The sequence below is a fragment of the Methylomonas sp. HYX-M1 genome, from assembly GCF_040741385.1.
Taxonomy (GTDB): domain Bacteria; phylum Pseudomonadota; class Gammaproteobacteria; order Methylococcales; family Methylomonadaceae; genus Methylomonas; species Methylomonas rhizoryzae.
In genome coordinates, this window is record NZ_CP160405.1 from 1 (window position 1) to 57,187 (window position 57,187).

The following is a 57,187-nucleotide window of genomic DNA, read 5'->3' on the forward strand; positions in this document are numbered from 1 at the left end:
ATGAGCGCAATCTGGAATAATTGTCTGGCTAAACTCGAACACGAGATTCCGTCCGGCGACTTTAATACCTGGATACGCCCGCTGCAGGCGGTGGAATCGGGCAGCCAACTGAAATTGTTGGCCCCTAACCGCTTCATCATCGACCATATCAAACAACATTTTTTTTCGGTGATCGAAGACGCAGTCAACGAGTTTTCCAACGCTACTTTGGCAGTCCATTACGAAATCGGCAGCAAAAAAGCGCCCGCGCTAAAGACCCCGGCTATAAACAAAGCGCCGGCGCAAAAAAAGAATCAACCGAACTTTTTGAACCGTGCATTTACCTTCGAGAGCTTTGTGGAAGGCAAATCCAATCAACTGGCACGAGCCGCCTCGGTCACGGTATCCGACAGCATCGGCAAAATTTACAATCCCTTGTTCATATACGGCGCGTCCGGTTTGGGCAAAACCCATTTGATGCACGCGATAGGCAACGCAGTGCTGCAAAAAAATCCCGACGTCAACATCGTGTACCTGCATTCGGAGAAATTCGTGCAGGACATGGTGAAAGCTTTACAACAAAACAGCATCAATTACTTCAAGGATTACTATCGCAACATAGACGTGCTGTTGATGGACGATATCCAATTCCTGGCCGGCAAGGAACGTTCGCAAGAGGAGTTTTTTCACACCTTCAACAATTTGTTAGACCAAAAGCACCAGGTGGTTCTAACCTGCGACAAATATCCCAAGGAAATCGACGGCTTGGAAGACCGGCTTAAATCGCGTTTCAGCTGGGGCTTGCCGGTGGCGATTGAGCCGCCGGACTTGGAAACCCGCACCGCGATTTTGATCAAAAAAGCCGAACAAGTCGGCGTGGCGCTGGATCAAAAAGTGGCGTTTTTCATCGCTCAGCGCATTCCCTCCAACGTGCGCGATTTGGAAGGCGCCTTGCGGCGAGTGGTAGCCAATTCGCAATTTACCGGCCGCGAGATTACCGTGGAGTTCACCAAAGAAGCGCTGCACGATTTGATTAGCTTGCAAGACAAATTGGTCAGCATCGACAACATTCAAAAAACCGTCGCCGAATATTTCAAAATCCGGGTAACCGATTTATCCGCCAAAAGCCGCAAACAATCCTTAACCCGGCCACGGCAAATAGCGATGTGTTTGGCCAGGGAATTGACCTCGCACAGCTATCCGGAAATCGGCGAAGCCTTCGGCGGCCGCGATCACACCACGGTAATCAATGCCTGTAAACGGGTCGCGGAATTAAAAAACGAAGACATCAAAATCGCCGAGGATTACAAAAACCTATTGCGCACCTTATCGCACTGACACCGGCCCCATCCGCTTACTTGGCAACAGGGTCGACGCTGCGAATCACGCCTGTTCCACAACTTTAACCCGCGGTTTCAATACCAACTTGCTTAACGCCGGTAACAGGATAAAGGTGCATACCATAATCCAGAAAATGCCTATGGTAATCACCAAACCCATGCTGGCTATGCCTTGGTGCGGGGAAAACGCCAAGCCGGCAAAACTGGATATCGTGGTTAGCGCGCCGTAATACATCCCTCTAGCCGTGCTGGATTCGTAGATGTTCTGATCTTCGGCCAGAGAATGATGCAAACGCTCCACCATATGAATACCGTTATCCACCCCTAACCCCATCAGCAAGGGCAAAGCAATAATATTGGCAAAATTCACCGGGGTGCCGGTCAGCACGGTGCTGGCCATGGTAAACAAGCCGGCTAATACTAATGGCGTCATCACCAACAAGGTATCCACCACGCTACGGCGGATCACCAACAGCAATAGCGCAATCGAAACCAAGGCGGTCAAAATAGCTTGCCGAAAAGCGGCCAGCACCGACTTCATCGATTCCCAATACATCACCGGCAAATCGGTCACGTTAGGCGCTATCGCTTGCACCTGGGTAATGAATTCCTGCAAATGCCCCAAGTCGTTCAAGTCCTGTTTCGGAAAGATTTGGATGCGATACAGGCCGCCGGCCGACAGCCAGCGCTGCTTGATGGGTTCCGGAATACTGCCGGCATCGATTTCCTCGGCTTGAAAACCGGTCAGCAATTGGTTCATCACGGTAGGCAAAGTACCCAGCAAGGATGTCTGAATTTTTTCCACGAATACTCCCCTATCCGGCGGAAAACGAGCATCCAGCTCAGTCAACACGTCTTGCAGTTCGTGGCGAAAGCTTTGTAGACAATGAATCTGCGCCGGATCGGTGCGGGTGGGCAACGTCGCATCGATGGCGGCCAGCATGCCGACGATGGCCGGCTTCGGATCGCCCCCGGTTTTCAATTGCGGAAACGAGCGGCTTTGCGCCCCTAAAGTCAGCATCATTTCGTCGACTAAATTCAATTTCTCCTGCTGATCGTCCGGCACCAAATCGAACAAACTCAAGGTTTTATCGACTACCGGCAATTTGGCCAAACGGTGCTGCAATGTCCGTGCTTCTTCAGCGTTAGCCGCCAAAACCGACAAGGTCATGGGTGACGTATCTTTAGTTTGCAACAATTCCTTAAACGCCCGCACCGACTCGGTTTCCGGATCGCGCAAATTGATCGGATTAAAATCGGTTTTAACCCCGAACAATAGTGCCGCGGCGCCTAAGGCCAGCAAGACGGTGGCTACACTGATAGGCTTGGCGTAATGCAAAGTCAGGTGAGCCAAGGCTTGCGACCATTTCGACGCGCCGGGATGCTGGCCTTTCAGCAAATGATGGAGCGGCGGCTTCGGCAACAACCTCAGCAACACCGGCAACACGCTGAGCGTTACGAACAAACAAATAAACAAGCTGGTACCGGCCAGCAGACCTAGCTCGGAAATACCCTGATAATCGGTGGGGACAAAAGCGTATAAGCCGATCGACGTGGTCGCCGCGCACAAAATCAACGAAGGACTGGTATCCAACACGGCGGTGCGTATCGCTTTTAACTTATCGCCTACCAATACGTCGATATTGTCGCGGTAGCGCAAACACAAATGGATAGCGTATTCGACCCCCAAACCGATGTTGGATACCGCGAACGCAACCGAAATCAAGTTCAGCTGCTTGACAGCCGCCGCTGCGAACAAACCGCAAAACACCATGCCCAAGCTCAATACGAACAAGGTCGCCAAGGTAAGGCACCAGGAACGGTAAGCAATCAGCAAAATACCGCATACCAATACGATGGAAAACACGCTCGCGGTAAACGTGCCCTTGCTCATGCCGGCCATTTCGTCGTGCTCCAAGCCGACCTCGCCGGTAATCCTTACCCTGACCGCAGGCAAATTCGGATCTTGAATCTTGGCCCCCGCGGCCCTAATCGCTTCAATAGCTTGCTCGGCCGGCAAAATGCGGCTGAAGTCGAATTTCGGTTGCACGAATATAAAAGCCTTGTCCGATTGCGCTTCGCTGATGCGATTTTCGGCAATCAAATTCTGCCACGACAGCAAGTCGGTTTCGCCGTTCAAGGTTTTATGTAAAGACGCGGCAACCTTGCCGATCAAAGACATCAAGTCGATGGGGACTTCGCCGCTACCCTGCTTGCCTTGCAGCGCGTCTATGAAAATCGAAAAAAATCCGTTTAGGCTGGGATCTTGGGAAATTCGGCCGATGAAGGGCTGCGCTTGCGCCAAAGTGACCGAAAAATCCTGTAATTTATCGGTATCCAGGTATAACAAACCGTTACGCTGAAAAAAAGCACTTTCATCCGGCCTGTAGACATTGCTGAAATGCTCGGTGTCGGCACGCAATTCTCTAGCCAAACGCTGAGCGGCGGCCTTGGTAAGCTCGGGACTGGAAGAGTCGAGCAATATCAGAACGGTATGAATGTCCTGTCCGAACGCTTGTTCGAATTTACGCCGGTTTTGCTGAAACGGCGCATCCGGCGCAACTAATTCCGCAGTATCGGTATTGATGCTGAGATGATTGCCGACATAGCCGATGGCCAAGTAAGCGAAAAAAAAGGCAATCGCCAGCGAAAAGCACGGCCGATACAGCAGCCAATTGCTCCAGCGAAACACCCAGTTACGCAAATGGGTTTCGATTAACATGCAAATGAAATTTAAAGCGCAGTGTTAATTAGATACAACGTGTACGCGGTATAAACCGTTAGCAGAACCCCGCCTTCCGGGCGATTGATACAACCTTTGCCGTTACTGCCGTAACCCATGACGAATAACGCGGCAGTCAACGCCGCCATCACCGGCCAATCCCGAGCCAATACCTCATGCGGGATGGGCATGGGCTGAATGTAGCCCGCCAAACCGACCACCGCCAGCGTGTTGAATAGATTGGAGCCTATGATGTTCCCCACCACCAAGTCGTGTTCGCCTTTGCGGGCGGCCGCTATGGACGACGCTAATTCAGGCAGGGAAGTGCCTACCGCAACTATGGTCAAGCCGATGATCAAATCGCTGACGCCCAAATCTTGAGCGATGGATACCGCACCCCAAACCAAAGCCCTGGAGCTCAGCATCAACAACACGATGCCGGCAATCAGCCAGATCCAGGCTTGAAATTCCGACATGGCATGTTCTTCCAGTTCGGCCTCGATATCGTGCTCTATACTGTCCGGCCTATCCTCTTGTTTATCGGATTTAGCCAGCCAGAGCATGGCGCCGACAAACGCCAGCAATTCCACAATGGCATCGTTACGCGACAATTCGCCGTCGGCAAGATTCAGGTAGACCAATAAGGTAGCCAGAAACAATATCGGCAACTCTTTTTTAATCAATCCGGATTTGACCGTAATCGGGCTGATGAGGGCGGTCAAACCCAGTATCAAGGCAATATTGGTGATGTTGGAACCATAGCCGTTGCCGAGTGCGATGCCGGGATTGCCTTGCAACGCGGCCAGAGCGGATACCGACAACTCCGGGGCCGAGGTACCGAAGCCGATGATCACGATGCCGATCAACAAGGGCGACAGGCCTAAGTGCTTGGCAATAGCCGCCGCCCCTTCGACGAACAAATCGGCGCTCCAAACCAACACAATCAAGCCGAACACGATCATTAACAGAGGCAAAGCCATGAAATACCTTAATAAATTATGCGAAATTCAAATCTATCGACCATGAAACCGGACTTTAAGACCGAATCAATCTACCGTCCATTGCACCAAGCCGCTATAGGCGGTAGCAATCACGACGGCGCCGAACAGTATCCTGTACCAAGCAAATATGATGAAGTCATGGCGGCTGATGTAACGCAACAAGCCTTTGACGGCGATCAAAGCGCTGATGAACGCCGCGCCGAGTCCGACGCCGAAAGATGCGATATCGTTATCGCCGCCCAATAACTCTCGATGTTTATACAAATCGTACAAACTGGCGGTCACCAGGGTGGGTATCGCCAAGAAAAACGAAAACTCGGTGGCGGCCTTGCGCGACAAGCCGAACAACAATCCGCCTATAATCGTCGCCCCCGAACGCGAAGTGCCGGGTATCAACGCAAACGCTTGAGCGATGCCCAGTTTCAAGGCATCCGACATACTCAAATCATCGACGTCGTCAACGCGGATTTTATGTTCGCGTCTTTCCGCCCACATGATGACAAACGCACCCACGATAAAAGCCAGTGCGACCGGAACCGGTTTAAACAACAGCGCTTTGATGTGATTACCGAACGCCAGGCCAAGCAGCGCCAGCGGCATAAACGCTATCGCCAAATTCAACACGAATCTTTGCGCCTTCCTGTCCCTGGGCAGCCCCAAAAGCACGCTGCCGATTTTGCGCCGATATTCCCAGCAAATGGCCAAAATCGCTCCCACCTGGATGACGATGCTAAACACTTTGGCTTTATCGTCGTTGAAATCCAGCAAGTCGCCGGCTAGGATCAAATGGCCGGTACTGGAAATAGGTAAAAATTCGGTCAAGCCCTCGACTATACCTAAGATTAAGGCCTTGACAAGCAATTCAACATCCATGGCTTGGCCCCTCGACACACCTGTCCAAATGAAGCTGCAACATAATTTAGGAATAAAATGACGGGATTAATTAGAGTAGTCGCGCCAAACAATACACGCGCGAACAGGGCGGGATTATAGTCGAATCGACTGCGCGCGTCACTGCATGGTCTTGCCCGCTCATACCTACCGGACTTTATGTGAACCTAAGGTAAACACGCCATAATGGATATTGTTTTCACTATCGAATTGGAGCCTGTTAATGGCCTTGGAAATCGAACACAAGTTTTTATTAGCGAACGACGGATGGCGCGAGCGGGTTGAACGCTCGGTTTATTACAAGCAAGGTTATTTAAGCAGCGACCGGCATAGCTCTGTCCGGGTCAGAATTTCCGACACCAAAGCCTGGTTGAACATCAAAAGCGCCGTAATAGGCACCCACCGGCAAGAGTTCGAATATGAAATTCCGCTAGCCGACGCGCAAACCATTTTAGCCGATCTGTGCCATAAGCCCTTGATCGAAAAAATCCGGCATTTTGTCCAAAACAGCGGACACACCTGGGAAATCGACGAATTCCTGGGGGAAAACGCAGGCCTAGTCGTAGCGGAGATAGAATTGTTGCAAATTGGCGAAAACTTCGAAAAACCCGCCTGGATCGGTGCCGAAGTAACCAGCGATTTGCGCTACTACAACAACGCCTTATGCAAAAATCCATTCAAAAATTGGAATAAATAACAAACAGTTAAATGAGGCGTTGAATTTCTTACAACAATGCTCTATATTTTCTGTATGAATATAGCGACTATTGTTGTTTTTTTGTTACTTTTATGCCGTCCGCTTTACGCGTCGGAGCTTGGCGCATCCATAGACAACTTGGAAAGCGCCTGGGCGTCCGTCTATTACCAGCCGGACGAAGCCGTACAAAAGCAAACCTACCCTCAGCTGCAAACGAAGGCGGCCGAATTGGAACGTCGCTTTCCCAATGCTGCCGAACCTAAGATTTGGCTGGCTACCATCATGGCCACCAATGCCGCTTTGGAATCGCCGCTAACCGCATTGACAACGCTTGCACAAGCCAAGCAGTTGCTGGAGGAAGCGATTGAAATCAATCCCAAGGCATTGGACGGAGCCGCTTACGTGACGCTGGGCACGCTGTATTACATGTTGCCGGGCTGGCCGGTTTCGTTCGGCGACGACGATACTGCCGAACAATTGCTGAAAACCAGTCTCGGCATCAACCCTAACGGCATCGACGCCAACTACTTTTACGCCGATTATTTACTGCGCCACGATAGAATCGAAGAAGCCGAAGCGTTTTTTATGAAAGCAATCAATGCGCCGGTCCGCCGTCAACAAAAGTTCGCCGACAGCCAATTGCAGAACGAGGCAAAGCTGGCCTTAGTGCGGGTACAGCAAAACAAATTCGACAAAGGCAACAGCAAATTCCGCGCCCGCTTCCCTACTGTCGCCAGTAATTGAGCGGACTGCCGGCGCTTTGCGCATCACTAAAATTCGGCAAGCCCCTGCTATTTTTCCCGCTTTGCATAATAATGCGCCTTTTTCTATGCACCGATAGGACCTGCCGATGAGTGAATACCCCGAAAAAACCTGCGAAATTGACCGTTTGATTCGTCATCCCAAGCTGGTAGCCGCTGCTTTGAGCGGCCAAAAAACTCAGCAACGTCGCGACGGTTTATATGCTTATCCGGGTGAGCATTTTCAATTGGAAGGCATCGATTTCATCGTCACGGCGGTCGAGCGTCAACGTATCGGCGATATGACGGATGCCGACGCGCAAGCCGAAGGCTATCCGAACATGGCTGTTTATAAGGATTTGATTTTAAAAATGCACGCCAATATGGAATGGAACGAGAACGGCTTGGTGTGGGTGCATAGCTTTAAACGTCAACAGCCGGAATAACAATATCCTTGCGCGCCAGTTCTTGCAAGGTATCCAAACCGAACCGGCGCGTTGCTTCCTCTGCCGCTTGCCCGGCCGTCCGGGCCGCCAAACTGTCCAAATAATAAGCGCCCGGCCGATTCGGCTGTTGTTCTATAGTTTGTAACAACAAATAGGTCATCGCATTGGTTTGCATAAACCTGACTTCATCGTTGCTGTCGCGATTGACGATCAAATAGGTGGCTTGTTCGGGCGCTTGCTCGGGCACAAACCCGGGACCTATCCGCTGCACCGGAAAACGGTAGACTAACGGCCAAGCCAGCGGAGACAATTGCAATGCGCGGTCGTGTATGTACTCCGCAAACGCCTCGCCTCCGAATTCGGGCTGGTCCCTCGCAATCGCCAACGCCATTTCCACCCATTCGTAGTGGGCCAATTCCAGCAAGAAAGGCAAATCCGCGGCATTGCGCCTTTCGTTTTGCAAATAATCTAAAAACTCTTCGGCAATTTCGGAAAAATGCGGCGTCTTGCACCGATGCTGCAAAAAGAAATCCCGGGCCAACGCCAACCAATCGGCATCAGGCAAAATCGATTTCATTACCGGGAAATTACTGCACAAAAAGCTGTTGATGTTGTTAAAAAACAACTCCCGGTACATCGCCATGCGCACGGGATGCACGCCGGCAGGCGGGTCGATTTGCTCCGGATCGCGGATGTAGGCGGCAAAACGGGCTTGCTCGGCCCTGAAATCGACGGCAGTCATGCAAAAATCAAGTCAGCCGGCTCCGCCTGCCGTTGCAGCGACCGTATCGTATCGACCTCCTGCAACAACTCGCTTAACGGCGGCAAATTGAAATCGCGCTCCAACAAGGTCGGAAACACCCCGAATTCCTGATAGGCGATTTCCAGCATGCGCCATACCGGATCGATGACCGGTGCCCCGTGGGTGTCCACCAAAAAATCTTCGGCCTCGACGTAATGCCCGGCGACATGCGCATAGGCTATGCGCTCCCCAGGAATCGCTCGTAAATATGCAAGCGCATCGTAAGTGTGATTGACGCTATTGACGTAAATATTGTTGATGTCGATCAGGACGTTGCAGTCCGCCTCGGCGACCACCGCGTTGAAAAAATCGATTTCCGACATCTCCTGCCCCGGCGTCGCATAATACGAGACGTTTTCCATCGCGATTTTATGCTCCAAAATGTCCTGCACCCGCCTGATCCGCGCCGCAACGTGGGTTACGGCCTCTTCGGTGAACGGTATCGGCATCAAATCGTATAAATGCCCTTTATGACTACAATAACTCAAATGCTCGCTGTAAAAGCGGATACCGTGTTCGGCCATGAAGGCTTTCAGCTGATACACGAATGCTTCGTCCAGCGGATCGCAGCTGCCGATAGACAGCGACAAGCCGTGGCAAACAACTTCATGGCGCTCCGTCACGGCCCTAAATTGTTTGCCTAACTTGCCGCCTATCGTCATCCAGTTTTCCGGCGCCACCTCGTAAAAATCCACTTGGCTGGGCGGGTTGGCCAAAACCTCGGGCAAAAACGCCCGTCTAAGGCCTAAACCCGCCCGGCAAGCGCCGGCAGACCGATAATTGGTCACACCCTAGCCTATTCGCCGGCTTTTTCAGCGTCTTCCTTTTTCATCGCGGCACCGCACGAACCTTCGCCGCCTTTCATCATGGCGCCGCAAGAGCCTTCCCCACCCTTCATCATGGCCCCGCAAGAACCTTGCGCGGACTTATCCGCATCGCCGGACATACCCCCCATCATGCCGCATGCGCCTTCTTTGCCTTTCATCATTTCCCCGCACATGCCTTCCATGCCTTTTTTCATTTTGCCGCCTTCCATCATCGCCCCGCACATGCCTTCACCGCAGGAGCCGTCGGCTTTTTTGGACTCGGCTTTTTTAGCGCTCATGCCGCAAGATCCCTCTTTACCCTTCATCATTTCACCGCATTGGCCTTCCATGCCTTTTTTCATTTCGCCGCCTTTCATCATGGCGCCGCACTTATTTTCACCGCAGGAGCCGTCGGCTTTTTTACTGTTACTGATTTTGCGGCCGTTTTCGTCAGCGACGTTGCCGCCGCAGGCGCCGTGAGCGGTTTTATTGGATACTTCGGCAACCATGTAACCGTTGGACAATTCGCTTAACGCAAATGGATTGGATTCGGCTTGCACGCCGGCCGCAAAGCCGGATAAAACGGCGGTACCCATCGCCAATGTCAAAGGAGTTTTGCTAAATTTTTTCATGACGCTCTCTCTTAAGATGTTCGGATTGTTGTTATCAGCTGCAGCCCATAGAGCCGAGCCCATGCGACCGACTCGCACTCCTTAAGTTCAGTCCTGTTTCATTGTAAACGCTCTATGTGGTTTTTTCTTTAAACTCGCATAAATCGGCAATACAGCAAGTTTGACAGCGGGGTTTTCGGGCTATGCACACATAGCGCCCGTGCAAAATCAACAAATGGTGCGCGTCTTTTTTATGCAGGCGCGGCACGCTTTTCTCCAATTTTTTCTCGACTTCCAGAACGTTTTTGCCGGGTGCCAAGCCGGTGCGATTCGACACCCGAAAAATATGGGTATCGACCGCTATGGTAGGCAAACCGAACGCGGTGTTTAAAACGACGTTCGCCGTCTTGCGGCCGACGCCGGCCAAGGCCTCCAAATCTTCACGGGATCGCGGCACTTCACCGCCGTGTTTACTTATCAAGCTTTCGCACAATTTGATGATATTGGCGGCTTTGCTGTTGAACAGGCCTATGGTTTTAACGTACTCCTTCAAACCCGCTTCGCCCAACGCCAAGATGGCTTGCGGCGTATTAGCCACCGGAAACAATTTTGCCGTGGCCTTGTTGACGCCTTTGTCGGTCGCTTGCGCGGAGAGCACCACCGCCACCAACAACTCGAATGGACTACTGAAATTCAGCTCTGTGGTCGGTTCAGGGGTAGCGATAGCTAAACGGTCGAAAATAGCGAGTCGTTTCTGCGCGTTCATCAATGACGTATCGTGGCAAAAAAAGAAAACGTTACAGCGCTTAGCCTTGCTCATGGGCTGCGCGCTACGTGTGTGAGGCGGACATTATCCTATATTGCCGGTTATAGATTCATTCAGTTCAGCCCGCCTGGCAGTCGCGAAAAATATACAGCCGTCGACAAGCGGCGCCGCAGGCGCTATTGTTTCGGCAGTCATTCATCAATCTGTTGCGCCAATGTCGGAAAACAAACTGATCCTAGTCGACGGCTCGTCGTTTTTATTTCGCGCCTTTCACGCGGTGCCGCCCTTAACCAACGCCCAAGGCCAACCCACCAACGCCATTTACGGCGTTTCGAATATGCTGCGCAAGCTGATCAACGATTATGCGACGCCTTATTTTGCCGTGGTATTCGATGCGCCCGGCAAAACCTTCCGCCACGATTTGTACCAGCAATACAAGGCCAACCGGCCACCCATGCCGGACGAATTACGGGTACAGATCCAACCCTTGCACGAGTTGATCCGCTCTTTGGGTTTGCCGTTGATCATGGAACCCGGGGTCGAGGCCGACGACGTGCTCGGCAGTCTGGCGCAAACCGCTGCCGCGCATGGCTTTAGCGTCATCATCTCCACCGGCGACAAAGATATGGCTCAGCTGGTGAACGAACAAATCACCCTGGAAAACTCGATGACCGGCACAGTGATGGATATTGCCGGGGTACAGGAAAAATTCGGGGTCAAGCCGGAACAAATCGTCGACTATCTGGCGCTGATGGGCGATACGGTCGACAACATCCCCGGCGTACCCAAGGTCGGCCCCAAAACCGCCGCCAAGTGGCTGCAGGAATACGGCGATCTGGATAGTTTGATGGCCGGCGCGGCCGACATCAAAGGCAAGATCGGCGAAAACCTACGCGCCAGCCTGCCGCAACTGCCTTTGTCGCGCCAACTGACCACCATTCGCTGCGACGTCGCCCTGCATTACGGCATTGAAGACTTGAAGCGCAAACAACCGGACCTTGCTGCCCTAAAACAACAACTCGGCCAATTGGGCTTCAGCAGCTGGCTTAAAACCCTGAACGGTGACGATGCCGCAGCCGGGAGCTTGGTCGAACCGACCTCTACGGTATCGACGCCCGTGCCGGCCGTAATCGCCAAAGACTATCAATTGATACTGTCCGAGGCGGATTTCGCCGCGTGGCTGGATAAACTCAAACAGGCCGAGCTGTTTGCCTTCGACACCGAAACCACCAGCCTGAACTATAGCGATGCCGAGATCATCGGCGTTTCCTTTGCAGTCGAAGCCGGACAGGCGGCATACCTGCCGTTGGCACACGCTTATCCGGACGCTCCGCAGCAATTAGACCGCCACGCCGCATTGAACGCACTACGGCCGCTGCTGGAAGACCCGCGGCGCGCCAAAGTCGGGCAAAACCTAAAATACGACGCCCACGTACTGCACAACCACGGCATCACCCTGCGCGGCATGCGCCACGACACTATGCTGCAGTCGTACGTGCTCAACAGTACCGCCACCCGGCACAACATGGACGACTTGGCCAAGCATTACTTGGGCGTGGACACCATTCACTACGAAGACATTTGCGGCAAAGGCGCCAAACAAATCGGCTTCAGCGAAGTCGCGCTGGAACCCGCCGCCGACTATGCGGCCGAGGATGCGGACATTACGCTGCGCCTGCACCAAACCCTATCGGCGCAATTGCAACAGCAGCCCGGCCTTTGGTCTTTGTATAGCGATATCGAGATGCCGCTGCTGCCGGTGTTGGTCACAATCGAACAAAACGGCGTGTTAATCGACAGCGACATGCTGGCGCAACAAAGCCTGGAATTAGCCAACCGCATACTGGGCATAGAACAGCAAGCACACGACGTCGCCGGGCACGCATTCAACTTGGGTTCGCCCAAGCAAATTCAAGACATTCTGTACGACCGTTTGAAATTGCCGGTACTGAAAAAAACCCCTAAAGGGCAACCGTCCACCGACGAATCGGTGTTGCAGGAGCTGGCACAAGATTACCCATTGCCGCGCCTGATTTTGGAACACCGCGGCATGAGCAAGCTGAAATCCACGTATACCGACAAATTACCGCAGCAGATCAACCCGAAAACCGGACGTGTGCATACGTCTTACCAACAGGCCGTGGCCGCCACCGGACGTTTGTCGTCGACCGAACCCAATTTACAGAACATCCCGATTCGCAGCGAAGAGGGGCGAAAAATCCGCCAAGCCTTTATCGCCCCACCCGGTTGCACCATTGTCGCCGCCGACTATTCGCAAATCGAGTTGCGCATCATGGCGCATTTGTCCGGCGACGCCGGATTGCTCAATGCGTTTTCCAAAGGCGAAGACATCCATCGCGCCACCGCCGCCGAAGTATTTGAAGTGGCGCCGGACAGCGTCACTCACGATCTGCGCCGCTCCGCCAAAGCGATCAACTTCGGTTTGATCTACGGCATGTCCGCCTTCGGCTTGGCTCAACAACTAGGCTTGCCGCGCAACCAAGCGCAAGCCTACATTGATCTATACTTCAACCGTTACCCCGGCGTAAGGCAATACATGGAGGACATTCGGGAGCAAGCCAAGCGGCAAGGTTACGTGGAAACCCTATTCGGCCGACGCCTGTATCTACCCGACATCAATGCCAAAAACCAGGCTTTACGCCAATACGCCGAACGCACCGCCATCAATGCGCCCATGCAGGGTAGCGCCGCAGACATCATCAAACGCGCCATGATAGCCTGCGACCGATGGATAACCGACAGCAACGCCGACGTTAAGATGATTATGCAAGTACACGACGAATTGGTTTTCGAAGTCGCCACTGCGGACCTGGCCGCCTATCGCGAAAAAATCCGCAGTTTGATGACCGGTGCCGCCGAATTGGCCATTCCGTTGCTGGTGGAAGTCGGCAGCGGCGTCAACTGGGATCAAGCCCATTAAACCGGCGCCTGAAATGCCGCTAGAGATCGAATGAAGCTGAAATTCTGGGGCGTTAGAGGCTCCATTCCAACCCCCGGGCCTCAAACCGTACGCTACGGCGGCAATACCACCTGCATACAAGTGCTGCCTTCCAGCGGCGACCTGGTCATTCTGGACGCCGGTACCGGTATCCATGCCCTGGCCAAACAGTTACCGAAACAGCTCAACCGCCCGGTCCACATTCTGATCACCCACACCCATTGGGATCACATACAAGGCCTGCCGTTTTTTTATCCCTTATTTACCGCGCAAAACGAAATCCGCATCTACGGCGGCCAAGACCCGCTGACCGGCTGCGGCATAGAGCGGTCGCTGAGCGTGCAATTGCAAAACAGTTATTTTCCGATCAGCGAGAGCCAGTTGAAATGCCGGTTGCACTATCGAAATCTAACTGCCGGCGCAGAGCTGCGCATAGGCAGCCTGCGCATCGTCCCGACCATACTCAACCACCCGGTCCTCAATTTCGGCTACCGGATAGACGACGACGACGGCTCCAGTCTATTTTTTACCGGCGATTACGAAGTGCCATACAACCCGTACCCGCCCGAAACTGTCGAGTACGCCGATTTTCAACGAGTCGTCGAGCAGGAACGGCAGGAAGCGATTAAAGCGATGAGCGGCGTGGATGGCCTGATCATCGATTCGTCCTATACCGACGCCGAATATTCGAGCAAACAAGGCTGGGGGCACGGCACCTACGCGAGCTCGCTACGCGTCGCCAGGCTGGCCAAGATCAAGAAACTGTTTTTGACCCACCACGAACCGAACCGCAGCGACGACGAGTTGGAAAGCATCTTCGCCGGCTTAACAAACGATTCCGATACTGTCGGCTTACAGCTGTATTTAGCCCGAGAAGGTGCCGAGCACAGCTTGTGCTGAAAAATTCAGTTTTGCTTTAACTTGGCCAGCAACTGTTTTTGCCGCGCCAAACGTTCCGCTTTTGCCAATTCTTGCTGCTGCAAACGCCGATTACGGGCTTGATAACGCGAACGAGCCTTGTCCGCCGCGGCGGCGTCCCAAATAGGGTCCGCGACGTCTTCCATGCGAATGCAATCGACCGGACAAGGCGCCACGCACAGCCCGCACCCCGTGCAATGCCCGGCAATCACGCTGTGCATGTGCTTGGCCGCGCCAACGATGGCATCCACCGGACAAGGCGGTAAGCATTTTGTGCAGCCTATGCAATCCGCTTCGACAATGACCGCCACTTGCCTTGGCTTTTCCTCGCCGCATGCCGGATCCAAAGGCAGGTAAGCCCTACCCAATAACTGCGCCAACCGGCGGATCCCGGCATCTCCGCCCGGTGGACAGCGGTTAATGTCCGCCTCGTCCTTAGCCAGCGCTTGGGCATAAGGCAAACAGCCTTTATAGCCGCACTGACCGCATTGGGTTTGCGGCAACAGCGCATCGATGCGGTCCACCAACTCGTCGGACATCCGGCTATTTGATCCTCATGCCGGGTTGGGCGCCGGCATCCGGCGACAGTACCCAAATATCGTTGCCGCCGGGACCGGCCGCCAACACCATCCCTTCCGAGGTGCCGAAGCGCATTTTGCGAGGCTTCAGATTGGCGACCACTACGGTCAACCGGCCTTCCAATTGTTCCGGGGAATACGCGGATTTGATTCCGGCGAAGATTGTACGGGTTTCGTCGCCGACATCGACGGTCAGTTGCAGCAACTTTTCCGCGCCGTCCACCGGTTGGGCTTTAACAATGCGGGCCACCCGCAGATCGATTTTAACGAAATCTTCTATGTCGACAGTGTCTGCAATCGGCTCGCAGGTTTTTTCTTTAGGCTTGGGCGATTTTTCCAAACTTTCCTTGGAAGCCTCGACGATAGCGGCTATCTTGTCCGCATCGACCCGGGTCATCAACGGGGTAAACGCGTTGATGCGCTGATTCAGCAAAGGCTGGGCTTTGGCCGGCCAAGGTTGAACCGGTATGGCCAAGAACGCCTCTGCATTAGCCGCCAACGAAGGAATGACCGGACGCAGATAGGCAACCAAAATCCGGAACAAATTCAAGCCCATGCTGCAAACCTGATGCAACTCCGTATCCCGGCCGTCTTCCTTGGCGATCAGCCAGGGTTTCTTCTCGTCTATGTATTGGTTGGCCTTATCCGCGAGCGCCATGATTTCCCGCATCGCCTTGCCGAACTCGCGCTTTTCATACAACTCGGCAATCCCGCTTTCCGCATCGATAAAAAACTGAAACAACTCAGGCTCGCTGCATTCTGCCGCCAATAGGTTGTCGAATCGCTTGGCGATGAAGCCGCTGCAACGACTGCCAATGTTGACGACTTTGCCGACCAGATCGGAATTGACGCGTTGGCTGAAGTCCTCGAAGTTCAGATCGATGTCTTCCACCCCGCCTGCCAATTTGGCCGCGAAGTAATAACGCAAATATTCCGGATTCAGATGCTCCAGATAGGTGCGAGCCTTGATAAAAGTCCCGCGCGACTTGGACATCTTCTCGCCGTTGACGGTCAAAAACCCATGGGCAAAAACCGCGCTTGGGGTGCGAAAGCCCGAACCGTGCAACATGGCCGGCCAAAACAACGAGTGAAAATAGATGATGTCCTTGCCGATGAAATGGTACAGCTCGACAGTGCTGTTTTCGCCCCAATAGGCGTCGAAATCCAGGCCTTGTTTGTCGCACAGGGCTTGAAAACTGGCCATGTAGCCGATGGGCGCGTCCAACCAGACGTAGAAATATTTGCCCGGCGCCTGCGGGATTTCAAAGCCGAAATACGGTGCGTCGCGGGAAATATCCCATTCTTGCAAGCCGTTGCCCAGCCATTCCGCCATCTTGTTGGCCACTTCCGGCTGTAAATGCCCGGCCGTGGTCCAATCGTGCAAAAACGCGCTGAAATCAGCCAAATTGAAAAAATAATGTAGCGATTCCTTTTCGACCGGCTTTTCGCCGGAAATCGCCGAAACCGCGTTTTTCAATTCCATAGGCGAGTAGGTGGCGCCGCAGGCTTCGCAGTTGTCGCCGTACTGGTCGGGCGCACCGCACTTGGGGCACTCGCCTTTGATGAAGCGATCCGGCAGGAACATATTTTTGACCGGGTCGTAGGCCTGGGTGATGCTGCGGCTGTTGATGTGCCCGGCCTCGCGCAAACGGGTGTAAATCAACTCGGACAACAGCTTGTTCTCCGGGGAATGCGTGCTGTGGTAATGATCGAAAGCCACCCCGAACTCGGCGAAATCGGCTTTGTGCTGAGTCTCTACTTGGGCGATCAATTGTTCGGGCGTAATCCCCTCTCGGTCGGCGCGCAACATGATGGGCGTACCGTGGGTATCGTCGGCACACACATAATGGCATTGGTGGCCGCGCATCTTTTGAAAACGCACCCAAATATCGGTCTGGATGTATTCGACCAGATGGCCTAAGTGGATAGGGCCGTTTGCATACGGCAGCGCACTCGTGACCAGGATTCTTCGAGTAGACATGATTAGGTGTAGGCAAAAAACGAGGCGGAATTATTGCATAAAACCGCCCGGCTTACATGGCCGCGCCGTCGGATGGTAGGGCAATCGCACTTTGAATGCGGTAAACGGTCTATCTATTTGATAGCGAAGATGAGCATGCCAAGTACCGCCAATTTCCATCATTTTGCTACCCGCACCGACCGGCGCATCGCACGCCGAAAACAAACATCGTCTGCGGGATATTTTCGTCATTGCCTTACGCTGAGAGATTTGCGTTGGGCAAATGATTGAGTGTTGCGATTGATTCGCAAAGGTCAAGCGCGATTGCCCTGTGGACTGGCTATGTTTTCAATCGCTTTGCCGGATAGAGCCAAGCGCTCAAGGGCCGATTTGAAAACGGGCATTCGTCAAAGCTAAATTAATCGGCTATTTGCATTCTGAGGTTGGAATGAAAGCCACTGGGATGTAATGTAATGTTAAGTCCAGTTTGGTTTGGTTGGATTTCAGTGCTCGGAAAATTCACCGTTTGGTAAGCAAGGCATGATCGTCTTGTCCCGACCCTTTGCAGCCGTCGGATACCAGAACATAAACAAAATGAAGGTCTGGTTTTTACCGGAAAGGCGACAAGGTTAAACTATGCCTCAGATTAGACCCGTAACACATAGTAAACTCGATTAAAGAGTCTCTATGCAAGCTTTGGAAAATGCTATGAAAAAAACCATGTATGAAAAAATTTGGGATAGCCATCTCGTGGTGGATACCGAAGGACAGGCGCCTTTACTGTATGTCGATCGGCACCTGATGCACGAAGTCACCAGCCCTCAGGCTTTTGAAGGTCTGCGCTTGAGCAATCGCAAAGTGCGCAATCCGCACAGTATTTTGGCGACGATGGATCATTGTGTACCGACAAAAAATCGCGATCTGCCGATTGCCGATCCGATTGCTAAAAAACAGATAGAAACCATGGCCGAAAATTGCAGGGAAAACGGCCTAAACCTTTACGACATGAAAAACGCGAACAACGGCGTGATTCACGTGGTAGTTCCCGAGCACGGTTTCGTCCATCCAGGCATGGTCGTGGTATGCGGCGACAGTCATACCGCAACCCATGGTGCGTTTGGCGCGCTGGCGTTCGGCATAGGCACTTCCGAAGTCGAACATGTGATGGCCACGCAAACCCTGCCGCAGAAAAAATCCAAAACCATGCAAATCGTCATCAACGGCGAACTGTCCAAATATGCATCCGCCAAGGATATTGCCCTGGCCATCACTGGCAAGATCGGCACCGCTGGCGGCACCGGCTATGTGATCGAATATACCGGTTCGGCGATCAAATCGTTGTCCATGGAAGGCCGGATGACCTTGTGCAACATGGCAATCGAAGCGGGCGCCAGAGCTGGTTTGGTTGCCCCCGACGAAAAGACCTATGAATACCTTAAAGGCCGCGAATTTGCACCGGCTGGCGATTACTGGGATCAGGCTCTGGCTTATTGGAAGTCTCTACCCAGCGACGAAGGCGCCGTCTTTGATGCCACTGTGGTTCTGGATGCGAATGAAATAGCTCCGCAAGTGTCATGGGGCACGTCGCCCGAGCAAGTCGCCGGAGTCGATAGCTTGGTGCCTTCGCCGGAAAGCTTCAGCGACGACATCAAGCGTAAAGCTTGTGAAAGCGCGTTAGCCTATATGGGACTGACGCCCAACACCAAAATTACCGATATTCCGATTGATTTCGTGTTCATCGGTTCTTGCACCAACGGCCGTATCGAAGATATCCGTATAGCCGCGGAAGTGGCGAAAGGGACTAAAGTGGCCAACGGCGTCACCGCGATTGTAGTGCCCGGTTCGTACCACGTTAAGCAGCAAGCAGAACAAGAAGGACTGGACAAAATCTTTGTCGATGCCGGTTGGGAATGGCGCGAGCCCGGCTGCTCGATGTGTTTGGCAATGAATGGCGACGAGCTGTCCAAAGGTCAGCGTTGCGCGTCTACATCAAACCGAAATTTCGAAGGCCGTCAGGGCAAAGGCGGACGTACGCATTTGGTTTCGCCTGCCATGGCTGCTGCCGCGGCGGCTGCAGGCCATTTTGTCGACATTCGTACCCTTTAACGAGCAAGAGCAAGATAAGTTATGGAACCGTATAAAAAGCATGAAAGCATCGCTGTGCTGATGAACCGCAGCAACGTCGATACTGATCAAATTATTCCCAAGCAGTTTTTAAAGAAAGTGGAACGTAGCGGCTTTGGCCAGCATCTGTTTCACGACTGGCGTTTCAATGACGACGGCAGCGATAACCCCGAATTCGAGCTGAACAATCCGGCTTTTAAAGGCGCCAAAATCCTGGTGGTGGGTGACAACTTCGGCTGTGGCTCCTCACGTGAACACGCGCCGTGGGCCATTGCCGATTATGGTTTCAACACCATCATCTCTACGAGTTATGCCGATATTTTTTATAACAATTGTTTTAAAAACGGCATTCTGCCGATCAAGGTCGATAAAGATCAACTGGACACATTGATGGCTGAAATCGCGGCAAACGAGGGGGTGCGTTTTACCGTCGATCTGGAAAACCAACAGTTGAGTACGCCAGCCGGTAATGGCTTTAGTTTCGAAATTGATCCGTTTCGCAAAGGTAATCTGCTCAGTGGGTTGGACGACATCGGCTTGACCTTAAAACACGTCGATAAGATCGACCTGTTCGAGCAGCAGCATAAGCAGGATTTTCCCTGGCTTTGGGCCTAACCATGCCGACATTGGGCCGCACCGAAAACACAGACGAAAATCATGTTGAAAAAGCCAAGACATATCCAACTCATGGATACTACCTTACGCGATGGAGAGCAAACCCAAGGCGTTGCCTTTACGCCTACGGAAAAAGTCAGCATCGCCAAGGCCTTGTTGCAATTTTTAGGCGTAGATCGTATTGAAGTGGCTTCGGCCCGGGTATCGGAAGGCGAGAAGGCCGCTGTTAGTCAGATCAACCAATGGGCCCAGCAAGAAGGTTTTGCCGAGCGAGTCGAAGTCCTTGGCTTTGTCGACCATACCCTCAGCGTCGACTGGATCAAGTCTACCGGCGGCAGGGTAATCAACCTTCTGGCTAAAGGCAGCGAGAAGCATTGCCGTGAGCAACTCGGTAAAACCTTGGAGCAACACAGCGCCGATGTCTTACAAACCATCGCCCATGCGCATGAGCAAGGTCTGAAGGTAAATGTTTATCTGGAAGATTGGTCGAATGGTTATAAAGACAGTCCGGAGTATGTATATGGGTTGATGGATAGCTTGCAACACAGCCCGATCTGCCACTTCATGCTGCCGGATACGCTGGGTGTCATGTCGCCGGACGAAGTTTATTCAAGCCTTAGCGATATGTGTCAGCGCTATCCGAACCTACAGTTTGATTTTCATCCCCATAACGATTACGGCTTAGCCACGGCAAATGCCATGGCTGCGGTACGGGCGGGTGTCAGTACTGTTCACTGTACCGTCAATTGCCTGGGTGAACGGGCAGGCAATGCCTCCTTGGCGGAGGTGGCCGTGGTGTTGCGCGATAAGATGAACATGCAGTTGTCCATTAATGAAAGCGACTTGGTCCGCATCAGCAACATGGTCGAAAACTTTTCGGGCAAACGCGTTGCCGCCAATGCGCCCATCGTCGGTTCGGACGTGTTTACGCAGACTGCCGGCATCCATGCCGATGGCGATCAAAAGGGCGGGTTGTACAAGACCCGATTGGGGCCGGAACGCTTTTCGCGGACTCGCAGCTATGCCTTGGGAAAAATGAGCGGCAAAGCCTCTCTGAAAAAAAACCTTGAGCAGCTGGAGTTGCAACTTTCCGAAGAAGATCAAAAAAAGGTCTTGGCGCGTATCGTCAGCATTGGCGATTCCAAGCAAACCATCACCATCGACGACCTGCCGTTTATCATTGCCGACGTCCTGGAAAGCAAGGATTATCAGCACATTAAATTATTGGCTTGTTCCATCAGCAGCGGTCTTGACCTACCCTCCACCGTCAGCCTGCGTGTCGATATCAAGGGCGATAAACACCAAGCTACCGGTGCCGGTAGTGGCGGTTTCGATGCCTTTATTGACGCTATCGGCAAGGTGCTGGACAAGTACGGCTACCGTTTACCGACTCTGGCTGATTACGAAATTCGTATTCCTAAAGGCGGACACGCCAGTGCATTGACAGAATGTGTTATCACTTGGGATTGCGGCAGTGAGTTTCGCAAAACCCGCGGCGTTCACGTCAATCAGGTATTTGCGGCGATTTTAGCCACGATCAAACTCATCAATATCCAGTTGCACGAGACGCAGGCAACCTTGATTAAGTCTTTATAAAATAAAAGTTTACATAAAATCAAACAGAAGCATGAAACATTATAAAATTGCAATATTGGCCGGTGACGGTATCGGCCCCGAGATCACCAAAGAAGCCATCAAAGTTTTGAAACTCATCGAAGAACGTAACGATGTGACATTCGAGTTACTGCCCGCCGCATTCGGTGCCTGCGCTTATTTCGAATCCGGCTCAGCCTTTCCCGATCAAACCAAAGCCATTTGCGATCAAGCCGACGCGATTTTGAAAGGGCCGATCGGCTTGAGCCACGAAGATTCAAAACGAATCCCTATCGACGAGCAGCCGGAACGCGGTGCATTATTACCTCTACGCCGCCGTTACAATACCTATGCCAATTTCCGGCCGGTTTCGCTGCCAAAATCGTTAGCGCATTTTTCACCGTTGAAGCCCGAAATTATCGGTGAAGGTATCGATCTGATCATCGTTCGCGAACTGGTGGGCGGCCTATATTTCGGCGAGAAGGAGACGGGCATCAACGCTGCCGGTTTGCGCTACGTTCGCGAAACCCTGGAATACGACGAGGCACAAATTCGGCAAATCATGCAGCAAGCCTTTAAGTTGGCCAGCAAACGCCGCAAATTGCTGCACAACATTCACAAAAGCAACGTCTTGAAATCCAGTGTATTGTGGAACGAGGTGATGGAAGAAGTCGCCAAGGAATATCCTGATGTACAGGTGGTCAACATGCTGGTCGATGCAGCCGCTACCGCGCTGTGTCTGAAGCCAACCCAGTTCGATGTAATGGTGATGGAGAACATGTTCGGTGACATACTCAGCGACCAAGGCGGTGGTATTTTGGGTTCGCTGGGCTTGATGCCTTCGGCCTGCATCGGGCCCGATAAAGCTTACTACGAGCCCTCACACGGTTCGGCGCCGGACATCGCCGGTAAAAACATCGCCAACCCTTATTCGATGATAGGCTCGGTGGCGATGATGCTGGAAAACAGCTTCGACATGGCGGCTGAAGCCAAAAACGTTTGGGCGGCCATGCAGGGCGTATTCGGCGACGGTTATTCGACCGCTGATTTGTCGAAACCCGGCAGCGGTGTGACGATGATCAGCACCGACGAGTTTGGTGACAAAGTGGTGGAAAAGCTGCGTCAAATGCCCAGGGTTTAACGGGTTGATCAGAAATCCGGTTCTGTTGCGTTAACTCAATTTTAGACACAGCGCTGGCCACACCGCGCCAGCTTGACCTAAAGACGAAGGGGCCGCGTAGCGATGGACCCGCGTATTTTCGTGAGACCAACTGGTCAAGGCGACAATCGAGGGTCGCCGCGCTGTTCTGGGACGCTGAATTTTTGCGACTTCGGGTCAAAACCGTCGCGAAAGGCAAGTCCTGTAAATTCAATCCGCAGCCCTTGCGCGACGAGACCCGCCGCAAGGGATGCCCTTCGCGCCAGGGCGCAATTTCACGTGGCGGGAAGGTCTCGTCAACGGCCAAAGCCAACAACTGTGCCAGCATCCAAGCGGTGGAGCGAATTTGCATCCGGGTTTCCAGCACGGTGCGCGACTGTTGCCATAGATTGCTAATGCCCCAGCAGCGTTTCGGATGATGAAACAAGGGCTCGATGCCCCAACGGCGAGCATACCGTTCGAGAATGGCCGTGGCCGCTAACAAGTATTCCTCTCAACCAACTTTTGCATATAACAAGCTATTGCGCCCAGCTACAATCCAACCGTGTTTTGCTCAAAACGGTGCAGTCTGAAAACATGAGTCGAGCTGATTTCCAAGCCTAGAATGCAAATAGCCGATTAATCCTCGTAGAGCAATCCCCAATCCAAGGCTTGCCGGGCATCGGCGAAGATGGCCATGGCCGCGCGCATCCGCTTAAAACCCAAACGTCTATAAAACGATTCATTGCCCGGGGCGGTGTAAAGAATGATTTTGCGGTGTCCGCTGGAAAATTCGACTAACTTACTTATGATGGTTTTACCTATCCCCATACCTTGATGACTGGGTAAAACCGCTACGTCGCAGATATACGAACAATCCACGCCGTCAGCCAAGGCCCGGCCGGCGCCCACCAAATTGCCGGCATCGAATGCAAAACAAAAATACCGGCTATTTCCGAAGGCGGTTTTTAGATCGTTCGGATCTTTGTCACCCAATGGGGCTAATTTGTACAGTTCGGATAACGCCACCCAATCGATTCGGGTAGGCGAATATACCCATTCCACAGCCATTTTATTTCTCCCGAATCGTTATCGCCGTTGCTTGACGGGTTTGCCAAGCAAGCAGACAGTTGATGAAAGACGGAATTGTCTTACGAAAGTTTGTGCGCAAAGAGTCCCTTTCATTCGTCAGCCTCGCTGAATGCCTGAGGTCGACTCTGATCCGAGGCCGATTAACAGCTTTAACGAATTTGGCGGATGACATGCCTAGCGCCTATACTGATTTGGCGCATTTGCTTAAGTCCCATTGCCTTATTTTGACGGCGGATTGCGCAGCCTAAAAATAATTTTAAATATTTGGTACTCGATGGCTAGAGAGTTTTACCGGCTTGCGGGGATTTCGATTGGTATTTCTTGCCTTATAGGCAGGTAATAACCGCAGCGATTCTCCGCACCGGTCGATTCTTAAGCGGATTGCCGGTGCAAAATACTCGCTTATTCCGGCGAGCAGAGGAGGATACGTCCATGTTACCCCATTCTTACCCAAAATCCCCCAAGCAAGCGCATCCGCGCAGCGCAGACAATGACTATAAGTACCGGCCGGCGTTACTACTCACTTTTCTAATTTCGGGGTGTTCGACCATGACAAACGAAAATTTTATTCAGCCGTATCAAATTCAACGTGACGCGGCAACCACGCAAGCAATACAAGCCACCAGCGGTTTCGACACCGATGAGGCAAAAACTATGTTGGAAATGTGCATAGAACTGAATAACCAGGACGACCGCAACAATCCGGATCTGCCCGACCCTGAACACCAGTTTTATGCAAATCCTGTCGGCTGGGATTTGGTGTACGACAGCCGTATGCCGGGCAATACCCAATGGAATCGGCAATTTCCCTACACGGATGCCGACCGAGCAGAGGACAAACCAAACCCGAACGATATCAAGACTAACGGCATCAAACCTTTGAACGGGGCTTGGCTGTTAGCAAAATCGCAAATCCATCGCGGGGTTTATGCCTTGGCGGTGCGCGGTACGGTAGCTGAATGGCAAAGTATACTAACAGACGCCTACGCCACCACAATACCGGCTTTCGCCGGCGTTGAATATCCCAAGAATCACACGCTACCCATAGTTTTTGCCTCTACCCCCATGGCGGAAGTGCATCTGGGTTTTGCCTATGCGGCCTTAGGGTTGTTGTTAGACGACCAACGCGGCGTGCTGACCCAGATAAAACGCGTGTTAGCAAACGAGGACATTTCCAAGCTGTATATTACCGGCCACAGCCAAGGGGCGGCGGTAGCGACCTTGATTCAAGCGTTTCTGTATTACGCCATTCAAGAGGAGACCATTCCTTACGGCTTGGAGACATTAAAACACACCCAAATTAAATCCTATCTGTACGCCCAACCCAAGCCGGGCAATATGCAATTCGGATACGATTTCGCCCGCACCAGCAAAAATCAGGCATTCGTGATCAATAACGACCGCGATCCCATCCCGCAAGTACCGTTGAGTTTGGAATCGGTCTCCGAGGTGACCACCATCGTCGAAGCCGATAATGCCGATATTACCGTGGGCAGCAAAGTAGCCCAGCTGGCCAGTAAAATTACCGATGCAAAAAACGACGTGCGCGGCTTTTTCTCGGAAGTACCGATAGATGCAATGGTCAAAAAGTTTAAAGACGCCGAGATTAGCGAGTCGTTAGCACGTTACTTCACCGATTACCGGGCGCCGTTAACCGACGCCAAAGCGAAATCCTTGAACTACACATTAGCCGGCCAATTGATTCCGGTATTCGGTTTGGAAAAAGGCGGAGACCTATATCCGATAGAAGCTATCGACGGCAAGATCAAAGCCGACATCTTGCTGCAACACCATGCCACCAGTTACCGTAAGTTGATCGATCAACAATTGTAGCTTGAACGGCTAGTCATCTTGGAACTCTGGCTGGATACGGAGCGGATAGCGCCTTTATCGGAAATTGATGTTTCGGGATGGCGCAAAAAACAGCGCTTACCCTGTTGGTCATGCCGGCATTTGTCGGCCGGCTAACAGCGTTTTTTGCAACGCGTTATCGCTTACCCACAAATCGCCTGCCAACAAACGGGCGATTTGATCCTTCAACTGCGGATTACGGTCGGCTTCGAAAAACAAGTTATGCACGATGTTCGACTGATAAAAACGCTCCACGAACATGCGCATGGTGTTGAAACCCAGCCGATAGGCTTCGTCGTCGGTTGCGTGCAAAGCCGGGTCGGCTTCGCAGCCGTCGGCCAAACCTTGATGAATCCGGTCGGCGATGCGGGCCGCGCTGGTGAAGGCCAAAAATACCCCGGAGGAAAAAACCGGATCCAAAAAGCCCGCCGCATCGCCGCAGCAGGCATAGCGCAGCCCGTAACGGCGTTGATTGCTGTAACTGAAATCCGCTTCCACTCTTATCGGCCCGCTTTGTTCGACGCCGGTTAACAACCGCGTCAAGAGGGGGGATGCGGCTAAATAGCGGCGCAGCAAGCTGTCCGCATTGCCGTCGTTGGCGCGCCGCTGTTGTACCACCAAACCGACGCTTAACCGCCGTCCGGATAGCGGAATAATCCAAATCCAGCCGATATCGACCACAGGCACGTAGATGTTGCCGGTTCGAAACAGTTCGTCCGCTTCGTCGCCAGGTGGGATATTGTCGAAATGGGTATAAACGGCAAACTTACCCAGGTTTTCTATCTGCTCTATGCTTTTGGCCTGCTTACCCATGATGGCGGCGCGCCCGCTGGCGTCTATCAAGTAGCGACAGCGGTAACGACCTTGTTCGCTCAGCACGTTTACCGCTTCGGTTAGGCATTCCACGCCGATCACGCCTTCCCGCTCGCGCGTCGTTACGCCGTGTTTGCCGGCGTTTTCGAATAACAATTGGTCGAACGGCGCCCGCTCCAGCTGGTAAGTTTTCCGGTAGGCGCTCAGCGGAAAACTCATGCGCTGCCCACTGTGCTCGTCAATGAATACCGCACCGCTTTTAAACAGGTTGCCCTGACTCCAATCTATACCCAAACGTTGGACTATCGGCTCGCTAAAAGGCAGCATGGATTCGCCGATGTGAAAGCGCGGATGTTGGTCGCGTTCCAGCAGTAAAACCTTGTGGCCGTATTGAGCTAATAGCGTAGCCGCAGTGCAGCCGGCCGGCCCGCCGCCGGCTACGATAACGTCGAAATCGAATTGGGTTTGCATGGCGTAAAGCGAGAAGATGGGTAATGTGGAGCCGGTCTATTCGTATCCCGTGTCGGCCGAATAATGCCGCAGCTCATATATAGAGCTGCGCAGTAGCTGCGTGCCACGGATTTTAGCACTTCTGCCAGCAAAAGCCGTGCGGCCTTACTCAACCGGCTTAACCGCGAAATCCGCCGATGACTACCTGTACGGCTCGGCTAAAAACCATACGAGCCGGGATACGCAAGCATACCCGCTGGTAAGCCGTAGCGGCGCTTTGTCGCGTTAAAGCGGACGGGTTGACTGGTCAATGCTAGCGTTGCCGAAAATAGCGTAGCACTGTGGACAAACCGAGTAGTGCCAAGCACGGTAGCCAGACGTATTGAACTTCCGATGCCAATACGGAAAGTCCCCGTTCCGATAAAAATCGGCTCAGGCTTAACGGTGATACGGCGATCGGTCTGACCGGCGCAAAAAATCGTTCGCCGGAAAACGGCCATAAAAACGCGATACCCAAACCGCCGTTAGTGAACGCGTCCAACACGCCATGCGACAAGGTCGCCGCAGCCAAAAACCAAAATGCCCGTTTGGCCGGCACGCGCAAGAACTTGGTCAACAGAGCCCCCACAGCGGCAACCGTCAAAGCAAACGCAGGCGAATGGCTGAAGCCCCGGTGGCCGAAATCATTCTGGTAAGCAATGCCCAGCCGAAAGGCCAGTACATCCAAATCGGGTAACATGGCGGCGACGATACCCGCCAGCAACAATCGTCCGGGAATGTGGTCGCGGCCCAGCCCGCAAGCCAGGGCGAGCGGTACGGCGGCATGAGTGATAATGGTTGGCATTTGCGTGGGTAGATCTACGTTTCTAAAGCCGGAAGCCGCTAGCTCCACCGATTCGGCGCAGGCCGGCCGGCGTTTGAATGGTTGCAGCCAGATGCGGACTCATTCCCGGCGGAGGTAGCGAAACCGAGAAGCAATCGTCAAAACCTATGTTTGCCAAGCATTGCTCGATTTGTTTTGCTTGGGGGTGAAAACCTTCCAAACCCACAAGCTTGCAGCCGCTATCCGCGAGCTTGGCGGCGGGATGCCGATCTGCCGGCCATTGAATCAGTTGCGGAGCTACGCCTTGCATCACCAAATCGCCGTTTGCAGGTATCGAAATCAACCATTCCAGTTCGCCTCGGCACATGGGCTCGATCAGGCCCAAAGACAGCGAGGATGCAGCGCAAGCGGCCTCTATGCTGTCGGTATTGGCTACCCAAGCACGCAAACAGGGCGGGTTCAGGCCAAAAGCATCTAGCTCGAACCAGCGCGACCTGTTTGGTCGCGCTGCGGCCGGGTCTACGGCGATGACTTCCAAATAGCAGCTTTCGCCCAGCTTTAACAGACGGTTATGCGTACCCATGCGCGGATGAGTCCCGCCCGGTACCGGTTCCACCCCGAGCAGATTGCGCAGGTAATCGGCTCCCGCCTCCAGCGTTGGTGCGGTGACAACCAAGTGATCTATACGTGAGCGCGACATACCGATTCATTAAGGATTCAAGAGGGGTGCGGCGTTATTCGGCCGCCACTGGCGCCATGTACGTCCACCCATAAATAAGGCAATTCCAGATTGTTTAACCAGTCGATACCTTGTTCCTCTTTCAACATGGCAATCGTCGATGCGCTGCCGGCAACCACGCAAAATTGTCCGACCACGGTCACAGCCGCCAAATGAGCGACCGGCCAACCGGTTTTAGGATTCAATATATGTCCGTAACGAACGTTATCTAAGGTAATGCAGCGTTCGTAATCCCCGCTGCTAGCCACAGCGCCTTCGTATAACTCCAGCGTATCCAACAACGCATCGTGCCGTCTAGGATGCCGAATCCCTATGCGCCACGGGCTACCATCGCTGCGCGGGCCGATGACTTTAATGTCGCCGCCTAAATTCACTACGCCGTGTTTTACGCCATGGCTGTTGCACAATGCAGCCGCGCAATCGGCCGCGTACTCTTTAACGACGCCGCCGAAATCGATTTCCATGCCGGCAACCGAAAAAGCCAGCTGCGGCCTATGCCACAAGACTTTGTCCCAACCGACTTTGGCGATTAAAGTCTCGATTTCCCCGGATTCCGGCAATTTCCCACTGTCGAAGCGCCAAGCGCGGCGCAACAAGCCGGAGGTAATATCGAACAAACCGTCGCTTTGCTCGTAGCAGGTTACCGCATAGTCCAGCAAGCTGGCGGTTTCGTCGTCTATGTTTATGGCCCCGCCTGCAGCGGCAACCCGATTAATCTCCGATAAAAAGCTATCCGGCCGATAGCGCGAATAACGGGCTTCCAAACGCTGCACGTCGGCGACCGCCGCATCGATGGCTGCATTGGCCCGAGCGACACTGCTAGCGAATACCTGAATTTCGCAGGGTGTCCCCATGGCCTTGAATTGACGGCGAACATACTTCAATCCGGATTTATTCATCTGTAACAGCGTTCTAATCGGTTTGCGGCCTTTACGAGTGAAAATTCGTTATCCCTGTCGGCTTAGCCCTCTATTCAACAGCGCGGTATAACATGATACCTTATCCGAGCCATATGTCGGTCAAGCTTGCCAGTTAGACGAATGCTTGACTTTAGCAGCCTTCGGCACGGTTTCAGCGTTTAGTAGCCGATCACTTTGCAGCATTTTAAGACACTCGGCGATTTGCGACGCAAACGATCCCCAACCGACCTTTTGTCCGTCTACCGCAACGCACAAAAGCTTGCATAACGCCAACGACGCGGCTGTTTTTCGCGCTTTGCCGCCGAACAAAAACCGGCCTCATGCGGAGATATTGATTCTTGGTCATCGCAGGCTGCGGCCGGGAAGGCAGTTGTTAAAACAATCTGATGAATGGGTACATTCGGGAGAAAAAAGATGGCCGGCAATTGGGTAAAAATGCTTTGGCTGAGTCTAGTGCTCGGCGGCTGTAGTTTGGATCAGGCTGAACGCCTGGGATACGATGCCGTGCAGAGCTTCAGACAACAGCAATGTCTACGGGCACCGGCGGACAATTGCGATGCAAAACTAAGCTACGACGATTATCAACGTCAGCGTCGGCAGTGATAGCCAATGACTGACGGAGCGAGATAGGGCCGGGCGGCGACGCGGCACAGCACCGTTCCAACCATGTCGCCGTATCCTTTCTCCACACCGACGCCGTTACCGGCAAGCGAAGCGAAATCCATTTATCCCGCTTATTTTCGGATCGACTAAAGCGACAATAACCGGTTGATTTTTGCACCAAAATACAACGCAATATTCCAAACAAAATTACCAGCTCCAATACTTCAAATAAACCAAAATGCACTCAATTAGTGCATAACCATTTGTTTTTACTGGTTTTTTATGCTTAAATAATTATTGCTTTAAAAATAATTTTTATATAATGGAATTTCCTTAACTATGGAGATAATTCCATGTATGCAATACAAAATCCGATAATCCCGGTTTCGGCGGCGGAACTCACTCTCGACGGTAATTGCGGTTATCATATCTACAACGGCCGTATCGCGATTAATATCGGCAATATTGCTAATCGCCGCGAACACGGCAACCTTAGCGGCACGCTTTCCATCGAGTTGTGGGCCCTGCAACAGCCGTACCGGGGCGGCCAATTTTCCGGATTAGCGCTAGCCGGCACAACGATAGGCGAACTAAGAGGACAGCACTTTATTGGTCCAAGCACTTGGGAATTAGCGGCCCAAGAACCGGCGGAAGGCGAGTGGTATTTAACCCTGATGTTGCGTGAATGGAACGGTTTGGCCTACGAAACCCGGGATTTCGTCAACTTTGCGGTTCCTTATGTTGCGGCGGGCAAACCGGCCGTGGTTCGTAATCCGGGGAACAACGTAATCAACGTCAGTTTCGTCGAGTACAAAAAAGCGATCTCGGTGGACGCACAATCCGGTCATACAGTTTGTAACGAATCCGCGATTGAAGCGCAAGCGACTAAGCCTGCTGCGGCCGGTCTGGCCTTGCATGGCAATTGCGGTTACGAGGTATTGGATAAGCGCATCACCCTACATATCGGTGAAATCGCTAATCTGCGTGCCGAAAATACTGTCAGCGGCGACTTGTCGCTCGAGTTATGGGCTTTGAAACAAGCCTATCAAGACGGCGATTTCGACGGTTTTGCACTTGCCGGCATCCCTATCGGCGAATTGTGCGGTAAACATTCGATTTACGCCTCTCAGTACGAGCTGGACTATCAAGAACCGCCGGAAGGCACCTGGCAGTTGAGTCTGATGCTGCGCGAGTGGAACGGGCAAGCCTACGAAACCCGCGATTGCATTAACTTTGCGCTACCTTTATCGGTCAGGACTAAAAATACAGTTAGCCGTAAAGACCCAGATAACGTCATCAACCTCGGCTTTCAGGATACAAAAAAAACCGTAGCTCCCGCTAAACTGCCGGTGGCTGCTGTCGCCACTCCGCGCACCACCTCCATTAATCTGGCGACGGCGGATCAGCTGGCCGAGTTAAAGGGTGTACCCAAGAAAACGGTAGACAATATTGTTGCGGCGCAACCTTTCGATTCGTTCGACGATTTGTCGAAAGTTAAAGGCGTTGGCCCTAAGTTGCTCAAACTGTTGCGCGAGCTGTTTTCGCTTTAAACTTGCCACCGCAGTTAGTCGTAACCTTTATCAGCCGTTTTAGCGCTTGTTGAGCTGAACGACCGGGCGTGCCGAATTGCGGCGCGCCTGAGGAACGCGTATAGATTTCTTGCCTGGTTTAACCGCTTAAAGCAGCCGCTTCTCCAAAGCAACATAGCTTCCGCCATTTGCAGCGACCAACGTTTTTGCGCTTGGGGTTGCCTCGGTTTTTCTAACCGAAAAAGGCGCCGATAAGAACTGCGCTGGAGTTTTGGCGCTACATCAGCCGCTTAGCTTTTTGACGCGTGACTGCCTCACACTTTTATATACCTACTCGATATAGTAGAATCATGCTCCGATAGATTCGATTTCACGGCGCATAAGAACAACACGTTCGGTTTGGTAGCTATTGTTAGGAGTGAGGGGATATGTTTAAAAAATTGATGCTCGGTTTAATCGACCAGCCTTTGTTTACTAGTTTGTTTGTGGCTGATTTCGCCATTCTATTGTTCCATAGACCGCCATTCCTGTTCTCCTTGATGATGGTGGGAGCACTGGTTGGCATGAGTATGTACATGGGACAAAAATTCGAGTTATTCCGCAAGTAATTGTCGCAAGATAAAGTCCAAGGTTTTGTTAAACCCGCCGTCGACCGCGCGTCGCCGGCGGGTTTTTTACGCCGCTTAGGCGCAGCGTGCTACGACGCGCTGCTACTGTTGGCCGTGTGGTTTTTCGCCACGGCTTTGCTGTTGCCGCTAAATGGCGGAGAGGCCTTTCGGTCCGGGCAGTGGTGGTTTCCGCTATACCTGTTGGCTATCAGCTTCTTGTTTTATGGCTGGTTTTGGACCCACGGCGGCCAGACTCTCGGGCTAAAGGCCTGGCGCTTGAAGTTGTGCGGCTCAAGCGGCCGGGCTATCGGCTGGAAACAGGCGGCGATTCGATTTTGTGCCGCAGCTTTATCCTGGGCCTGTTTCGGATTGGGTTTCATGTGGTGTCTGTTCGACCCCGAAGCGTTGGCTTGGCACGACCGTCTGTCCGGAACCCGCCTGCTGCACCTGCCGGCCGAAAAACCCGGCAGTGAAAAATGATTATGCTATAGTCCTGACTCCACCTAATATTCGCTCTGTCGGGAGAATACAATGAGAACAATAACAACACTTTTGTCCCTGTGTGCAGCGCTAACGGCCTTTTCCGCCAACGCAGACATCAAACTCGAAAATAGCTCTAAAATACTTGGAACCTGGCGAGTCGACGCCGAAGCGGCGGCGTTGGACAAAGAGAAGAAAGCTTTGAACGTGACGTGGGAATTCCGTAAAGACGGTACTTTAATGACGAGCGCTGAAGACACCCGCGGCAGAACCAAAGAAATGGATATTGCCGTGAATTACAGCGTTGAAGATGGGGTGATCAAAAAACAAACGTCGCCGGGACGCGAGAAATACGAGGATTGTCATGTAGTGGAAATGGAAGGCAAGAAGATGGTTTTGAAATGCAAGTATTTGTATTTCTTCATGACTCATCAATAAACATCGATAGAGTCCGGCAATCGGATTGGCGGTTGCCGGCTTTTACCCTTATCAACCAATCTCCCCTTCTCCGAATATCGGCGCCGCGATCTGCTACGGCGAACTAACAAGTTAGGGTTAACGAAAACCGAACGGTCTGGCTAACGGTTCGCCGACGAATAGGCCTTGGCCGGGTTGCGCCACACTTTTCCAGTAAGCTTCGATGACTGTGCTGCCGCGCAAATAGTTGTACAGCAACAGGCCGGGGTTAGAAAACTTTACCGGAAAATTGCACGGCTCCACGACCGCTCCGTAGCTGGCGGTGGCCCCTGCCCGCAGCCATTCCATGACATTCATTTGATCGCTGCCTGACATCACGCCGCCGGCCGAGGTCAGATGATCCGCAACCGCACCGGGCAGAAACACATTGTCGCTGAGGTGAGGCACCCGAATCAGACCGGTAAAATAAAACATCACGTCCTTACGTCCCTGGATATAGTCGGTTTCCAGATATTGCACCGACCAGTAAGGATTTAAAGCGGCGGCGACTTTTGGAAATGCTACCGCGCGTGAGCTACGGGCTTTGTCCTTGGTTTTAAGCAAATACGCCGTGCCGCGTGGCTGCGAAAAGTCGGAGGCGATACCTCGGTCTATCAGGCGCTTGGCTTCGGCAAAATCGGCGGCCGCAAGCGTCATGGCCGGGCGCCAACCGTAGGTGTCGAAAGGTTTGCCGGTGTCACTGGCAAAATACGGGCTGCCGCGGGTTTGTTGGCAGCCTTTTGCGCAAAACTCGCGATCGAACCCGGCGGCGAAAGCCGTGGTGATCGACATGCATTCGACTCGAAACGGCTGCAGCCAAGTCAAGGCAAAGGCTTGCACGCGCTTCGGCGTTTTGGCGTCTACTTGCTGTTTGATGTGTCTGAATTCGCTTTCGGTCAACATGGCTTTCCGTGGTGGAAATTGCACATGAATGACCCGATCCGGCGGGATATGCCGCTGTTCGGCATAGTAATCGGCGATTTGCCGGCTTAGCGGATCGTTATCGTTTACGATCACCGCTAGATCGTCCGCGCTTAACGACGGGGCCGGACGGTACAACGGAGACAATTGCGCCCGGGCTGAAGTCAGGCTGAAAAAAGCGGCCGATAAAAAAGCAAGGATGAGTAGCGAACGAGGCATGGCGGAAAAAGGCTGGCGTACGCGGCCGCCAGCCGAATTCTCTGTTATTTGTCTTCGCTGACGGGCGGCGTCGTCATCGCTTTGGCATCCGGTCCCATGGGGATCGAATAATCGGTGGACGATATGATGTTTTGGGTGGACAGCTCGACCACGCGCAATGAAATGTAAACGTTTTTGCGGCCGGCAGCATAAGTGCCGAGTACGATGGCGTTGGCGTGCACGTTGTTCAACGCGTCTTTAGTCGGCTGCGGTAGCTCTAAAATGCCGGCTTCGTTTTTGGCAAGGATTTCGGTGGGCAATTCCATACCCATAACCCGATAACCGGCGTTATGTAGCGCGGAACTCAACTGATCCGACACAATGCGGCCGAACGGTAGGGTTTGCCCCAGATCATTGACGTTGACCAAGGAGTTGATCACCACCAGACTGCCTCGGGGGAGCGGAGTTTTCAGTTTTTGCAACAACAGTTCGGCGGCGTCGTAGCTGACTTCCACCAAATCGTCGTCCTCGACGTCATGGCGATAATAACTAGGGGTGCATCCGCCGAGCAAAGCCAGCGCCAGCGCGGCGTAAGCAAGCGTTTTGGTGTGGTGGTGCATAGGGCTATCTCCAGTTAAATTATAATTACGGCCTATCGCCGGAAACATGGCTAGGGTTAAAGTGTAGCAGAGGCGGGATTATCCGGCCCCTGAACATTCGCGCAGCGATGCCGCGGCCCGTATTCTTTAACGGCTAGCTGTGCCGCTGAATGGCCTCAGCTGAATCGTTCGATCATGTTCTCCGCTTGTTTGGCGAAAGCTTTCAAATCTCCGCTTTTCACGGTTTCTCTGGGAATGACGATAGCCGCGTCGATCGCCACGTAAATATAAACATAATCCTTATGCCGCTCTACCCGCAGCATTTCGGCCCAAGGGGTTTTGTGTTTGCCGCCGGGAGACTTTTCCAACAAATGTTCGGGCTCTATCTTCAGTTGGTGAATACCGAACATGGCTTTTTTTTCGGCATCGGTGTACTGGTTGAAAAATTGCCGGCGCATGTCGATTTTCATGATGAACGGCGAGGCGATAGCCCAGCCCAGCGCCAGCAAGGTTATGTAGGCCGTAGTCATCATATCGGTGTAATACACGTAGTAAAACAAGCCGAATACCAGCATCACGCCCGGTACCAGCATCCGGTTGGTGCGAATCTTCTTTTGTAGTTCGGCATCGCCGGCCATGCGCAGCTCGTTAAAGTGGACTAAGTCTTTATCGCGAAATTCGTATTCGATTTCAAACATGCAAACGTCTCGTGGGGATGGGGTTTAGTGCATTTTGATTTTGGCGTGCGTACTGCGCCGAAACAGATTGGACAAGGTCAACATGGCGGTGCGGAAGTAACCGTGAATCGCTACCTGATGCATTTTGTATAACGACAAATACACCATGTAAGCGATAAAACCGCCGACGCTGACGGTACCCATCAAGCTGCCCATCAACGAGCCGACCGTGCTGTATTTCCCCAACGATACCAGCGAGCCGTAATCTTGATAGATAAAATTAACCGGCGGTTTGCCTTTTAAACGGTTGCTCAGCGTTTTGGCCACTGTAGAGGCCATTTGGTGCGCGGCTTGGGCGCGTGGCGGCACGTTGCCGGTGCGGCCGCTCCAAGCGCAAGCGGCGCAATCGCCGATGGCGAAGATGTCGGGATCGCTGGTTTGCAATGTGGCATCCACTAGCAGCTGATTGATGTGGTTGGTTTCCAGTCCATCCAAGTTTTTCAGCCAATCCGGAGCCTTGATGCCGGCCGCCCAGACTTTCAGATCCGCGTCTATCACTTCGCCGTCGTGGGTATACACGGCGGTTTCGGTGACTTCAGTTACCCTGCGGCCCAACTTCAGATTGATACCCAGCTTGGACAATTGTTCCATGGTCGCTTGCGACAACCGCGCCGGTAAAGCCGGCAGCAGTTGGGTGGCGGCTTCTATGATGGTGATGTCGACTTGAATCGAACCTTCCAGGCCGTACGATGCCAACAATTTGGTCATTTGCAGCAACTCGGCCGACAATTCCACCCCGGTTGCGCCGGCGCCTACGATGACGATGGACAAGGGTTTGTCGCGTTGTTGGCTTTGTTTGGCATAGGATTCCACGTAGTAAGTTTCCACCAGTTGTTTCTGGAAACGGAATGCTTCCTTGGTGGTGTCGATGAAGCGGCAAAATTGGTCTACGCCTTTGATACCGAAGGTATTGCTGACGCTGCCGACCGCCATGACCAGCGTATCGTATTTGAAACGGCGTTGCGGAACGACGATTTCGCCCTTTTTATTGGGTATCGGGCCGACAATGATTTCCTTGGCGGCCCTGTCCAGGCCTTCCATGCGGCCGAACAAAAAGCGGAAATGGTTGCGGTAGGCCTGGGCCAAATATTCGATTTCCTCGGCTTCGGCCAAGGTACCGGAGGCAACTTCGTGCAGCAGCGGTTTCCAGATGTGCGTGGAAGCGGCGTCCAGCAGCGTGATGTCCGCCAGGCCGGATTTACCTAGTTTGTGGCCCAGTTCGGTGGCTAACTCCAAGCCAGCCGCGCCGCCGCCCACGATTAAAATTTTATGCGCATCGTTCGCCATGTCCTATCCCCCTTGTTGTTTTAGTTATGCTCTGATTCGGCAAACGAATCCATGCGGCGTTTCCGGCTGTATAGCGCTGTAGCTGACTAAGTTCGAGACCTCAACGCCTAGCCAGCATTTGCCGGAACTGCTCTACGGTGTCCGCAGTCAACGGTTGTCTTTGATTATCCCAGACTACCCCGTCCAATTCGGTGGCTAATATGTCTATGGTTTCGACGAAATCGTCGAATACCGCCAAGGGATTGTCGACCTCCCGCGGCTGCATGTAGAACACGATGCCGGGGCAATAAAATTGTTCGATGTGACTATCCGGAAAGGTACCCGGCTCTACCATGCTGGCCACCGCGAAATCGACCAAGCGGTTTTTATCGACCCGTTCGAATACTCTAACGCTACCGTATTCCAAGCCGGCCCGCTCGAAGGCGTCGTACAAGTCCACGCCGTTAAAGCCTTCGTCGGCGCGAGCGACGATGCTGAATTCGATCAAAGCCGGCAAGGTGGTTTTGGCCGGGCTTTTTTGCGCCTCGGGTTTCGTGGCCGGTTTGTGGTTGGGTTTGATCGCCTCGTCGTCCAGCAAGCCGTCGCCGTCCACCATCACTTCGCCGGGAAACAGATCCAGCTCTTCCTCTTCGTCCTCGTCGAATACGTCCGGGCCGCTGTAATGCGGATCGTCGAAATAGTCGTCGGCTTCGCGCCGTTCCCGCAGCGATTTGAAGAAATGCCAGATCAGCATGCCTATCATGACCAGCAGGCCGATCAAAATTATCACGACTCGTAGTAGTTCTTTGTCCATCAGCTTTCCGCCATGCTCACCGCTTCGTCAATATCAACTGCCACCATGCGGGATACCCCCGGTTCCTTCATGGTAACACCTGCCAAATGTTTTGCAATTTCCATTGTGACCTTGTTATGGGAAATGTATAAAAACTGAACGGTGGCGGACATGTCCTCCACCATTTTGGAAAACCGTACCACATTGGCGTCGTCCAAAGGCGCGTCGACCTCGTCCAACAAGCAAAACGGCGCCGGATTCAATTCGAAGATGGAAAACACCAGGGCCACCGCAGTCAAGGCCTTCTCGCCGCCGGACAACAAATGGATCGAGCTGTTGCGCTTCCCCGGCGGACGGGCGATGATGTTGACGCCGGCTTCCAGCAAATCGGTTTCGGTCAGCTCCAAATAGGCTTGGCCGCCGCCGAACAAACGAGGAAATTTTTCTTGCAAGCCGCCGTTGATTTTATCGAAAGTTTCCTTGAAACGCTGCCGGCTTTCGCGGTCGATTTTGGCTATCGCCTGTTCCAAGGTGTTCAGCGCATCGACCAAATCGTCGTGTTGCTCGTTCAAAAACTTCATTCTTTCGGATTGGCTGCGGTATTCCTCAATCGCGGTCAGGTTGATCGAACCGAGTTTTTCCAGTTGCTCGACCAAATCGTCCAAACGGTTTTTCCAGGCAGGTTCTCTAGCATCGGCCGGCAGGTTTGCCAAAAGCGCTTGCGGGTCGGCGTCGATTTCGTTCAGCTGTTCGGCTGCGGTTTGCTGGCGTACTTTACTGTCTTGTTGTTCGAACCGTACTTTATCCAGGGCTTCCTTCTGTTTTTCCAAGGCTAACTGGGCCTCGTGCTGTTGGCGGGTCAGTTCGCCTATGCTTTGCTCGGCGGCTTGTTGTGCCTGCCGTTGTTGCGCCAGACCGGCCTCGAATTGCTGTTTTTGCTCCAGCAACCGGTCCAGCTGCATTTTTTCGTCGTCCAACGGCGTCAACACGGTTTCCAATTTATGCTCCAGCTCGGCGATGCGGTCGGCCGATTGTTGGTGCTGGTGCTGTAAACGTTCGATTTGTTTTTCGGTCAACACTTCCGAAGCCTTTAGGGATTCGATTTGCGCGTGCAAGCGTTGCAAGTGTTGGCGCGCTTCCTGAACGGAGGCGTCGGTGTCTTGTTGTTGGGACTGCAGGCGCTGATTTAATTGTTCCAGTTCCAATCGTTTGTCGCCAAGTTCGCTGAGTGCGGCTTCGGCTTCTTGGCAAATCAAAGTCGCTTCGGCAATCGCTTCATTAATTTCGGCCAAATGCTGGCCGACTTCTTCGATTTCGTGATCCAGTTGTTGCAAGCGGCGGGTTTGTTGTTCCAGGCGCGCCGATTGGGCGCTGAATTCGGCGCTTTTTGCCGAATACTCGGCGGCTAATATTTTTTCCCGCTGCCGGCATTGCTCGCACGCGGTTTCGGCGGCTTTTAACGCCTGCTCGTTATGCTCCAGCCGCTGCTCGTCGTCCTCTATGGTTTGTTGCACTTCGTGCTGGTATTGCTTCAACTCCCTTAGTTCCTTTTCTCGGTGCAATACGCCGGCTTTGCTGTCGCTACCGCGGCTGATCTTTATCCAGTTACTTCCTAGCCACGTACCGTCGGACAAAATCACCGATTCGTGCGCTTGCAGTCGCATTTGTCGGGCTTGCGACAGCGACTCGGCGCAATACACGCCGCTTAACAAACCGGACACATCCCAGCGGCTGCGGAGCTTGCCGGCCAGTGCCGTGTCCGGTTGGACTGCACCGGCGACCGGACTGCGGGTTTCGAACAAGGTTAAGGATTGTTTGCCCAGCGATTCCAGCGCCGGCAATACCTCGTCGGCATTGTCCAGACAAACGGCCTCCAACGAACTGCCGAGCACAGTTTCCAGCGCCGTTTCCCAACCTTCCTCGGCCTCCAGGAATTCGGCCAAGCGCGGTTGCTGCGCCAAGCCGACTTGAGTTAACCAAGCCGCCAGTTCCTTTTTGTCCTTACCCATCGCATGTTGCTGCAACAGCTCCAAAGAACTGATTTTGCCGTTAACTTTTTGTAGTTCGGCGCGGCGGTCGTGCAGTTGCTCGTGCAATTGTTTGATGTGCGGACGCAACTCGGCAATGCGGGCCAACGCGGTTTCGATTTGGCTGTGGACGTTGCCGCGTTCGATTTCTGTCTGTTCGATGTCGCTTTCCAAGCTTTCCAATTCGTACTGTAATTGACTGTCATCAATGGCGTGACGTTCGCCCAGCAATTTATCCAGGCGGGTTTGCAATTGCCGTTGTTGATTTTGCCATTGTGCCAGTTTGGCGCGCTGCACTTCGACTTGTTCGCGGTAGCCGGCGTTCTCGGCCAAAAAGTGCTCCCATTGTTGTTGCCAACGCTGTTTTTGCACTTGCGCGTCCTGCTGCAAATCCAATAAATCTTCCTCGCGTTGTTTGGCAACGATCAGGGTTTCTTCCGCTTCCAGCAGGGTTTGCCGGATTTCTTCCAATTGGGCGCGATCCGAGGCGCAATCGTCTTGAGCCTGCTCGGCTTGCTGCTTCAGCCGCCGGATTTCCAGCAGGGTTTCCTCGTGGTTTTTTTCGTTATGTTTAATCGCTTGTTGCAAGCGGCCGACTTCGCCGACGATGGCGTAATATTCGGCCTGGGCGGTGTCCAGTTGTTGTTGCTGACCTTTTTGTTCGCCGCGTTTCAGTTCGATGGCTTTTTCGGTGTCGCGCAACAGCATGAACAAGCGGTTATGTTCTTCGGCAATGCCTTGCAGCTTGTCTTCCAGCTGTTGGGCGTTGCGCTGGAAGCCGGCCCAGCGCATGGCCAGTAATTCCTGTTTGGTTTGCCGTTCTTGGCGTTTCAGTTCGGTGTACTTCTCGGCTTTTTCGGCTTGTTTAGCCAGGTTTTTGATTTGTTTGTCGACTTCCTCGCGCAAGTCGTTCAAGCGCTCCAGATTTTCCCGAGTATGGCGCATGCGGGTTTCGGTTTCCGCCCGTCTTTCCTTATATTTGGAGACTCCGGCGGCCTCTTCGATGTGCACGCGTAAATCTTCCGGTTTGGCCTCCACCATCCGCGAAATCGTACCTTGTTCGATGATGGCGTAGCTGCGCGAACCTAGGCCAGTGCCTAAAAACAAATCGGTGATGTCTTTGCGCCGGCAACGCGAGCCGTTCAGCATGAACAAGGATTGGCCGTCCCTACTGACCTGGCGCTTGATGGAAATCGTGGCGTATTTGGCGTATTCGCCGCCGGCCTTGCCTTCGCTGTTGTCGAACACCAGTTCCACCGAAGCCACGCTGACCGGCTTGCGCCCGGACGAACCATTAAAGATCACGTCCGCCATGTTGCCGCCGCGCAAATGTTTGGCCGAGCTTTCTCCCATGACCCAGCGCACCGCGTCGATGATGTTGGACTTGCCGCAACCGTTGGGGCCGACGATAGCGGTCAAATTGCCGTTAATCGGTATCGTGGTCGGATCGACGAAGGATTTGAAACCAGAGAGTTTGATTTTTTCCAGCTTCATGCAGTCGGAGCGGATTCGGGAAAACTTTACACAGCCGCTTATTATCGGCGAAATAGATAATTGAATGCGAAGGATTTTAGTCAGCGAGCGGCGGTGATGGCTTGCGAATGCTTTATTCGGCGAATTGTCTGAGGCGCTTTTTTGCCGCTTCGGCAAATTCCGAATCCGGCTGCCGGGCAATGATACGCTCCAGTACCGGCTGACTGGGTGACTCCAGCATGGCGATGGCGCGTAAGCGTACCGACGGGAAATGTGCGTTCAAAGCCGCTAATTCGGTCAAGTAGCGGTTGCTGGATTGCAGCAATTTCAGCATCACCAGTTCAGGGTTGGCGGTAAACAGGTCGCGGACCAATTCACCGTATTGCTCTTGCAAACGGATTAGCTCGCGCCTGTCGAGTTTCTTCGGTTCGGTCGGATCGTCACAGCAGGCCACGACTGCGATTTCCGCTTGCACAATTTCGGTTTGCTTGCGCTTCTAGCAACTGCCGTACCTCGAATTCGCAACCGCCGCAGCCGGAACAGGCACCGGTGATGCGTGACAAGCGCTCCGGATCGGTTACACCCTGGTTAAGCAGATGTTCGATCTGCACGTCGGTCGTACCGCTGCAGGCGCAAATCACTTGAGATTCCTGTTCGGGGAGGGCTACCGTCATGTTCGGTCTATCGGAGCGTGGAGAATCTTATAAAAACAAGCCGTCGATGGGCGAAGACGCGGAAGCGAAGCGCTTGCGCGGCATGCGCCCGGCCAGAAAGGCTTCGCGGCCGGCTTCTATGCCTTTTTTCATTGCCGATGCCATCAGCACCGGGTTTTTTGCCGCCGCGATAGCGGTATTCATCAACACCCCGTCGCAGCCCAATTCCATGGCAATCGCCGCATCGGAGGCGGTACCGACCCCGGCGTCGACCAAAATCGGCACTTTGGCGTTTTCGACGATGGTTAGGATGTTGTAGGGGTTACGAATCCCCAAACCGGAACCGATAGGGGCCGCCAGCGGCATGACCGCTACGCAGCCGATCTCTTCCAAACGCTTGGCCGCAATCGGGTCGTCGTTGGTGTAGACCATCACGTCGAAACCCTCTTTGACCAACAGCTCGGCGGCGACGTAGGTCTCTGCGACGTTGGGAAACAAAGTCAACTGATCGGCTAACACTTCCAGTTTGACCAGATTGTGCCCGGCCAATAATTCGCGCGCCAAGCGGCAAGTGCGCACCGCGTCTTCCGCACTGTAGCAACCGGCCGTATTCGGCAGTATGGTGTATTTATCCGGCGGAATCACATCCAACAAATTCGGCTCGTTAGGGTTTTGGCCAATGTTGGTACGGCGAATCGCCACGGTGACGATTTGCGCTCCGCTCGCTTCCGTGGCCAAGCGGGTTTCTTCTAAATCCTTGTATTTGCCGGTGCCGACCAATAAGCGCGAGTGGTACGCTTTGCCGGCCAGCATAAAGTGATCGTCCTGACCGCCGCCTATGGCTTGCACGATTTCCAGCCGGTCGTCGTTTTGCAGCCGCTGCTCGGAGTGCTGGGTAAACGGCAAGATTTCCTTGTTGTACTCCACCGCAATGCGTTTACCGCTCAATCCCAAATCGGCAATGACGTCGGCGACGCTGCAGCCTTCCGCATAGTCGCGCCATTCGCCGTTGACTTGTATCTTCATCGTTTAACCCTTTCTACGGATGGCGGCCCGGCGCTGTTGCACCGCTACCGCCAATTCGTTCAATAATTTAACGCTGTCGTCCCAGCCCAAGCAGGCATCGGTAATGCTTTGTCCGTAAGTCATGGGTTTACCTTCCTCCACGTCTTGCCGGCCACCCACCAAGTGACTTTCCACCATGGCGCCGATGATACGGCTATCGCCGTTGGCAATCTGGCCTGCGACGTCTTGCGCCACCAACATTTGCCGTTCGAATTTCTTCATGCTGTTGGCGTGGCTGAAGTCGATCATAATGTTGCTCGGCAAGCCGGCTTGCTGCAGGCCGTCGGCCACTTGCTCGACACTGACTTCGTCGTAATTCGGCCGATTATTGCCTCCGCGCAGGATGATGTGGGCATCTTCGTTGCCGCGCGAGGAAAAAATCGCCGTGCGGCCTTCTTTGGTGACGGATAGGAAATGATGCGGACTCATCGCGGCATTGATCGCGTCTATGGCAATTTTGACACCGCCGTCGGTGGCGTTTTTAAAACCGACCGGGCAGGATAAACCGGAAGCCAACTCCCTATGCACTTGGCTTTCCGTGGTTCTCGCGCCTATGGCCCCCCAGGAAATCAAATCCGACACGTATTGTGGGGTAATCAAATCCAGATATTCGGTCGCAGCGGGCACGCCTAGATCGTTGATATCCAACAATACCTGGCGAGCCATGCGCAAGCCTTTGTTGATGTTGAAGCTGGAGTTCAAGTCCGGATCGTTGATCAAGCCTTTCCAGCCTACCGTGGTCCGAGGTTTTTCGAAATAAACGCGCATGACGATGACCAAGTCGTCCTCCAGCGAGGCTATCATGGTTTTCAGTTTGCCGGCGTATTCCACCGCGGCTTTAGGGTCGTGAATGGAACACGGGCCGATAATCACCAGCAAACGATCGTCTTCGCCGCTCAATATTTTGTGTATCGCTGCCCTGGCGCGCAAAATGGTGTTGGCAGCGGTTTCGGAGATCGGAATTTCTTCGTGGACTTGAATTGGCGGAACCACGTCCTTGGTTTCGCAAATTCTAAGATCATCGGTGTTATAGTTAGTTGGCATGAGGTATCTAGCGATAAACGCGCACGATTCGAACAAAAGCGTATTTTAACCCTTTTGCCGGACGCTGTTACAAACTAATACGGTAGCCCACCCAATGGCGGATGACAGGTTAATCAAACACTGCCTGACGGTATGTCTGGCGCAATCTTTCCGATTTACGGCGTTGCGGGAAAAGTTGCTCGACGTCGCCAGAACCCAGATATTTCGCAACGCAGTCATCGTCGATTTTAAAACCGGTTGCTCCATTGTCTTTGCTTACGGCGTGGTTGTGCACTGGAACGTTGCATTAGACGAACGCCGCGCCTTGCAGGAGGTTTTGCTCGATTACGCTGAACGCCCGGACGCCGACCCGCAAGAAGACGCGTTCAGTTACGAAATAGGCTGCGAACACGACAGAATCCAGCACGACCATATCGAATTACAATCCGGCGACGTCAAAGTGTTACTGGCCTTGTCGCATGCCATGGCGCAATCAATCAAACTGGCGGCTTTCGAGGGCAACGCCCTGGATACCATCCACGCCACCAGCCATCTGCCGGAGTCTTTGGCGCGAGAAGGCACGATTAATTTAAACCGAAAAACCATGGCCAAAATTCGCGGTCAGCTGTTTTTGACCAAAAGCGACATTATTCTGAATTTCGATTTATTGGATATTCCGGAATTTTTTTGGGAGCACCCGGAATACCAACACATCTATTCGATGGCCGCCAATTACCTGGAAATCCGCCAGCGCACCGACGTACTGTCCAAGAAGCTGGAGACCATACACGAGCTGCTGGAAGTATTGGCAGACGAGCAAAAACACCAGCATTCTTCCGCGCTGGAATGGATCATCATCTGGTTGATTGCGGTAGAGATTATTATGTCTTTATTCGACAAAATGGTGTGAATGCCACTCTGTCCCGGCGGGCAATGGTGAGGTCGGTGCCTATCAGCCTGGCATTACAAATACTGTAAGCACAGGCTGAGCGCGTATAGGCTTTTGGCCGAGGTATTGCAATCGCTACTGACAAGCGCTGCGTAAAAACGGAGCGGGTAGTAGCGTTTTTTGTTGTAGCTAAATACACGAGTTCGATTTCTCGAAATCAATATTTACCGCGTTACTGTCTATTGATTCCCTTCAGTTCCAGCCCATTAGGACACGGCATTAAGATGCTCGTTTTCGTAAAGCCTTAATTTTTTCCAGTTTGCAAATTTGCTGTCGTCGAAATAGGCATCGTGATCGATAGCATGCTCGTAGCAGCTGCGGAACAAGCGCGCAGTGCGAAACGCGTGCAGTTCGTCGTCTGCCGTGACGGTCTGTACGTTGCCGACCTGGAAGGTTTTATTACGGGATTTGCCGTCTTTAACCCAGAACACCGTATAACACAGATAGCTTTTATCTTTGCGGTGATCGAATTTGATGGTCCTGGATACGCCGGTAACTCCGGTGGTGGTTTTGTTTTTTGGGGGTTTCAGAAAGCGAGTTTTACTACCTTTCAACACGACCAACATTTGGTCGCGCCAAGTAATGGCGGCTTTAAGCGACTTAGTCTTGCTGCCCCATAGCTTGTGAGAGAAGTAGCGGCTGCTTTCTTTGCCGCGCCGAACAATGCGAACCTGATAACCGAAGGCATCGGGTTCGGTAATATGCTTCACTTTTGCCATATACGTTAACCCTGGTGATAAAAAGCCTACACGATGTCCTGAATATCCCAAACACCGTCCGTTAGTCATGTAAGCGATTGATTACAAGTTAACGTGAATTTGTCAGCTGCGCAAGTTTAATTTACAAGGATTGCTGGATTAATCCCTACTATTTTCGTGTAGAATAAGTTGTCGACCTATCCGATAGGCGCAGTTATAGTTATAACCCTTTGTTTTTCAAGAACTCTATGGAGAAGATCAATGAGCGTTTTAGTAGGCAAGCAAGCACCCGATTTTACAGTTCCAGCTGTTTTGGCTGACGGCCAAATCGTCGATTCGTTTACTTTTTCCGAAGCGACTCGCGGCAAATATGCGGTAGTTTTCTTTTATCCGTTAGACTTTACCTTCGTCTGCCCTAGCGAATTGATCGCATTTGACCATCGCATTGAAGAATTCACCAGCCGCGGTGTAGAGGTCATCGGCGTGTCCATCGACTCTCATTTCACTCACAACGCATGGCGCAACACTCCGGTCAACCAGGGCGGTATCGGTCCTGTCCGTTACACATTGGCGGCGGACATGACTCACAGCATCTGCAAAGATTACGACGTAGAATCAGCCGGCGGCGTTGCGTTCCGCGGCAGCTTTTTGATCGACAAAAACGGCATGGTTCGCCACCAAGTAGTTAACGACTTGCCGCTGGGCCGTAATGTCGATGAAATGATTCGCATGATAGACGCCCTGCAATTCCACGAGGAGCACGGCGAAGTCTGCCCGGCAGGCTGGAACAAAGGCGATTCCGGAATGAATGCCAGCCCGGCCGGAGTAGCCGATTATCTAAGCAAAAACGCCGATAAACTGTAAGCGTTACGCTTAAATAATAGTTGCAAGGCGCACGGTTTCGACCGCGCGCCTTTTTTATGGCTTAAGCACGGTCCAAACCGGATAAGTAGCGCGGCCAATCGAAAAACGGCCCCGGATCTTGTTTGCGGCCAGGGGCAATATCGCTATGACCGGCTATGTTCTGTTTGCCGATAGCCGGATAACTTGCCATTATGGCTTTGCTTAGCTCTATCAGGCTGTCGTATTGCCTGTCGGCAAAGCGCCGGTTGACCGAGCCCTCCAATTCTATACCGATAGAAAAATCGTTACACCGTTCGCGCCCGCGATAGCAGGAGAGCCCGGCGTGCCAGGCGCGGCGATCGAACGGCACGAATTGAGTCAGGCTTCCGTTTCTTCGAATCAAAACATGGGCAGACACGCGCAATGCGTGAATTTCGGCAAAATAGGGATGTTGCTGCGGGTCTAAACGGTTGAGAAAAAGTTGGTTGATATATGGTCCGCCGAATTGTTCGGGCGGCAGGCTGATGCAATGAATGACCAATAACGAAATATCGCCGGGATTGGGCCGCTCGTCGCTATTTGGGGACACTATTCGTTCGGCTTCCTCTAGCCAATGATGTTTGATGTCCATAACCGATCTTCAATAGTTTGTATTGTCCGATAGGCTGTTGCCCGGTTTATCCTGCGTTCAGCCCTGACATGCGAATCGTGACTGACGATTTTTCTCTGCCGGAATGACAAAATTTCCTGCCGGTGCGGAATATTTCGGGAAGTCGTTTTGACGAGACCCTTAGCCGTCCAAGGCCTTTTGCAATTCGGCTACGGATTGCGGGCGTTCTTGCGGCTGGACGGCCATGGCCCAATCGATGGCTTTCAACAAATATTCCGGATATTTGCGTTTAAAGGCTTTCACCGCAAGCGGTAATTGATCTTGTTTCAGCCTGTCGGTCGACGGTGGCGGTAATTTGGCATCCAAGCAGACACGCATGCTAGCCCCTATCGCGTATATATCCGACCACGGCCCTAACAAACTTTGATTATCGTATTGTTCGATAGGCGAAAAACCTGTGGTCAATATCTTGGCTTGGCGCGGCGAACTCTGCTGAGGATATTTGCGGATGGCACCGAAATCCAGCAACAGCGGGTCATTTTCCGCCCGGATCAAAATGTTGGCCGGTTTGATGTCCAAATGAATGAAACTGCGGCTATGAATCACGGCCACGCCGTTTAACAATAAGCGAAACACCTTCAGCAAAAACTCTTCGGAAATAGCTAGTAACCGTTTTTGCAGGATCTTGTCCAACGTGATGCCGTAGTCGTAAGTCATAACCATGTACACCGTGTCGTTGGCTTGAAAAAAATTGATGACTTCGACGATATTCGGATGCTTCAAAGTAGCCAGTACCTTGGCCTCTTCGAAAAACAACGAGCGACCGCGCATAAACATCGGCCGCATTTCTTCGCTGTTAGGCACCACCAAGTTGTTCCAAGTGCGGTGGGCTAATTTGCGCGGCAAATATTCCTTGATGGCTACCTGCACCTGGTCTTGTATTTGCCTAGCCAGATACACCGAACTGAAGCCGCCGTGAGCAAGCTCACGCTCGACCATATACTGATCTATAATGGTGCACGGCTGCAGGTAATTCCACTGCTGCGGATAGGTTTGCGGATCGTAATATTCGGCCATTCTCAATGTAAAGAGCGGGCATTCCCAGCGATTATAGGTGAAAAATGATTAGAAGCATGACAGCGTTTGCAGACGGCCAAATTACTGTCAACAACTTGACGATTTTGTGTGAACTGCGCTCTGTCAATCACCGCTATAACGACATCAGTGTAAAGCTTCCAGATTGCCTGCGTTTTGCGGAACTCGACATTCGCCGCTTAATTTCCGACAAATTAAAACGCGGCAAAATTGAATGCGGTTTAAGCTTTAAAAAGCAGCCGGGCAATCAAAACTTCAATATCGACATGCAAACGGTCGGCAATCTGATGGCGGCCGCCGCTAAAATCGAAGCGGCCATGCCGCATCCGGCCCCTTTTTCCGCGCTGGAGGTGTTGCAATTTCCCGGCATTCAACAGGAAAACGAAATCGATAAAGAAACCTTAAAGCAAAGCGTTGTTACCCTGTTGGACAACACCTTGGAACAAATGCTGGACACCCGGACCAGGGAAGGCGTTCAGCTTGCCGCGTTGATCGGCGAGCGCTGCGAAAAAATCGCCGAACTCGTGGAATTCGGTCGTAAACGCATGCCGGACGTGCTCAGCAACCTGCGCAGCAAATTGGTCGGCCGGATTCAAGAATTGGTGGCGGAACCCAACTTCGACCGCCTGGAACAGGAATTGGTATTGCTGGCGCAAAAGCTGGACGTTGCCGAAGAACTGGATCGCTTGCAAGCGCATCTCGCCGAAGTGTTGCGAGCCTTAAAACAAAACGAACCCATGGGCCGCCGCTTGGATTTTTTAATGCAGGAAATGAATCGGGAAGCCAACACCCTAGGCTCTAAATCTTCCGATCGGGAAATGACGCAAATATCCATAGACTTAAAAGTTCTGATCGAGCAAATGCGTGAGCAAATTCAGAACATCGAGTAGCGTTCCATAGCGTTTATCCGGGTATCAACCACCCGCCACAAGCCGCGTAATTCGCGGCTTTTTTATGCCTATCTGTTTCATATCATCCCAGGGAGGCGCATAATTAATGGGCACCAACAACAGAAAAATGTGTTTTTTATTGGTGCCCCCCCTGGAGGTCATTATGAGCGTTTTGCTAAAAACGCTCTGGTTCGTTGTTGGCGTAGCCGATTATTTTTAATGCTTTAAGCTACAGAGCACTATGAAAGCACAACTGAAACAGTTCATATTTTCCGAGCTGATTTATCACGAAAATCCGGACGCCTTCGGCGACGACGACGATTTGCTGGCGGCCGGCCTGGACAGCATGGGCACCATGCGTCTGGTCATGTTTGCCGAACAGGCCTTTGGGGTTTGCTTGCCGGATACCGAAATCGAACCGGACAACCTGCGCAGTTTGAACACGTTGCAACATTGGATCATGCGGGCCAAACCGGCATGAGCACCAGCTTGGCTTTCAATCCCGCCGATTATTTCACCTACGTGTTTGATCAGGAAATCCGCTCTGCCGGCATGCCCGGCGGCTACTGCGGATTTGCGCTGCACTTGCAGGCGACGCCCGATTTACAGCTATTGCAGCAACGACTGGATCTGCTGGTGGAACGCTTTCCCAAGGTCAGCGCGGAAATTGTCCGGCAAGGCAAACGCCAGGTTTGGCAAGCCAACGGCAAGCGCATCGCACTTCAAGTGGAACAATGCCGGGCCGGGGAAACGCTGCTGCAACGCATCGTCGAGATTTTCAACCGCTGCCCGGACCAGCCGCTCAGCCTGTTTTGGATCGCCGATGGAGTAGCCGGCAGTTTGTTGTTCAACTGGAACCATCCGCTTTTGGACGCGCGCGGCGCCAAAATCGTACTGGATTTTTTAACTTCCGATCAACCGGAACGGTTTTTCGAATCCGGTTCGCTGATCGCCGCCAAACTGGCGCAATGGAGTTGGCTGAAGAAACTGGGCCTGCTGATCAAGGCCAAGCGCCACAACCAATTGGCCAATAGCGTGGATAGCTGTTTGCCGACAAAAGCCGAATCCGGCCCGCAGCGCCTGGAGGTGCTGATACGCCGCTACGATCGCGAACAATCGCAAACCGTCGCCCGGCTGGCGCAACAACATACCGGTTTAGCCGGACGGACTTTGTATTATCTAGGGTGTTTTATCCGGGCAATGGAATTGGAAGGTCCGCCGGCCGTCGGCGAAGGCTACTGTATTCCCTATGCTTTCAATTTACGCCGGCAACATGCACCGACGCCGGTATTGGGCAACCACGTCGGCTGCCTGTTCGCCCGCGCCAGCCGGTCGCAAGCACGCGACCGGCAAGGTCTGTTTGCCCACCTGTTGGCCGAGCACCAACGGGCGGTACGCGACGAATTGGACATGGCTTATTTGCCGCTGATGTGGCTGGGGCAATGGCTGCCGCCGCCGCGTTACGCCAAATTGCTGCGCAAACAACACAGCGGCAACGAATTGAGCTCGCTATGGTTTTCGGACGTCGGCGATTTGACTTGGGGCGATAAGGGCTTTTTAGGCATTCCGGTAACCGGCATGACGATGCTGTGCTGGATGACCTTGCCGCCCGGCCTGGCATTATTGATCGGATACGTGAACGGCGAACTGAGTTTGTCGTTCAACTATCTGAAACCGGCGGTAGACGCTGGCTGGCTGGAGCGCGTTGCCAACCGGATGGAAGCCGAGTTGTTCGGAGTCGATGTCTAAATGTTGCTGCAAGGCTTTATCGCACAATGCCGGCTGCGACCGCAGGCCTGTGCTTTGCAAGAGGGCGAACGCCGTTTTAGTTATCTCGAGCTATACCAGCGCGCACAACGACTAGCCGGAATTTTACAAGCGAAGGGCGTCGGCCCGGGAAGCCTAGTGGCAATTGCCCTGGAGCGCGGTATAGACGCCAGTGTGGCGGTGTTCGGCACCTTGCTGAGCGGCGCGGCTTATCTGCCGCTGGATTTGAACAGCCCGCCGCAGCGGCTGGCTTTCATCTGCACCGATTCGGGCGCCACGCTTACCCTCGGAAATACTGCGGCACCGACTTGGAGCTGTGCGGATCGTTGGCTGCAGCTATCTGCAAGCGCAGAAGCCGAATTCAAACCGACGCCGATCCGGCCGGACGCGTTAGCCGCGGTGCTGTATACCTCAGGCTCTACCGGCCAGCCGCGCGGCGTCGCACTCAGCCATTCGGCGATAGGCGCTTTTGCCGACTGGGCGACCAAGCTGGTCAATTTAGGCCCCGGAGACCGCATCGCCGGCAGTGCGCCGTTGTTCTTCGATTTGTCCACCTTCGATTTGTACGCAGTACTGTGCGCCGGCGCCTGCCTATGTTTCGTGCCACCGGGGCTGACGCTAAGCCCGGCCCGCTTGAGCGCCTGGTTGGCGCAGACCGGCGTGACCGGCTGGTACACGGTACCGGCATTGCTGAGCTTTCTGGCTTATAAAGGCAATCTGGCCGATACGCCGTTACCAGCTTTGCGGTTTTTATTGTTCGCCGGTGAAGCCTTTTCTCCGCCGGCTTTAATCGCTTTGAGCCAAGCTTTGCCGCGGGTGGAATTGTTCAATTTGTTCGGCCCCACCGAAACCAACGTCTGCTGTTATTGGCAGGTACAAAGGTCGCGCCTGCAAGCGGATCAAGCGATACCGATAGGTGTGGCGGCAGCCGGTTGCAGTCTGCATATCGAGCAAGACAACGGCGAATTGTGGGTACGCGGACCAACCTTAGCCAAAGGTTATTGGCAAGCGGGGCGTTTACAACCCATGTTGAATTCCTTAGGTTGGTACCAAACCGGCGACAAGGTGAGCCGGCAGCACGGAGAATTGCAGTTTCACGGCCGCTTGGGGCGGATGTTGAAATGTTCAGGCTATAGAGTGGAGCCGGCCGAGCTGGAAGCCGCAGTTTGTAGCGTTCCCGGTGTAGCCGCTTGCGCGGTGGTCGGTTTGCCGGACCTTACCGCCGGGCAACGACCGGCCGTGGCATGGGTATCGGCCGGCGCCGACATCACCGCCATTCGAGAAGCCTTGAGCCGGCGACTGCCGGCCTATATGCAGCCCAGCCGCTTCATACGGCTGGACGAGTTACCGCGTTTGGCCAACGGTAAACTGGATTATGTGGGCTTAACGGCGCGGTTCCACGCGGATACCCTGCCGAAACAGCCGGCCGGCTAAAATTCGCCGGCGCTACGGAATTTGATCACGCCGAATTCTTCGATGTCGGTGCTGGTGAAATACAGGGTGCCGGACAGTGATTTGGGCGTCAACGAGCCTTTGTTCAATTTGGCTTTGCCGACCGCATAGATTTGTGCGCCGGACAAGGCGTGCACGCCGGTCATCATGAACGCGCCGGTTGGATCGACGTTACCGGTCAGCGTAGTAACGGCGCCGTCCAAATGGGTTTTCAAGCGCCAACTCCGGTTGGAGTCGTAATACAAATAGGCGACTCCCTGATCGTTATTATCCAAATAGATATCGCAAAACGAGTCGCTGTCCTGCGTGGCTTGTATGCAATGGGCTGCCTTTTTGGCGTTGAATTTGCCTACCGGCGGCTTGACTCCCGGATTGACTAACACGTCGTTTTGCACCACGTAACCGGACAGCGCTTTGATCGTGAATTGCGCGTTGACCGCCGTTTCCGCGCTATGCGCCGATGCGCCGACAACCGACAGCGCACAGGCTGCAAACAATTTGCAAACAGCATTGACAGTCATGTTCCACCCCCATTTTTAAGTGTTGTTCGTTTACCTGTAAGACCATAGTCATATTTTGGTCGGCAATCGATAACGAAGTTGCCGACCGAAAGCGCGACCGGCTCATTCAAACACTGCTAACCTACTGACCAAAAAAGATTTTACGCCTTCGATCTCGTTCTGCAAAATGACTATTGAACTGCGAGTTTAGCGGAACTCGACATACCCGCAGCCATTGATCCGTTTTCGCGTTTGCCCCATCGCCCCACGGCGGCGGCTCCTGCACCTGCTGGCCGCCGCCGAGCTAAAGTAGCCGGCTTCAAACGGTTGTCGCGGCAATTAACGCAGTGTCCACCCAAAAATTGCCGTCCCGGTCGATGCGAAAATAGTCGGCAACTTCGCTACTGCAACATTGCTGCAACGAGCGAATCGCCTGGCCATGCAAGGGATCGGCATTCATCCGCTCCAACCACGGAGTAAATTCCATCTGTATTTTAAAACCGATGGTTTGCTGGGTTCCAAAGCCGGCTTGTTGCAAAAACGTCAGCCATTCGTCCAGCGCCAAGTCGCGCACGTGCGACGGATCGCGCAGTAACTCCATGGTTTGCAGCCAGGTATCCAGCAAGGCCGAACCCGGGCTGATTACATCTACGATGACGGCCGATCCGCCCGGCTTGAGAACGCGGCGCATTTCCCGCAACCCGGCCGCCAAGTGCTGCCAGTGGTGCGCGCTGTAGCGGGTAACGATAATGTCGAAAGTCGCATCGGCAAACGGCAATTCACTTGCCGATCCGATTTGCGTAACCAGATTGTCCAAGCCGCTAGCTTGGGCTTGTGCGGACACTTCGGCCAACATTTGGCGGCTCAAATCGTAGGCAATCACTCGACCGACTTGCGGCGCCAAGCGCAAAGCGACATGACCGGCACCGCAGCCGACGTCCAACACACTAGCCTCAGGGCGCTTGGCCACCAGTTCGACCAGTTTGTCCAAGTCTTCGCCTTGGACGTGGACGCTGCTTTGTCGATAAGCTTGCGCTTTCGAGCCGAATTGTTGAGCGACTAGGGTTTGGTGCGATGCGTTTGACATGGGATGCTCCTCGGTTAATCAGTGTGGGACTATTGTTTCCCTGCCGGTAAACCGGTACAAGAGCCTGTTTTATACTGGTATAAAAGCTACCATGACAGAATCCGATCCTAGACGCTTGCTAGCGGCTTTCGTGCGCGCCCACCGCGAGCAACTAAGCGCTCCCGCCAACTCCGCCGGACGCCGCCGGACCCCGGGCTGGCGCCGCGAAGAAGTCGCTGGCGCCGCTGCCGTTAGCGTGACTTGGCTTACTTGGCTGGAACAAGGGCGGGAGATAGCCGTATCGCCGGCCGCTCTATCCCGCTTGGCGAACGTATTGAGATTGAGCGCAGCCGAGCGCGCCAGCTTGTTCGATTTGGCCGGCAAGCGCGATCCGGAGCTTTTGGCGGAACCGCAAGCGGATCTTTTGCCGGATTTGCTCGACCTGCCGGCTCAATTCGCCGGGCCGGCTTATCTGTTGGATGCCTGTTGGACTGCCAGGGCTTGGAATCCGGCGGCGGCGGAGTTATTTGCCGGTTGGCTGGATGCGGACAGCGGCGAGCGCAACTTGCTGCGCTTTGTGTTTTTAAATCCCAAGGCCCGGCAGTTATTGGCGGATTGGCCGGAGCGGGCCGCACGGCTTGCCGCCGAATTTCGCGCCGATTTTAGCCGCCAACCGCGACACGCGGCCATGCAAGCCTTGATAGACAATCTTGGCAACGACAGTGCGGACTTCGAGCGGTTGTGGCGCGATCAGGCGGTGTTGAGCCGGGAAGGCGGCGAGCGCCGTTTCGTGCATCCGGTTCACGGCGCAATGCGTTATAAGCAAACCACTTTACTGGCCGCATTGCAGCCGGATTGCAAACTGGTGTGTTTGCTGCCGGTGCGAAGCTGAGCTTATCCGGTATTACCGCCGCTTTCGCCGTTTACCTGCCTGAATTTATTGGGAGCGGGTCCGCTTGCCAAGCGCATCGGCGTATCCGGTAAATTGCCGATCACTGTTCCGCGCTTGGTCAAGATGGTATCGTAAGCTATAAATATACTTTCTACTTTGTGAAAACGATCGAATACTAATGAAAAGCCTCTGTATTACCGGCGCAATGCAAGAAGACCTCGAACTCGTCGCTAGCACCTTTGCTCAAGCCGGGATGGAAATAGTTAAAGCCGCGCGCCACGACCCAAAACTAACCATGGCGTTTTGGCATCGGCAAGTGCTCGCTGCAAATTTCGAACAAACCAAAGCCTTAAGTTCAATAGACGCACCGGGACGTTTGTGGGAGCAGTTGGCGACTGAAGTTTTCTTGACCAACATCGACGCGCCGGTGTGCGGCTGGGCTGAAAGCGACAGTATTTGGCTGTTGGATTTTTGGGCGCAGTTCGACCCGCACATCAAGTTCGTGTTGGTGACGACTACGCCGGAGCGTATGGTGGCTCAATTGGTCAGGTCGGCAAACGATATAGCCACGGTCGGCAAGATTGTGGACGATTGGTCGAAACGTCACCAGTTGCTGCTTCAGTTTTTCCATCGTAACCCGCAACGCTGCCTGTTGCTGGATGCCGCTCAATGCCTGCAGCAGCGCTCGGCACTGGTTGAGGCTTGCCGCTCGCGTTGGCAATTGCCGCTAAATGCCGCGCAACTGGAAGATTTGCCGGTCAACGAAGAGGAAAGGGTGGCCGGATTCCTGGCCCAGCAAATCTGCGCGTCCTATCCGCAAACCGCGGAATTGCGCAACGAACTATCCGCCAGCATTTGCGCACTCGCGCCCGGCCAGACGGCGGCCGATCCCTGGATCAGGATTCCCATCGAACAAGCCGTTAGCGATTACAGGAAGTTGCAGGATCGCTCCGAGGAATTGGAAAAACAGCGAGTGCTGGTCGCTCGGTTACAGACGGTCGAGTCCGAAAATCAGCAGTTAACTAGCTCGCTGCAACAAAGTTCTGCAAACGCGCAAAAACTGGAAGCGGAGCTGTCGCGCAATCAACAAGCAAACGAGTTGCTCCTGGAACAAGTACAACAGGTTCAAGAAGAACTGAAAAATCAGTATTTGGAGAATAACAGCCTGGGTAGCCGACTGGCGGAAGCCGATAAAAAGCTCAACGAGCACAACCATCGGCTAACCGAAGCCGACAAGAAAATCGAGGAGCACAAACACCGGCTGACCGAAGCCGACAAGAAAATTGAGGAGTACAAACATCAACTGGCAAACGCCAACAAGAATATCGAGGAGCATATTCGCGTTGCGCATGAGCATAAGCAGCATATCAGCGAGCAACAAAAGCATCTTGCTCACTTGAATCAGTCTAAGGCCGCGCTCGAAAAGACGATCGAGCAGTTAAGTCACGACAAAAAACAACAGGCCGATGCCGCAGCGGACTTGCAAAAACAGATTCCGCTATTGAACGAGCGCATCGAAAAACTGCAACAGGAAGCGCAAACTTTCGCCAAGCGGCGGGGCGAGTTGGAAAAACTCAATCAACAGCTGACCAAAGCCAAACAAGAGGGCGAACACGAGGCCAAGCTGTTGATGATGCAACTGCATCAGGTCCAAGAGGAATTGGAAAGCTACTTCCTGAAAAACCAGGAGCAGCAAAAGCAGCTCAAGGCCGGCGAAGAACGCTGGAAACGGATGTTGCAACGCTACCCGGACTATTGCGATTACCGATCTATCGACGTCGCGCAAAAGAACGCCGACGATCCGAGTACGTTAGTATGGTCGATAGCCGATTTGGATGCCGCCGGGCGAATCAACGAAAAAGTGGAAATAGAGACTAGTGTATACGGCGGCGAATTGGAATTACGTTTAAATCGGCAAGGGTCGGCCGACACCCCGTTGAATCGTTGGCCTTGCGCCGCGATGAACGACGCTTGCATCGTATTTCCGCCGATATCGAAACTGGCTCACGACCCCAAGGCAATAGCGACCATCTTGGACTTGGGCCCTAGCGATTGTAAATTTATGCTAGTGGTCTTAAAGCAACTCTTCAAGCTGTTGGAGTCTGCCGCAATGCAACAATCCATCGGTTCAGCAGACCTATTGCGTGCGTTACAAACCGGCTTAGCGCAATGGTTGGAAGCCATTGAAAAATTGGCCGTGACGCTACGCTACGATAACGTGTATCTGAAACGAGAGCAGGTCAATCCGGACTACGAACATTTGTGGCTGACTTTCGAGCAAATTTCGTTCAACGGCAAGGAATGTGCGAATTTTGACTTCCGCCTGGCTTGCGCGCAAGTCAGACCGGGCCACTTCGGCACTCATCCCAAACTGGAGTTTCCGCCGGTTGAAAACTGCGCGCTACTGGATTCTTGGTACGAGGAATCTTACGACGATTTCGGCGGCAAATTGGAACTGAGATTCGCCTTACCGAACGCGATGGATCTGGGGGTTTGGCAAAACCTGTCCAGCCATGATCAAGCGTTTATCGGCAGCCTGTTAGGCCGTTTGCCGGATATTCTTGCCGCCATGCAGCAAAAAAATAGTTCCATCCGCAGAGCGTGGGAAGACTGGACGGCG

Annotated in this window: 53 protein-coding genes (1 of these 53 cut by a window edge); 24 read left to right on the plus strand and 29 right to left on the minus strand. The window is 53.2% G+C overall.

Annotated features, from left to right (window positions below):
- Entirely contained in the window at positions 1-1,317 is a 1,317-nt protein-coding gene (gene dnaA / locus AB0A83_RS00005) for a chromosomal replication initiator protein DnaA (protein WP_150045960.1), read from the plus strand.
- Between the two features lie 45 nt (positions 1,318-1,362).
- Here the strand turns inward: dnaA and AB0A83_RS00010 are convergent, their stop codons facing one another.
- From AB0A83_RS00010 to AB0A83_RS00020, 3 genes are all read right to left on the minus strand, one after another.
- Positions 1,363-4,041, minus strand: a complete 2,679-nt coding sequence (locus tag AB0A83_RS00010; protein WP_367155067.1) for an MMPL family transporter — start codon at positions 4,039-4,041, stop codon at positions 1,363-1,365.
- Between the two features lie 11 nt (positions 4,042-4,052).
- Positions 4,053-5,021 (minus strand): calcium/sodium antiporter, encoded by a 969-nt coding sequence (locus tag AB0A83_RS00015; RefSeq protein WP_150045962.1) that lies wholly within the window; start codon positions 5,019-5,021, stop codon positions 4,053-4,055.
- Between the two features lie 66 nt (positions 5,022-5,087).
- On the minus strand, positions 5,088-5,915 hold the full coding sequence (locus AB0A83_RS00020) for an undecaprenyl-diphosphate phosphatase (RefSeq protein ID WP_150045963.1): 828 nt from the start codon (positions 5,913-5,915) through the stop codon (positions 5,088-5,090).
- A 241-nt stretch (positions 5,916-6,156) separates the two neighbouring features.
- Between AB0A83_RS00020 and AB0A83_RS00025 the strand changes: the two genes are divergently transcribed.
- The 3 genes from AB0A83_RS00025 (at position 6,157) to AB0A83_RS00035 (ending at position 7,816) form a co-directional block, all read left to right on the plus strand.
- Positions 6,157-6,630, plus strand: coding sequence for a CYTH domain-containing protein (locus AB0A83_RS00025; RefSeq protein WP_150045964.1), 474 nt, complete (start codon positions 6,157-6,159; stop codon positions 6,628-6,630).
- Between the two features lie 138 nt (positions 6,631-6,768).
- A complete protein-coding gene (locus AB0A83_RS00030; RefSeq protein ID WP_232056723.1) occupies positions 6,769-7,374 on the plus strand; it encodes a hypothetical protein in 606 nt (201 codons plus the stop codon).
- Between the two features lie 106 nt (positions 7,375-7,480).
- The gene (locus AB0A83_RS00035; RefSeq protein WP_150045966.1) at positions 7,481-7,816 is read left to right on the plus strand and encodes an ASCH domain-containing protein; all 336 of its coding nucleotides are present in this window, start codon (positions 7,481-7,483) and stop codon (positions 7,814-7,816) included.
- Here AB0A83_RS00035 and AB0A83_RS00040 read toward each other — a convergent pair.
- The 4 genes from AB0A83_RS00040 to nth all read right to left on the minus strand — a co-directional run bounded on the left by AB0A83_RS00040 (position 7,794) and on the right by nth (position 10,801).
- Positions 7,794-8,558, minus strand: coding sequence for a DUF2063 domain-containing protein (locus AB0A83_RS00040; protein ID WP_367155068.1), 765 nt, complete (start codon positions 8,556-8,558; stop codon positions 7,794-7,796). The two genes, AB0A83_RS00035 and AB0A83_RS00040, sit on opposite strands and share 23 nt — an antisense overlap.
- Positions 8,555-9,406, minus strand: a complete 852-nt coding sequence (locus AB0A83_RS00045) for a DUF692 domain-containing protein (RefSeq protein ID WP_367155069.1) — start codon at positions 9,404-9,406, stop codon at positions 8,555-8,557. The genes AB0A83_RS00040 and AB0A83_RS00045 overlap by 4 nt, the downstream gene beginning before the upstream one ends.
- Before the next feature lie 8 nt (positions 9,407-9,414).
- Positions 9,415-10,056, minus strand: a complete 642-nt coding sequence (locus tag AB0A83_RS00050) for a hypothetical protein (protein ID WP_150045969.1) — start codon at positions 10,054-10,056, stop codon at positions 9,415-9,417.
- 112 nt (positions 10,057-10,168) lie between these two features.
- Positions 10,169-10,801 (minus strand): endonuclease III, encoded by a 633-nt coding sequence (gene nth, locus AB0A83_RS00055; protein ID WP_150051699.1) that lies wholly within the window; start codon positions 10,799-10,801, stop codon positions 10,169-10,171.
- 214 nt (positions 10,802-11,015) lie between these two features.
- On the opposite strand from nth, the gene polA reads away from it, so the two are divergent.
- Both polA and AB0A83_RS00065 read left to right on the plus strand, forming a co-directional pair.
- Positions 11,016-13,742 carry a DNA polymerase I gene (gene polA / locus AB0A83_RS00060; RefSeq protein WP_367155070.1) on the plus strand — a complete coding sequence of 909 codons (2,727 nt, stop codon included), beginning with the start codon at positions 11,016-11,018 and terminating at the stop codon, positions 13,740-13,742.
- 30 nt (positions 13,743-13,772) lie between these two features.
- Positions 13,773-14,660, plus strand: a complete 888-nt coding sequence (locus tag AB0A83_RS00065) for an MBL fold metallo-hydrolase (RefSeq protein ID WP_150045971.1) — start codon at positions 13,773-13,775, stop codon at positions 14,658-14,660.
- 5 nt (positions 14,661-14,665) lie between these two features.
- Here AB0A83_RS00065 and AB0A83_RS00070 read toward each other — a convergent pair whose 3' ends face one another.
- Both AB0A83_RS00070 and metG read right to left on the minus strand, forming a co-directional pair.
- Entirely contained in the window at positions 14,666-15,217 is a 552-nt protein-coding gene (locus AB0A83_RS00070) for an RnfABCDGE type electron transport complex subunit B (RefSeq protein WP_367155072.1), read from the minus strand.
- A gap of 4 nt (positions 15,218-15,221) precedes the next feature.
- Positions 15,222-17,237: a methionine--tRNA ligase gene (gene metG / locus AB0A83_RS00075; RefSeq protein WP_150045973.1), complete on the minus strand. Its 2,016-nt coding sequence runs from the start codon at positions 17,235-17,237 to the stop codon at positions 15,222-15,224.
- 687 nt (positions 17,238-17,924) lie between these two features.
- Between metG and leuC the strand changes: the two genes are divergently transcribed.
- The 4 genes from leuC (at position 17,925) to leuB (ending at position 22,689) form a co-directional block, all read left to right on the plus strand.
- Complete coding sequence (gene leuC, locus AB0A83_RS00080) at positions 17,925-19,322, plus strand: 3-isopropylmalate dehydratase large subunit (RefSeq protein ID WP_150045974.1); 1,398 nt, start codon at positions 17,925-17,927, stop codon at positions 19,320-19,322.
- Between the two features lie 21 nt (positions 19,323-19,343).
- Complete coding sequence (gene leuD, locus AB0A83_RS00085) at positions 19,344-19,955, plus strand: 3-isopropylmalate dehydratase small subunit (protein WP_150045975.1); 612 nt, start codon at positions 19,344-19,346, stop codon at positions 19,953-19,955.
- Positions 19,956-20,027: 72 nt separating this feature from the next.
- Positions 20,028-21,551 carry an alpha-isopropylmalate synthase regulatory domain-containing protein gene (locus tag AB0A83_RS00090; protein ID WP_367155073.1) on the plus strand — a complete coding sequence of 508 codons (1,524 nt, stop codon included), beginning with the start codon at positions 20,028-20,030 and terminating at the stop codon, positions 21,549-21,551.
- Between the two features lie 31 nt (positions 21,552-21,582).
- The gene (leuB, locus tag AB0A83_RS00095; RefSeq protein WP_367155074.1) at positions 21,583-22,689 is read left to right on the plus strand and encodes a 3-isopropylmalate dehydrogenase; all 1,107 of its coding nucleotides are present in this window, start codon (positions 21,583-21,585) and stop codon (positions 22,687-22,689) included.
- 636 nt (positions 22,690-23,325) lie between these two features.
- Here leuB and AB0A83_RS00100 read toward each other — a convergent pair.
- The gene (locus tag AB0A83_RS00100) at positions 23,326-23,757 is read right to left on the minus strand and encodes a GNAT family N-acetyltransferase (protein ID WP_367155075.1); all 432 of its coding nucleotides are present in this window, start codon (positions 23,755-23,757) and stop codon (positions 23,326-23,328) included.
- A gap of 570 nt (positions 23,758-24,327) precedes the next feature.
- Here AB0A83_RS00100 and AB0A83_RS00105 point away from each other — a divergent pair.
- Positions 24,328-25,611 (plus strand): hypothetical protein, encoded by a 1,284-nt coding sequence (locus AB0A83_RS00105; protein ID WP_190303209.1) that lies wholly within the window; start codon positions 24,328-24,330, stop codon positions 25,609-25,611.
- Positions 25,612-25,719: 108 nt separating this feature from the next.
- Here AB0A83_RS00105 and AB0A83_RS00110 read toward each other — a convergent pair whose 3' ends face one another.
- From AB0A83_RS00110 to AB0A83_RS00125, 4 genes are all read right to left on the minus strand, one after another.
- Positions 25,720-26,913 carry a tryptophan 7-halogenase gene (locus AB0A83_RS00110; protein ID WP_150045980.1) on the minus strand — a complete coding sequence of 398 codons (1,194 nt, stop codon included), beginning with the start codon at positions 26,911-26,913 and terminating at the stop codon, positions 25,720-25,722.
- A gap of 292 nt (positions 26,914-27,205) precedes the next feature.
- Positions 27,206-27,736: a metal-dependent hydrolase gene (locus tag AB0A83_RS00115; RefSeq protein ID WP_367155076.1), complete on the minus strand. Its 531-nt coding sequence runs from the start codon at positions 27,734-27,736 to the stop codon at positions 27,206-27,208.
- 22 nt (positions 27,737-27,758) lie between these two features.
- Complete coding sequence (locus tag AB0A83_RS00120) at positions 27,759-28,415, minus strand: VOC family protein (RefSeq protein ID WP_367155077.1); 657 nt, start codon at positions 28,413-28,415, stop codon at positions 27,759-27,761.
- Positions 28,416-28,432: 17 nt separating this feature from the next.
- Positions 28,433-29,353: an FAD:protein FMN transferase gene (locus AB0A83_RS00125; protein WP_150045983.1), complete on the minus strand. Its 921-nt coding sequence runs from the start codon at positions 29,351-29,353 to the stop codon at positions 28,433-28,435.
- 435 nt (positions 29,354-29,788) lie between these two features.
- Here AB0A83_RS00125 and AB0A83_RS00130 point away from each other — a divergent pair, with 435 nt between their 5' ends.
- The 5 genes from AB0A83_RS00130 (at position 29,789) to AB0A83_RS00150 (ending at position 33,032) form a co-directional block, all read left to right on the plus strand.
- The gene (locus AB0A83_RS00130) at positions 29,789-29,977 is read left to right on the plus strand and encodes a hypothetical protein (RefSeq protein WP_150045984.1); all 189 of its coding nucleotides are present in this window, start codon (positions 29,789-29,791) and stop codon (positions 29,975-29,977) included.
- A gap of 353 nt (positions 29,978-30,330) precedes the next feature.
- Positions 30,331-31,527: a ComEA family DNA-binding protein gene (locus AB0A83_RS00135; protein WP_367155079.1), complete on the plus strand. Its 1,197-nt coding sequence runs from the start codon at positions 30,331-30,333 to the stop codon at positions 31,525-31,527.
- A gap of 407 nt (positions 31,528-31,934) precedes the next feature.
- A complete protein-coding gene (locus AB0A83_RS00140; protein WP_150045986.1) occupies positions 31,935-32,114 on the plus strand; it encodes a hypothetical protein in 180 nt (59 codons plus the stop codon).
- A complete protein-coding gene (locus AB0A83_RS00145) occupies positions 32,115-32,594 on the plus strand; it encodes an RDD family protein (RefSeq protein ID WP_150045987.1) in 480 nt (159 codons plus the stop codon). It abuts the gene before it with no gap.
- Positions 32,595-32,645: 51 nt separating this feature from the next.
- A complete protein-coding gene (locus AB0A83_RS00150; RefSeq protein ID WP_150045988.1) occupies positions 32,646-33,032 on the plus strand; it encodes a hypothetical protein in 387 nt (128 codons plus the stop codon).
- 117 nt (positions 33,033-33,149) lie between these two features.
- Here the strand turns inward: AB0A83_RS00150 and AB0A83_RS00155 are convergent, their stop codons facing one another.
- The 10 genes from AB0A83_RS00155 to aroG all read right to left on the minus strand — a co-directional run bounded on the left by AB0A83_RS00155 (position 33,150) and on the right by aroG (position 43,826).
- The gene (locus tag AB0A83_RS00155) at positions 33,150-34,190 is read right to left on the minus strand and encodes a TIGR03790 family protein (RefSeq protein ID WP_150045989.1); all 1,041 of its coding nucleotides are present in this window, start codon (positions 34,188-34,190) and stop codon (positions 33,150-33,152) included.
- 44 nt (positions 34,191-34,234) lie between these two features.
- Complete coding sequence (locus AB0A83_RS00160; protein WP_150045990.1) at positions 34,235-34,789, minus strand: FlgO family outer membrane protein; 555 nt, start codon at positions 34,787-34,789, stop codon at positions 34,235-34,237.
- A gap of 155 nt (positions 34,790-34,944) precedes the next feature.
- Positions 34,945-35,466, minus strand: a complete 522-nt coding sequence (locus tag AB0A83_RS00165; RefSeq protein ID WP_150045991.1) for a YcxB family protein — start codon at positions 35,464-35,466, stop codon at positions 34,945-34,947.
- Positions 35,467-35,490: 24 nt separating this feature from the next.
- The gene (locus tag AB0A83_RS00170; protein ID WP_150045992.1) at positions 35,491-36,792 is read right to left on the minus strand and encodes an NAD(P)/FAD-dependent oxidoreductase; all 1,302 of its coding nucleotides are present in this window, start codon (positions 36,790-36,792) and stop codon (positions 35,491-35,493) included.
- A 100-nt stretch (positions 36,793-36,892) separates the two neighbouring features.
- On the minus strand, positions 36,893-37,585 hold the full coding sequence (locus AB0A83_RS00175) for a cell division protein ZipA C-terminal FtsZ-binding domain-containing protein (RefSeq protein ID WP_150045993.1): 693 nt from the start codon (positions 37,583-37,585) through the stop codon (positions 36,893-36,895).
- Positions 37,585-41,085: a chromosome segregation protein SMC gene (smc, locus tag AB0A83_RS00180; RefSeq protein ID WP_367155081.1), complete on the minus strand. Its 3,501-nt coding sequence runs from the start codon at positions 41,083-41,085 to the stop codon at positions 37,585-37,587. Before smc ends, AB0A83_RS00175 begins: the two co-directional genes overlap by 1 nt.
- Positions 41,086-41,197: 112 nt before the next feature.
- A complete protein-coding gene (locus AB0A83_RS00185) occupies positions 41,198-41,518 on the minus strand; it encodes a hypothetical protein (protein ID WP_150045995.1) in 321 nt (106 codons plus the stop codon).
- Positions 41,505-41,738: a (2Fe-2S)-binding protein gene (locus tag AB0A83_RS00190; protein WP_150045996.1), complete on the minus strand. Its 234-nt coding sequence runs from the start codon at positions 41,736-41,738 to the stop codon at positions 41,505-41,507. Before AB0A83_RS00190 ends, AB0A83_RS00185 begins: the two co-directional genes overlap by 14 nt.
- Before the next feature lie 27 nt (positions 41,739-41,765).
- On the minus strand, positions 41,766-42,743 hold the full coding sequence (gene thiS, locus AB0A83_RS00195; protein WP_150045997.1) for a sulfur carrier protein ThiS: 978 nt from the start codon (positions 42,741-42,743) through the stop codon (positions 41,766-41,768).
- A 3-nt stretch (positions 42,744-42,746) separates the two neighbouring features.
- Complete coding sequence (gene aroG, locus AB0A83_RS00200) at positions 42,747-43,826, minus strand: 3-deoxy-7-phosphoheptulonate synthase AroG (RefSeq protein ID WP_150045998.1); 1,080 nt, start codon at positions 43,824-43,826, stop codon at positions 42,747-42,749.
- A gap of 94 nt (positions 43,827-43,920) precedes the next feature.
- Here aroG and AB0A83_RS00205 point away from each other — a divergent pair, with 94 nt between their 5' ends.
- On the plus strand, positions 43,921-44,715 hold the full coding sequence (locus AB0A83_RS00205) for an RMD1 family protein (RefSeq protein WP_150045999.1): 795 nt from the start codon (positions 43,921-43,923) through the stop codon (positions 44,713-44,715).
- 245 nt (positions 44,716-44,960) lie between these two features.
- On the opposite strand, the gene AB0A83_RS00210 is transcribed toward AB0A83_RS00205, so the two are convergent.
- Positions 44,961-45,473 carry a hypothetical protein gene (locus tag AB0A83_RS00210; RefSeq protein WP_150046000.1) on the minus strand — a complete coding sequence of 171 codons (513 nt, stop codon included), beginning with the start codon at positions 45,471-45,473 and terminating at the stop codon, positions 44,961-44,963.
- A 240-nt stretch (positions 45,474-45,713) separates the two neighbouring features.
- On the opposite strand from AB0A83_RS00210, the gene AB0A83_RS00215 reads away from it, so the two are divergent.
- Positions 45,714-46,316: a peroxiredoxin gene (locus AB0A83_RS00215; protein WP_150046001.1), complete on the plus strand. Its 603-nt coding sequence runs from the start codon at positions 45,714-45,716 to the stop codon at positions 46,314-46,316.
- A gap of 61 nt (positions 46,317-46,377) precedes the next feature.
- On the opposite strand, the gene ampD is transcribed toward AB0A83_RS00215, so the two are convergent.
- Both ampD and AB0A83_RS00225 read right to left on the minus strand, forming a co-directional pair.
- The gene (gene ampD / locus AB0A83_RS00220; protein ID WP_150046002.1) at positions 46,378-46,926 is read right to left on the minus strand and encodes a 1,6-anhydro-N-acetylmuramyl-L-alanine amidase AmpD; all 549 of its coding nucleotides are present in this window, start codon (positions 46,924-46,926) and stop codon (positions 46,378-46,380) included.
- A 159-nt stretch (positions 46,927-47,085) separates the two neighbouring features.
- Positions 47,086-47,982: a serine/threonine-protein kinase gene (locus AB0A83_RS00225; protein ID WP_150046003.1), complete on the minus strand. Its 897-nt coding sequence runs from the start codon at positions 47,980-47,982 to the stop codon at positions 47,086-47,088.
- Positions 47,983-48,026: 44 nt separating this feature from the next.
- On the opposite strand from AB0A83_RS00225, the gene AB0A83_RS00230 reads away from it, so the two are divergent.
- The 4 genes from AB0A83_RS00230 (at position 48,027) to AB0A83_RS00245 (ending at position 52,091) form a co-directional block, all read left to right on the plus strand.
- Entirely contained in the window at positions 48,027-48,890 is an 864-nt protein-coding gene (locus tag AB0A83_RS00230) for a YicC/YloC family endoribonuclease (RefSeq protein ID WP_150046004.1), read from the plus strand.
- 241 nt (positions 48,891-49,131) lie between these two features.
- Positions 49,132-49,371: an acyl carrier protein gene (locus tag AB0A83_RS00235; protein ID WP_150046005.1), complete on the plus strand. Its 240-nt coding sequence runs from the start codon at positions 49,132-49,134 to the stop codon at positions 49,369-49,371.
- Complete coding sequence (locus AB0A83_RS00240; protein ID WP_367155082.1) at positions 49,368-50,639, plus strand: hypothetical protein; 1,272 nt, start codon at positions 49,368-49,370, stop codon at positions 50,637-50,639. Before AB0A83_RS00235 ends, AB0A83_RS00240 begins: the two co-directional genes overlap by 4 nt.
- Complete coding sequence (locus AB0A83_RS00245) at positions 50,640-52,091, plus strand: amino acid adenylation domain-containing protein (RefSeq protein WP_367155083.1); 1,452 nt, start codon at positions 50,640-50,642, stop codon at positions 52,089-52,091.
- Here AB0A83_RS00245 and AB0A83_RS00250 read toward each other — a convergent pair.
- Positions 52,088-52,630, minus strand: coding sequence for a hypothetical protein (locus AB0A83_RS00250; RefSeq protein ID WP_150046008.1), 543 nt, complete (start codon positions 52,628-52,630; stop codon positions 52,088-52,090). The two genes, AB0A83_RS00245 and AB0A83_RS00250, sit on opposite strands and share 4 nt — an antisense overlap.
- Positions 52,631-52,928: 298 nt before the next feature.
- Positions 52,929-53,696 (minus strand): class I SAM-dependent methyltransferase, encoded by a 768-nt coding sequence (locus tag AB0A83_RS00255; RefSeq protein WP_367155084.1) that lies wholly within the window; start codon positions 53,694-53,696, stop codon positions 52,929-52,931.
- A gap of 91 nt (positions 53,697-53,787) precedes the next feature.
- On the opposite strand from AB0A83_RS00255, the gene AB0A83_RS00260 reads away from it, so the two are divergent.
- Together AB0A83_RS00260 and AB0A83_RS00265 are read left to right on the plus strand one after the other, a co-directional pair.
- Positions 53,788-54,567, plus strand: a complete 780-nt coding sequence (locus tag AB0A83_RS00260) for a helix-turn-helix transcriptional regulator (protein ID WP_150046010.1) — start codon at positions 53,788-53,790, stop codon at positions 54,565-54,567.
- A gap of 178 nt (positions 54,568-54,745) precedes the next feature.
- On the plus strand, positions 54,746-57,187 hold the 5' portion of the coding sequence (locus tag AB0A83_RS00265) for a hypothetical protein (protein ID WP_367155085.1). 168 nt of this gene lie beyond the right edge of the window; 2,442 of the gene's 2,610 nt are visible here — the first part of the coding sequence; the start codon lies at positions 54,746-54,748; its stop codon lies off the right edge, out of view.

What these genes read in the sequence shown, in the direction of transcription:
- leuD (WP_150045975.1), top strand. Translation starts at nt 19,344, where the DNA reads ATGGAACCGTATAAAAAGCATGAAAGCATCGCTGTGCTGATGAACCGC.
- AB0A83_RS00235 (WP_150046005.1), top strand. Translation starts at nt 49,132, where the DNA reads ATGAAAGCACAACTGAAACAGTTCATATTTTCCGAGCTGATTTATCAC.
- AB0A83_RS00090 (WP_367155073.1), top strand. Translation starts at nt 20,028, where the DNA reads ATGGATACTACCTTACGCGATGGAGAGCAAACCCAAGGCGTTGCCTTT.
- AB0A83_RS00225 (WP_150046003.1), bottom strand. Translation starts at nt 47,982, where the DNA reads ATGGCCGAATATTACGATCCGCAAACCTATCCGCAGCAGTGGAATTAC.
- AB0A83_RS00015 (WP_150045962.1), bottom strand. Translation starts at nt 5,021, where the DNA reads ATGGCTTTGCCTCTGTTAATGATCGTGTTCGGCTTGATTGTGTTGGTT.
- AB0A83_RS00160 (WP_150045990.1), bottom strand. Translation starts at nt 34,789, where the DNA reads ATGCACCACCACACCAAAACGCTTGCTTACGCCGCGCTGGCGCTGGCT.
- AB0A83_RS00065 (WP_150045971.1), top strand. Translation starts at nt 13,773, where the DNA reads ATGAAGCTGAAATTCTGGGGCGTTAGAGGCTCCATTCCAACCCCCGGG.
- dnaA (WP_150045960.1), top strand. Translation starts at nt 1, where the DNA reads ATGAGCGCAATCTGGAATAATTGTCTGGCTAAACTCGAACACGAGATT.
- ampD (WP_150046002.1), bottom strand. Translation starts at nt 46,926, where the DNA reads ATGGACATCAAACATCATTGGCTAGAGGAAGCCGAACGAATAGTGTCC.
- AB0A83_RS00120 (WP_367155077.1), bottom strand. Translation starts at nt 28,415, where the DNA reads ATGTCGCGCTCACGTATAGATCACTTGGTTGTCACCGCACCAACGCTG.
- AB0A83_RS00240 (WP_367155082.1), top strand. Translation starts at nt 49,368, where the DNA reads ATGAGCACCAGCTTGGCTTTCAATCCCGCCGATTATTTCACCTACGTG.
- AB0A83_RS00100 (WP_367155075.1), bottom strand. Translation starts at nt 23,757, where the DNA reads ATGGCTGTGGAATGGGTATATTCGCCTACCCGAATCGATTGGGTGGCG.
- AB0A83_RS00205 (WP_150045999.1), top strand. Translation starts at nt 43,921, where the DNA reads ATGGCGGATGACAGGTTAATCAAACACTGCCTGACGGTATGTCTGGCG.
- AB0A83_RS00135 (WP_367155079.1), top strand. Translation starts at nt 30,331, where the DNA reads ATGTATGCAATACAAAATCCGATAATCCCGGTTTCGGCGGCGGAACTC.
- AB0A83_RS00010 (WP_367155067.1), bottom strand. Translation starts at nt 4,041, where the DNA reads ATGTTAATCGAAACCCATTTGCGTAACTGGGTGTTTCGCTGGAGCAAT.
- AB0A83_RS00125 (WP_150045983.1), bottom strand. Translation starts at nt 29,353, where the DNA reads ATGAATAAATCCGGATTGAAGTATGTTCGCCGTCAATTCAAGGCCATG.
- AB0A83_RS00260 (WP_150046010.1), top strand. Translation starts at nt 53,788, where the DNA reads ATGACAGAATCCGATCCTAGACGCTTGCTAGCGGCTTTCGTGCGCGCC.
- AB0A83_RS00245 (WP_367155083.1), top strand. Translation starts at nt 50,640, where the DNA reads ATGTTGCTGCAAGGCTTTATCGCACAATGCCGGCTGCGACCGCAGGCC.
- AB0A83_RS00230 (WP_150046004.1), top strand. Translation starts at nt 48,027, where the DNA reads ATGATTAGAAGCATGACAGCGTTTGCAGACGGCCAAATTACTGTCAAC.
- AB0A83_RS00170 (WP_150045992.1), bottom strand. Translation starts at nt 36,792, where the DNA reads ATGGCGAACGATGCGCATAAAATTTTAATCGTGGGCGGCGGCGCGGCT.
- AB0A83_RS00190 (WP_150045996.1), bottom strand. Translation starts at nt 41,738, where the DNA reads ATGACGGTAGCCCTCCCCGAACAGGAATCTCAAGTGATTTGCGCCTGC.
- AB0A83_RS00215 (WP_150046001.1), top strand. Translation starts at nt 45,714, where the DNA reads ATGAGCGTTTTAGTAGGCAAGCAAGCACCCGATTTTACAGTTCCAGCT.
- AB0A83_RS00025 (WP_150045964.1), top strand. Translation starts at nt 6,157, where the DNA reads ATGGCCTTGGAAATCGAACACAAGTTTTTATTAGCGAACGACGGATGG.
- smc (WP_367155081.1), bottom strand. Translation starts at nt 41,085, where the DNA reads ATGAAGCTGGAAAAAATCAAACTCTCTGGTTTCAAATCCTTCGTCGAT.
- metG (WP_150045973.1), bottom strand. Translation starts at nt 17,237, where the DNA reads ATGTCTACTCGAAGAATCCTGGTCACGAGTGCGCTGCCGTATGCAAAC.
- AB0A83_RS00250 (WP_150046008.1), bottom strand. Translation starts at nt 52,630, where the DNA reads ATGACTGTCAATGCTGTTTGCAAATTGTTTGCAGCCTGTGCGCTGTCG.
- nth (WP_150051699.1), bottom strand. Translation starts at nt 10,801, where the DNA reads ATGAACGCGCAGAAACGACTCGCTATTTTCGACCGTTTAGCTATCGCT.
- polA (WP_367155070.1), top strand. Translation starts at nt 11,016, where the DNA reads ATGTCGGAAAACAAACTGATCCTAGTCGACGGCTCGTCGTTTTTATTT.
- thiS (WP_150045997.1), bottom strand. Translation starts at nt 42,743, where the DNA reads ATGAAGATACAAGTCAACGGCGAATGGCGCGACTATGCGGAAGGCTGC.
- AB0A83_RS00175 (WP_150045993.1), bottom strand. Translation starts at nt 37,585, where the DNA reads ATGGACAAAGAACTACTACGAGTCGTGATAATTTTGATCGGCCTGCTG.
- AB0A83_RS00105 (WP_190303209.1), top strand. Translation starts at nt 24,328, where the DNA reads ATGACAAACGAAAATTTTATTCAGCCGTATCAAATTCAACGTGACGCG.
- AB0A83_RS00155 (WP_150045989.1), bottom strand. Translation starts at nt 34,190, where the DNA reads ATGCCTCGTTCGCTACTCATCCTTGCTTTTTTATCGGCCGCTTTTTTC.
- AB0A83_RS00130 (WP_150045984.1), top strand. Translation starts at nt 29,789, where the DNA reads ATGGCCGGCAATTGGGTAAAAATGCTTTGGCTGAGTCTAGTGCTCGGC.
- leuC (WP_150045974.1), top strand. Translation starts at nt 17,925, where the DNA reads ATGAAAAAAACCATGTATGAAAAAATTTGGGATAGCCATCTCGTGGTG.
- AB0A83_RS00150 (WP_150045988.1), top strand. Translation starts at nt 32,646, where the DNA reads ATGAGAACAATAACAACACTTTTGTCCCTGTGTGCAGCGCTAACGGCC.
- AB0A83_RS00110 (WP_150045980.1), bottom strand. Translation starts at nt 26,913, where the DNA reads ATGCAAACCCAATTCGATTTCGACGTTATCGTAGCCGGCGGCGGGCCG.
- AB0A83_RS00210 (WP_150046000.1), bottom strand. Translation starts at nt 45,473, where the DNA reads ATGGCAAAAGTGAAGCATATTACCGAACCCGATGCCTTCGGTTATCAG.
- aroG (WP_150045998.1), bottom strand. Translation starts at nt 43,826, where the DNA reads ATGCCAACTAACTATAACACCGATGATCTTAGAATTTGCGAAACCAAG.
- AB0A83_RS00035 (WP_150045966.1), top strand. Translation starts at nt 7,481, where the DNA reads ATGAGTGAATACCCCGAAAAAACCTGCGAAATTGACCGTTTGATTCGT.
- AB0A83_RS00255 (WP_367155084.1), bottom strand. Translation starts at nt 53,696, where the DNA reads ATGTCAAACGCATCGCACCAAACCCTAGTCGCTCAACAATTCGGCTCG.
- AB0A83_RS00070 (WP_367155072.1), bottom strand. Translation starts at nt 15,217, where the DNA reads ATGTCCGACGAGTTGGTGGACCGCATCGATGCGCTGTTGCCGCAAACC.
- AB0A83_RS00040 (WP_367155068.1), bottom strand. Translation starts at nt 8,558, where the DNA reads ATGACTGCCGTCGATTTCAGGGCCGAGCAAGCCCGTTTTGCCGCCTAC.
- leuB (WP_367155074.1), top strand. Translation starts at nt 21,583, where the DNA reads ATGAAACATTATAAAATTGCAATATTGGCCGGTGACGGTATCGGCCCC.
- AB0A83_RS00140 (WP_150045986.1), top strand. Translation starts at nt 31,935, where the DNA reads ATGTTTAAAAAATTGATGCTCGGTTTAATCGACCAGCCTTTGTTTACT.
- AB0A83_RS00050 (WP_150045969.1), bottom strand. Translation starts at nt 10,056, where the DNA reads ATGAAAAAATTTAGCAAAACTCCTTTGACATTGGCGATGGGTACCGCC.
- AB0A83_RS00165 (WP_150045991.1), bottom strand. Translation starts at nt 35,466, where the DNA reads ATGTTTGAAATCGAATACGAATTTCGCGATAAAGACTTAGTCCACTTT.
- AB0A83_RS00020 (WP_150045963.1), bottom strand. Translation starts at nt 5,915, where the DNA reads ATGGATGTTGAATTGCTTGTCAAGGCCTTAATCTTAGGTATAGTCGAG.
- AB0A83_RS00115 (WP_367155076.1), bottom strand. Translation starts at nt 27,736, where the DNA reads ATGCCAACCATTATCACTCATGCCGCCGTACCGCTCGCCCTGGCTTGC.